The following is a 56188-nucleotide window of genomic DNA, read 5'->3' on the forward strand; positions in this document are numbered from 1 at the left end:
GCTCCCGGAGCGCCGCAGCCTGAGACCGGGCGCGTGCTGCTGGCGCCCAATATTGCCGGTTTCGACCAGATGGACGTTGCCGGGGCGCTGGAATCTGCCCTCGGTTTCGAGGCCATGCTGGAAAATGACGTCAATCTGGCAGTGCTTGGCGAGAGCTGGCTGGGTGTCGGTCAAGGCGTCGACGATCTGGCCTTCATCGCCCTGGGCACGGGTGTTGGCAGCGGCTTGATGTTGAACGGACAATTGGTGCGGGGCGCGACCAATGCGGCGGGTGAACTAGGCTTTCTGCCTTTTGGTGCCGACCCGTTTGAGGCGGAATCACTGCGGGCAGGCGCGTTTGAGCGCGTCGTCGCGTCTCACGGCATCATGGGGCGCTATCGCGATGCCGTCGGGCACGACGCCACCGTTCCGGCGATTTTCGAGAAGGCTAATGCCGGTGACGCCGACGCGATCAAGGTGCTCGACGATACGGCGCGCTATCTGGCGCGCGGTATCGGCGCCATCGCCGCCATGGCCAACCCACAAAAAGTCATTCTGGGTGGCTCCATCGGAGCACGGCCTGAACTCGTTGAACGGGTCCGCCACGTATTGCCGCTCTGCTTTCCCTATCCCGTCGAGGTTGAGGCGAGCGTTCTGGGCAATCACGCCGCGCTGGTTGGTGCTGCGGCCATTGGGCTGAGCCATCTGCACAATACGCTGTTCGGCACGGAAACGCCGGAGGCCCGCATCTCGTTGCCGCCCGCCAATGCTGCGTCGATGCGCGAGGTGCTGAAATGAGTGAGACCCTGCACAACCGGCTGTTGGCCGCCCTGGATCGAGACGAGGCCATTGGCCTGTTGCGCGGTGCCATCGGGTGCAACAGCGTTACCGGCAACGAAGCCAATATGGTGGCCTATCTCGACAGGCAGATGCGGGAACGTGGCCTTGCCGATATCGAGATCGCCGAGTTCCTGCCGGGGCGGCCCAATATCTGGGGTCGTCGCAAGGGTAGTGGCGGCGGCAAGCGCCTGCAGTTCATCGGTCATACCGATACGGTGCATGCCGAGGGCTGGCGCGAGCACTGGGCGGGCGATGAACGCGAAGATCCGTTCGGCGCCCCAATCATCGATGGCGAAATCTGGGGGCGCGGTGCGGGTGATCTCAAGGCCGGCATCTGCTCGAGCCTGGCGGCGATAAGCCTGCTCGACCGGGCCGGCATCCGGCTCAGGGGCGATGTGGATTTTGCTTTTGTCGGCGACGAGGAAAGCGGCGAGCCGGGCAGTGGGGTGTCTGCCGGGGTCAAGGCGCATGTGGCGCGTATCGCGGCGGGCGAACTGCCGCGCCCGGACTTCGTGGTCTATACCGAACCGACGCGGCTGGCGGTCTATCCGGCGCAGATCGGCTTTTTCATTGCCGATATCAGCATTACCGGCAAATCGGCCTATTTCGGCGTGCCCGAATTGGGACGTGATGCGCTCAAGGCGAGCCACAAGGTGATGAGTGCGCTCTGGGCGCATTCGGACGAAGTGTCTGCGCGTGCCGAGCATGCGCTGGTGGGCAAGGGATTCCTGCTCATCACCACGCTCAATGGCGGTGGTTTCATTGCCGTGCCCGAGCGCTGCACGCTGTCTCTGATCCGCAAGCTGCTGCCAGGCGAGAGCCTGGATGCGGCGGCCCGGGAACTGGAAGAGGTCATTCGCGGTGCGGTGACCGACCCCGATATAGCCGTCGAAATCGCCTATCCGGCCGGGCGCGATCACGCCCTTGGCGGCACGGCAGCAGAGATCGATCTGGATCATCCGGCCCTTGCAATGCTGCAAGAGAGCGTCGGGCAGGCCATGCCCGGACGAGGGGGTGCCGAGGGGGCGCCGTTCTGGTCGGAGACTCCGTTCTTCGTGAACGAGCTGGGCATTCCCGCCGTCTATTGCGCGCCCGGGGATATCCGCAATTGCCACACATTCGAGGAGCGCGTCAGCGTCGAGGAATATCTCGCCGGGGTCGTGGCCTTTGCCGGTTTCATCGCCCGCTATTGCGGGGTGGAAGACGAAAACTAGGGAATTTTCAATCAAGGGAGATATGAAGATGAAAACCACGACAAAACTGGCGACGGCCCTGCTGGCCGCAACGCTGCTGCATCCGGCCGCGGGCTTTGCCCAGACCGTGGGACCAAATGGCGAAAGCGCCACTCCGTCCTCCGACATTGTCCTTAGCGATGAGGACATCGCGGCCCTTTCGGGGCAGGGCTACAAGGCGGCACTGCTCTGGCACACCTCGTCGGACTTTATCAACGCGGTCTCGGCCGGCGCCAATGATGAATTTGCGCGCGCCGGGGTCGACGTGGTCGTGACCACCGATGCCGGTTTCGACGCCGCCAAGCAGCGCTCGGACATCGAGACGGCCCTGTCGGCCGGACCCAATGTCATCCTGTCGCTGCCGCTCGATCCAGTCACCTCGGCGGCTGCCTTCAGGGAAGCGGTCGAGACGGATGTGGAACTGGTGTTCCTCTCCAACCTGCCGGCCGACTATGTGCATGGCACGGACTATGCCGCCATCGTCACCGACGATCTGTTCCAGATGGGCAAGCAGGCGGCCGACGTGCTGGCCGAGGCCATTGGGGGCGAAGGCGAGGTGGGCTATATCTTCCACGATGCCAGCTACTACGTGACCAATCAGCGCGATCAGGCGTTCAAGACGACGATCGAGACCGACTATCCCGATATTTCGATTGTCGCCGAGCAGGGCATTTCCGATCCGGCGCGTGCCGAGGAACTGGCCAGCGCCATGCTGCTGCAGAACCCCGAGCTCGACGGCATCTATGTGACCTGGGCCGAACCGGCCGATGGGGTGCTGGCCGCGCTGCGCGGTGCCGGCAACACCGAAACCAAGGTTGTCACGCTCGACCTCTCAGAGCCTGTTGCGCTCGACATGGTGCGCGGCGGTAATGTCGCCGGTATCGTGGCTGATGAGGCCTATGAGCTGGGCCGTGCCATGGCTGCGGTGGGTCTCAAGGCGCTGCTGGACCAGGAAACTCCGGCTTTTGTGGTGGCGCCCGCGCTGACCGTCACGGCCGACAATGTCGCTGAAGGCTGGCAGCAGTCGCTGCGTCGCGATGCACCGGCCTCGGTGCTGGCCGCACAGTAATCCCTCCCGGGGCGGGGGCAATCGTGCTCCCGCCTCAACCCTGATTTCACGAGGCCGCCATGACCGCGCCCCAGTCCGCCGCTCCCACGACACCTTCGCTCTTGGCCCGCCTGTCTGGCGCCAATCTGCAGCAATATGTTGTCTATGTCGGCTTCCTCGCCATCTTCCTGTTCTTTGCGGTGGTGCTGCGCGACAGCGGCTTCCTGACCCAGAGGAACCTGATCAACATCATCCTGCAGACCGCGCCGGTGACGATCATGGCGATCGGGCTGGTGTTTGCCTTGTCGGCCGGCGAGATCGACCTCTCGATCGGCTCCACTGTTGCCGTTTCCGCGCTTGGCGGGGCGATGGCCATGGCGGCATTTCCGCAGGCGGCGCTGCTCGCCGGAATTGGCGCCGGGCTCGGCATGGGGCTGCTGGTCGGACTGGTCAATGGGGCGCTGGTCGCCTATCTGCGGCTACCCTCGTTCCTCGTGACACTTGCCACCATGGGCCTGTTTGCCGGGGTGGCGCGTTCGCTGACGCAATTGCGCTCGATACCGGTCACCGACCCGGTGTTCACGGGCCTGTTCGGTTCGGGCAATCTGTTCGGTATTCCATCGCTGGTCATCTGGACAATAGCGGCGGTTGCCATCGGCCACTTCATCTTCCGGCAAACCAAATATGGCGCCCATGTGCTGGCGACGGGTGACAATGCGCGGGCGGCCATGGTCACCGGCATCAAGGTGCCGCGGGTCCGGCTCTCGGTGTTCCTGATCAGCGGCGCCATGGCGGGGCTGGCCGGGCTGCTCTATTCGGGGCGGCTGCAGGCGGCGAAATATACGCTGGGCGAAACCGACCTGATGACCGTGATTGCAGCCGTGATTGTCGGGGGCACGCTGCTCAATGGCGGCAAGGGCTCGATCATCGGGGCGCTGGTGGGCTCGCTGATGATGGGCATGCTCAATAATGGGCTGATCCTGATGGGGCTCTCCGTCTCCGACCAGATGATCGTCCGCGGTCTCATCATCCTCATCGCTGTCGCGGTCTCGCTGCGCGAAACCTCCCGCTAGGAGTTGCAATCATGTTTCTCGACGTTCTGCGCCGCCGCAATCCCGCCTTTGTCGAAGCCGCCATGGCGCTGCATCAATCAGGACAGATACCGGCCAATGCCTATGTGCTCGATCTGGACGCGGTCGAAGCCAATGCCCGGGTGCTCAAGTCCGAAGCGGACAAGTACGGCCTCAAGATCTTTGCCATGACCAAGCAGGTGGGCCGCTCGTCCAGCTTCTGCCAGGCGGTGCAGCGTGGGGGTATCGAAAAGTCGGTGGCCGTCGACATGGCCTGTGCCCGCGCCACTCACAACGCCGGGATGCCGGTGGGCCATCTGGGGCATTTGCAGCAGGTGGCACGGGCCGAGGCCGATGCGGCAGCAGCGACTTTCCGGCCGGATTACTGGACCGTGTTCAACGCCGAGAAGTCGCATGAGGCGGGGCAGGCGGCGCACAAGGCGGGCTACAAGCAGAACCTGCTCGCGCGGATCAAGGCGGAGGGCGATACGTTCTATTGCGGTCATGAGGGCGGGTTCGAGGCAGCCGATATCGTGGGCATTGCTGAGGGGCTGGACCGGGTCGAAGGTGGGCGCTTCGCTGGGATCACCACTTTCGCCGCGCTGCTGTTCGACCACGAGACGCGCAAGGTCAAACCGACGCCAAACCTGGCAACCCTGTCGCGCGCGGCCGATGCGCTGCGCAAGGCGGGGCGGCGGGATGTCGAGATCAATGCGCCGGGCACCACATCATCAGTGTTGTTGCAGGGGCTGGCCGAAGCCGGGGCAACGCAGTGCGAGCCGGGCAATGGGCTGCATGGCACAACGGCACTGCATGTGATGGAGGACCTGCCCGAACTGCCAGCGGTGCTCTACCTCACCGAGGTGTCGCATCTGTCGGGCGGCAAGGCCTATTGCCTGGGTGGCGGGTTCTATATCGATCCGATCTTCCCTGATTATCCGGTCAAGGCCATCGTTTCGCGCGAGCCAACGACGGCCACGGGCGCGTTGCGCGAGGTGGAAATTCCGCCCCCGTCGGCCATCGACTATTACGCGATGATCGATGCTGAAGGTCCTGCCGCGCCGCGACCAGGCGATACGGCAGTGTTCGGGTTTCGCGGGCAGGCCTTTGTGACGCGCGCCTATGTCGTGGGGGTTTCCGGCATTTCGACAGGCACCCCGAAGGTCGAAACCATTGAAGACAGCTTTGGCCGCACAGCGGCCTGGCCGGTATAGGAGACAAAGACATGACCCAACCGGTTCTGGCCCTCAACAATATCCGCAAGAGCTTTGGTGGCGTCGTTGCCATCGAGGATTTCAGCCTCACCATCGAGCCGGGCGAGATCGTCGCATTGGTTGGTGACAATGGCGCGGGCAAATCCACGCTGATCAAGATCATCTCCGGCGTGCATGCCCCGAGCTCGGGCAATATTGTCATCGAAGGAGAGAGTATCTCCATGTCCAGCGCGACCAAGGCCCGGGAGCATGGCATCGAGGTCGTCTATCAGGACCTGGCGCTGGCCGATCAGCAATCGGTCTATATGAACCTGTTCCTCGGGCGTGAAGTGACCAGGGGTCCGTTTGGACAGCTTGATCGCAAGACCATGATCGCCGAGACCCAGCGCCTGGTGGACGAGCTGGATGTGCGCATTCCCTCACCGCACGCCACTATCCGCGATCTATCGGGTGGGCAGCGCCAGGGCATTGCCATTGCCCGGGCCACGCGCTGGGCCAAGAAGCTGATCCTGCTCGATGAACCCACCGCAGCGCTAGGCGTCGCGGAAACGGCCAAGGTGGAAAAGATCGTGGCCGGGCTCAAGGCGCGCAATATCGGGGTGCTGATCATCAGCCATAGCCTGGATCAGGTGTTCCGCCTGTCAGACCGCATCTGCGTGCTGCGGCGCGGCAAGCAGATCGGCATCCGCAAAACTGCGGACACCGACAAGAATGAGATCGTCTCGATGATCACCGGGCTGAGCGCGGCATAACGCTAAAGTCCCAGCCGGTCCTTGAGCGCGTACCACCAGGAGCCGAGCGTCGAATATTGCGCGCGGAACATGCGGCCGCCGGGGAACGGAATCCAAGGCAAGCTGGCAAAGGTGTCGAAGCGGGTCATGTCGCCACGCACGGCCTCGGACAGGATGCGCCCGAACAGATGCGAGCCGGTCACGCCATGGCCGGAATAGCCGTGGGCAAAGTAGATATTCTTGCCCAGGCGGCCGAGCTGGGGGACACGCGAAAAGGAGAGGGCGAAATTGCCACTCCAGGCGTAGTCCACCTTCACCTGCTTGAGCTGGGGGAAGACCTTGTCCATGTTGGGCCGCAACTTGCCCTCGACATCGGCGGGATCGGTGCCGCCATAGACCACACCGCCGCCGAAGATCAGCCGGTGATCGGCAGAGAGGCGGAAATAGTCCAGAATATAGCGCACGTCCTCGACGCACATGCCGGTGGGCAGCAGGGCATTGGCGCGGTCTTCGCCCAGCGGCTCGGTGGCCATCATCTGGGTGGAGACGGGCATGACGCGGGCGGTCAGCTCGGGCACGACATTGCCGAGATAGGCATTGCCGCAGATCAGCGCAGTTTTGGCCCGGACCTGTCCCTTTTCCGTTGAGACGGTGGCGCCCGAGGCGTCCTGGTCGACCTTGGTGACCGGCGAGCGCTCGAATATCTTGCCACCCAGGCCTTCGAAAGCAGCGGCTTCGCCGAGCGCCAGGTTGAGCGGGTGCATATGGCCGCCCGAATGGTCGATCATGCCGCCTTCATAGACGTCAGAGCCGATGTGCTGGCGGATCTGGCTCTTGTCGAGCAGCTCATGGTCGTCCATGCCATGGCTGCGCCAGAGGGCCTGCTTGGCCTTGAGTTCTTCCATATGCTTTGGGGTATAGGCCGCATAGATGTTGCCGCGCTTGAGATCGCAATTGATGCCATAGCGCTCCACACGATCATAGATGATGCCGGCGCCTTCCTGGAGCAGGCCGCCAACGAAATTGGCCGTCTGCTGGCCATAGCGGCGCTGGATGGTATCAAGGCTTGCGTTGAGTCCGTTCACCACCTGCCCGCCATTACGGCCCGAGGCGCCCCAGCCGACCTCGGCCGCTTCGACCATGACGACCTTGAAACCCTGTTCGGCCAGGCTGATGGCCGCCGACAGGCCCGAATAGCCGGCGCCGACGACGCAGATGTCTGCCTCAACCGCGCCTTCCAGCACCTGAGGCTGGCGGACGATATTGCGTGAGGCGGCGTAATAGCTGGGCGGATAGGCCGAGTTGGCATTTGGCGTTTCAGACATCACACAACCTCAAGATAGGCAGAAAATTCAAGGTCGGTGACCTGGGAGGCAAAGCCGGCATTTTCCTGGCGCTTGCAGGCGACAAACATGGATTGCAGCGTGTTGTCGAAAATGCGTGGCACCATATCGCCATCCTCAAAGGCGTTGATGGCGGAAGCCCAATCCGCCGGCAACTTAGGCAGGCGCTCGGAATAGGCACGGCCCTTGAACGGCTTGGGTGGCTTGATCTGGTCTTCGATGCCGACGAGGGCGGCGCCCAGAATGCCGGCCAGCACCAGGTAGGGATTGGCGTCGGCGCCCGAGACACGGTGTTCGATGCGACGCGCCTTGGGGTTGCCGCCAGGAATACGCACGGCGGTGGTGCGGTTTTCATAGCCCCAGGAAATGGCGCTGGGGGCATGGGTGTCGGGGCGAAGGCGGCGGAAGGAATTGAAGTGGGGGGCAAAGAGCAAGGTGGTCTCGGCCATGCCGGCCAAGAGGCCGCCCACGGCGTGATGCATCACCTCCGAACCGCTTTCGGTGCCGTCGTCAAAGACGTTGTTGCCCGCCTGATCGTTGAGGCTGAAATGCACGTGGAAGCCATTGCCCGAGCGGGCGCCATAGGGCTTGGCCATGAAAGTGGCGACGAGATTGTGCTTGCGCGCGACACCTTTGACGATGCGCTTGAACAGTACCGCGTCATCGGCGGCCTTGAGCCCATTGGTGTGCAGCAGGTTGATCTCGAACTGGCCGATGCCGTTCTCGGCCACGGCAGTATCGGCCGGCACGTTCTGTTGCTGGCACTGGAGATAGACGTCGCGGAAGAACTCGCCGAAATCCTCCAGCTCATCGAGCGAGAGGATGGCATCGGAGTCCAGCCGCTTGCCCGTGTAGGGGGAGATCGGGGGCTGGGCGGAGTCCGGATCAGGATCGACGAGATAGAATTCGAGCTCAGTGGCCACCACAGGTTCAAGGCCAAGCTCGGCATAGCGCCGCAGCACATGGGCCAGGGCCTGGCGCGGATCACCAAGAAACGGCGTTCGGGCGTCCTGGAACAGCCAGAGCGGGATCATGGCGCTGGGGCGCGTGGTCCAGTTGATGGGCAGGGCGCCGCGCCCGGTAGGGCTGCAGATGCCGTCGGTATCGCCGCTCGAAAAGACCAGCGGATTGCCCACGATATCCTCGCCCCAGACGTCGACGCCGACAATGGAGAGCGGCATGCGAATGCCGCTTTCGGCCACGCGCCGGGCCTGATCGATGGGGATGCGTTTGCCGCGCAAGATGCCGTTCAGATCGCAGACGGCGGTATGCAGCACTTCGATCTGTGGATTGGCCGCCAGCCAGGAGACGATGTCTTCGTTTGCGATCTGATCGGAACTCATGCCTGTGCGTTGCCCTTTTTGTATGACATAGCATCAGACTAGCAGGTGCTGAGGCGTTGCGGGAGGCTGTGCAGCGAGAATGCGAACAATGGATGCACAAAGACTTCGGCATCGCCCGGTGATCGGGGTGATTGCCTGCGGACGAGCTGTGGAAGGGGAACCGGCCCAGGCGGTCAAGCACCGCTATCTCGAAGCGGTGGAGACACACGCGGATGCCATTCCGCTCATCGTGCCGTCAAATCTGGACGTCACGCACGCTGCCGAAATCGTGGGGCGGCTTGATGCAGTCATGCTGACGGGCAGCAATTCCAATATTGCGCCGCATCACTATGGGTCCGCGCTTGACGCTCAGGCGCCGATCGATGATGACCGAGATGATTTCAGCCAGGCCCTGATCCATGCCGCGATCAGGGCGGCCAAGCCGGTTTTCGGCATCTGCCGAGGATTGCAGGAAATCAACGTGGCTTTGGGCGGTACGCTGCGGGACCTGCGTGAAGCGGGGCAGGGACATGTGCATCATGCCCCGCCGGATGTATCGCTTGAGGACATGTTCGGGTTTGCACACGAGATTGACGTTGCCCCGACCGGCGTGTTGCATCGGATCGTGGAAGCCGACCGGTTGCGGGTCAATAGTGTGCATTTCCAGGCCATCGACCGCCTCGGCGAGGGATTGGTGGTCAATGCCAGTGGTCCGGGCGGGATTGTCGAGGCCGTGGCGGCCAGCCACACGCCGGCGCCGGTGTTTGCCGTGCAGTGGCATCCGGAATGGCGGCCCGAGGGGCGGGCGCATGACCTGGCCTTCTGGCATTATCTGAGCGAAGCGGCGCGGGCGCGCTACATGCCTGCCCCGGGATCGGAGTTGAGTGCATGAGTGAAATCAAGACCCGCCTGTTCATCAATGGCGCCTATGTCGAGGGCCAGGGCAAGGTTGAAACTGCCTTCGAACCAGCCCTGGGCACGCCATTGGCCGAGATTGCCTCGGCCAGCGATGCGCAGATCGACGCGGCGGTGATGGCGGCCGACACGGCCTATCGCTCCTGGTCCAAAACCACGCCGCGCGAGCGCAGCGCGGCGCTGCTGGCCATTGCCGCCGCCATTGAAGCCAAGGCGGACCAGCTTGCCGTGGTCGAGTCGCGCAATGCCGGCAAGCCGTTGCGTTTCGTCAAGGCGGGCGAGTTGGCCAATGTCGCCGATGTGTTCCGTTTTTATGGCACGGCGGTGCGCAACATGCCCGCGCCGGCGGCGGGAAATTATCGTTCCTCGACGCGCACGAGCCTGGTGCGGCGCGACCCGATTGGCGTCATCGCCCAGATCGCCCCCTGGAATTATCCGTTGCTGATGGCGGCCTGGAAGATCGCGCCGGCGATTGCGGCGGGCAATGCCGTGGTTATCAAGCCCTCGGAAATGACCCCGCTCAGCCTTTTGGCGCTCAGCGAAATATTCGCGGATATCCTGCCGCCCGGCGTCGTCAATGTGATCTGCGGCAATGGGCCGGAGGTCGGAAATCGGCTGATTTCGCACGATCTGGTGCGGATGATCTCGCTGACGGGCGATGTGCGGACGGGGCGCGCCGTGTTGCAGGCGGCGGCCGGCAATACGATCAAGCGGACCCATCTTGAACTGGGCGGCAAGGCGCCGGTGATCGTCTGCGCGGATGCCGATCTCGACAAGCTGGTCGAAACCTTGCGCGAGGCGAGTTTCTATAACGCAGGACAGGATTGCACGGCCGCCTGCCGCATCCTGGCACACAAGGACATTGCGCAAGAACTGACCGGCCGGCTGGAAACCATGATCGGGTCGCTCGTCTATGGCAGGCCCGAGCGGGACGATGTGGAGTTCGGTCCGGTGATCAGCGCGCGGCAGTTGGAACGTGTTGACGGGTTCGTGTCGCGGGCGCGCAGCGAAGGCTTTGAGGTGATGCAGGGCGCAGCGCCCGATCCCGATGGCTATTTCTTCTCGCCTACGCTGGTGGCCGCGCCGATCGATGCGGAGATCGTACAGAAGGAAGTGTTCGGCCCCGTGCTCAGCATTACGCCATTCGATGACGCGCAGCAGGCCGTCGATTGGGCCAATGCATCCGAATATGGCCTCGGATCTTCGGTCTGGTCGCGGGATGGCAGCCAGGCCATGGCGATTGCCAATGCGCTTGAATATGGGGTGACCTGGGTCAATACCCATGGCGTCATGGCAACCGAAATGCCGCATGGCGGCATGAAGAATTCGGGCTATGGCTCGGACCTCTCCATGCAGTCGCTGATCGATTACACCCAGATCCGCCATATCATGGTAGAGTAGGGCCCGGTTGCCCGGGCCCTATGTTGGATCAGTCGGCGAGCGCATCGAGATCGCGGCCGGAAATGGCGGCGAGCACGGCCGACGCCATCATGCCTGCGGCGGTATAGGAGCGCGCGACAGCGTCCTCGCGCGGCAGCAGCACGAAGCGTTCTCCCTGGCAGGCGGTGAGGAAATCGCAGAAGCCCGGCGCGACCGTGTCGATTTCGGCAATGGCCTGGGCAGGCGTTTGGCCGCGCGGAGCATCGTAGGTGAGGAACATGAAATCGGCGTCGAACGCCTGCAATTCCTCTCCTGAAAACAGGACCCGGTCGCTGCCCTCGATAGCGTTGAGCACATCCGGAAACTCAAAGCCGGCGTCGCGCAGGACCTTCCCGATAACGCCATAGGTGTGCCACGCCTGGATCTGTCCGGCATTGGTCAGGATGATCGATGCCGAGATGGTGCGATCTCCAAGAACTGCCCGGATCTGATCGACCTGCGCCTGGTAGCGCGCCTTCAACAGGTCCAGCCGGTCCTGCGTGCCGGTCAGCTCGGCGATATCCTCAAAGGTCGCCAACTCCCCGCGCATATTGTCCTCGACCACCACGGTCGGGGCGATCTTTTCCAGTCCCTCGAGCGGTGTCTGCTGAAAGGCCGCGGTGATGATGAGATCGGGTTCCAGTGCGGCGATCGCTTCAAGGTCTGCCGGAGAGCCGCCGACATTTGCGATGCCGGAATTGTCGAAGGTTACGCCAGTCAGGGTAGCGGCACCGCGCATATAGGGTCCGGCATCGCCTTCGCGCCCGAAGGCGCCCACGGGCAGGATGCCGAGTTCCACCAGGGGAACGGTCAGCGAGCTGTCATGCAGGGTGACGATCCGCTGGGGCGCGGCGGGCACTTCCACGGTGCGACCGGCATCGTCGGTGTAGGTGCGGGTCTCCTGGGCTTGGCCAGGCTGAACGGCGGCAATCAGAGCCAGGCCGGCAAGGATGAGGGGCAGCTTGCGCATTGTCTACTTTCTCCAGTCAAATGGGGCATGGCCCGCATTGGTTCGGGCCATGGGCGTTTCAATCGGCCCTGGCGACGAAGTCGCGCCCGGAAATGTGCGAAATGACCATGTAGCTGAGCACGCCGAGGCCGTAATAGGAGGAGGCGGAGGCTTCCTCGCGTGGCACGATGATCATCTGGTTCTCCCGGCAGGCGTGCAGGAAGTCGCAGAAGCCGGGCATCACCTCTTCGAGATATTTGACCGCGTCGGTGGGGGTTTCCAGCGTGTCGGTGCGATAGGTCACGAAGACGAAATCGGCGTCCAGCTCGGGTAGCGCCTCGGCGCTCATGCGCTCGAACTGTCCTTCGGCAATGGCCTCGACACGATCAGGGAAGGCAAAGCCTGCATCGCGCAGGACTTTGCCCAGCGCGCCATAGGTGTGCCAGCTCAGGACCTCTCCATTGACGCCCTGGATGACGTTGACCGAGACGTTTGCCGTGTCGACCAGGCGCTGGATCTGGGCAATCTGGCCTTCATAGCGCGCCTTGAGGACGGCAAGGCGATCCTGGGTGCCGGTGATTTCGGCCAAGGCATCGTGCATGCCAAGATCGCCGCGCTCGGAGTCATCGAGCACAATAGTGGGTGCGATGGCATCGAGCTGCTCGAGAGGCGCGGTCTGCCAGGGTGTGGTCAGGATCAGATCGGGTTCCAGGGCGGCAACGGCCTCGACATCGGCGGGCAGATTGCCAACGAAGCGGATTTCGGAATTGTCGAAATCGACGCCGGTCAGCACATCGGACGAGCGAATGAAGGGCTCGCCTTCGGCCGTGGTGCGGCCGTGACTGCCGACGGGTGTGACGCCCAGTTCTAGCAGCGGCACGGTGATGGCGAGGTCCTGCAGCGAGACGATACGCAGGGGCTCGACCGGGATTTCAACGGTGCGGCCGGCGTCATCGGTGAAGGGGCGGGTGTCCTGGGCGGCGACCGGAAAGGCCAGGGCGAGGAGCAGAGGGACGGACGCCAGGGCCCGGAAATGGGTGACGGGCATGATCATTCCTTTGCGGAAAGCGGGGTGAAATTGCGACCGGCAATGCCGGCGTGAACCGTCGCGATGGCGAGATCCATGGCGTTGTAAGAGACGGTGAAGGCCTCGTCGCGCGGCAGGAACAGGACCTGGTCATTGCGGCAGGCGTGGAGGAAATCGCACCAGCCGGGCACGGATTCTTCCATGGCAGCGCGGGCATCTGCGGGCGTGTCGCCGCGGTCGTTGCGGTAAGTGATGATGACGAAATCAGCGTCAAGTTCGGCCAGGCGCTCGGCGGAGATTGTCGACTCCACGCGGAGCTCTTCCATGATCTCGATCGAGCTGAAGCCGGTTTCGGTCAGGACGTGGCCCAGTGAGCCATAGGTGGGGATGTAGGAGGCCACGACGGCGCCGGCTTCGCCGCCGCTCAGGATCGAGACGGTGGTGTTTTCGGCATTGGGGACGGCCTGGCGCAGGCCTTCAATCTGCCATTCCAGCCGGCTCTGCAGCTTTTCGAACTGTGCGGTAGCGCCCACGGCGTCCGCGAGAGTACGGAAATGATCGGTGCCGGAACGGTTGTAGCGGTTCAGGCTGATGCTTGGAGCGATGAGATTGTACTGGCGAAGCTGCGCTTCATCGGCCTCGGGGGTGATGATGAGATCGGGCGAAAGGGCAGCGATGGCCTCCATGTCGTCGTCAGCCACAAACGCGATGTCGGAATTGTCAAAATCCACACCAAGAAGGGACATGCCGGAGCGCAGGTAGATCGACCCGTCGCCGCGCACACGGCCACTGCTGGCAATTGGCGCGATGCCCAGTTCGAGAAGAGGTATCGTCAACCCCACATCGTGCAGTGCGACGATGCGCCTGGGTTGGACGGGTATTTGTGTTGTGCCGGTGTCGTGGGTGAAGTCTCGCATTTCCTGTGCGGTAACAGGCGCGAGGGACAACGCCGCAATGACTGCGGCGATGGTCATATTTCTGATCATTGAATCAGGGCTCCGATTGTGCCTGAACGTCAGGCGAGTGGTCAGGTGGGGCCTGAATGGGGTTGGTCAGTGCGGTGCAGGGTGTTCGGTGCTCACCGCATCAAGGCACCAGCGCAGCGTGGTTTGCCCGCCGCCCTCGGCGACGACACCGCAATTGCCTTGGACAAAGAAGTTCTGGGCGTGCAGCCGGATGGAGAGGCGCTCGCTGAAGACATCGGCGAAAAGGGTCAGCTCTGTGCCTTCGTCGACATGATCGGGGATCGACCCGCTCAAAGGGACCTCGCGCACCGTGTGCCCGCGCTCAGCGGCCCAGCGCATGGCGGCCAGTTCGGCGATCTGGGCGGGTTCGGGCTGGCCGGAGCGACCCTTATAGGCGGGCAGGTAGATCTCATCGCGCTCAAGCGCTGCGAGAAACGCCGGGGCGAGACCGGCGGTCATGCGGCCATAGCGCTGACGCTGTGGCATCACGACAAGCGAGGCGGCAAATCGACACCCACCGATATGGGTGGCCTGCACGATGTTGAAGCGTGTCGGATCGGCGATGGCGACCAGCGCCTTGTAGGTGGAAAAGCCATGGCGGGCGCAGCACGCATCGCGCCGGCTGTCAGTGCAGCAGATGATCGTTGAGCGGGTATCGATCCTGCCAGCAAACACATTGCCATCAACATAGTTGTGGATGGCCTTGATGAGATCGGCTTCATCGGGGAAGTCGGCAAAGACGTTCTCGGGCAAGGCGTGGAGCGTGGGCAGGCTGCCTTGTGCTTCGACCTTGTCGACCAGGGCCACATGCAATCCTGCCTGGGAGGCTGCATGCAGCGCGGCGGTGAGATCTGCCGACATATCAACCGATTCCCAGCGTGGGGTACGCCATTTGCCACGTGGCCAGGCCAGCATGAGGATGCGCTGCGGCGCATCCCCAAGGCCCTCAAGCGGTTCGCCGCGTTCGCGGCAGAGATCGGTGCAGAAGACGTGCTTGCTCATGGCCCTATTCTGCAAATGGGGTGAAGGACCGGCCGGCGACGTGGCTTTCGACCAGCTCAAGCGCGAGTTCGAGGCCGGTCATGGTCGAGCCGAAGGTCGGGCCGGGCAACAGCACGAACTGGCCGTTCCGGCAGGCGGTCAGGGCCTGGCACCAGCCGGGCGCGAAGGTTTCATAGGCGGCAAAGATCGCCTCGGGCGTCGCGTCGGGCTGCTGGCGATAGAAGCCGAAGATGAAATCGGCATCGAGCTGTTCGATCAGCTCGGCGCTCCAGGATGCCTGGTTGGCCTCAAGCGAGGCCACAGCTTCGGGCTGTGTAAAACCAAGGTCGCTGAGAACCTGGCCGATGGCGCCCAGGCCGGTGCGATAGACCCATAGCTCCTCACCAGCAGGAAACATGAACGTCTTGGTCGCCGAGATGATGGATGTGTCGCCGATGAAGGTTTTGGTGCGTTCGACATTGTCCAGATAGCGCTGATAGCGCGTGTCGAAATCGCCCGACTTGCCGGTGACGTCTGCCAGGGTCTTGAGGGTATCGACCAGGCCAAGAGAGCCGTTGTCGATGACCAGGGTGGGCGCGATGGTCTGAAGCTGTTCGATCACGGCCGGATCGTTATAGGTGCCGCCAATGATCAGATCGGGCTGCAGCGCCGCAATGGCCTCGATGTCGAGGCTGTTGAAGCCGCCGACATATTCGATGTCGGTATTGGCATAGTCGATACCCAGCGTATCCATGCCACCGCGCATGAAGACATTGCCATCAGCATCGGTGCGTCCCGCCGAGCCAACGACCGGAGCACCCAGTTCATAAAGCGGCAGGGCGATGATCTGGTCGTTGAGGGCCACGATGCGCTGAGGCTCAACCGGAATGTCGAAAGTCCCGTTGGCGGCGGTGAAGGAGCGGGTTTCCTGGGCAATGGCAGGATGAACCAAGAGGGCGGCGACCATGGCTGCGGCGGCCAGGATGGGTATGAAGCGCATTGATGAAATTCCTTTTGCCGTATTGGTCAGGAACTGGGGGTGAGCGGAACGAAATCACGTGTGCCGATCTGCGAAACGATGATGTCGAGCACCGAGCGCAGGGCCTGGAAGCTGACCGCGCGCATTTCCTCGCGATTGACCATGAAAACCTGGTTGTGGCGGCCGGCATGGAGGATCTCGCGCCACCCGGGCAGCGCGGCGTCCCAGGCCTCCAGCTTCTGTGTGGGGCTCTGGTTGCGGGCGGTCCAATAGGTGTCGATCATGAAGTCGGCGTCGATCTGGGGCAGCAGCTCGAGGCTGAGATTGGCATTGGCCTCTTCCATACCGGCGATGATTGCCGGCATGGAAAGGCCAAGGTCGCGCAGAACCTGGCCGAGCGTGCCATAGTCGCGATAGACCGAAATGCGATCTTCGAATGCTGAGGCAACGGCAACCGAGATTGTCGAGGTGTCGCCCACGGTTTCCGCCAGTGTCTGGCGGGCCCGGTCCAGCCGTTCGGCATAGCGGGCGCTGAGCCGCGCGAAGGTGTCCTCCCTGTCGGCGAGGTCGGCGACCTTGGCATACATGTCGAGCATGTCCTGACCCCAGACCTGCAGCACCACTGTCGGCGCAATCAGGGAGAGGCGGTCGTAATCGTCAGAGGCGAAATCGGGGATAATGATCAAGTCCGGCTCAACGGCCGAAATGGCCTCATAGTCGTGGTCATTGGGGCTGCCGACCCAGGTAACACCGGATTCCTCGAATCGGAAATCAAGGGCGTCATAGGCGCCCCGGACATAGGGGCGCCCCCCATTGACGGCCTCGTTGACCAGGCCGGACGAGCCGACCAGATTGGCCCCCAGCTCATAGAGCGGCGCGGTAAACTGCTCGCCACGCAGCGACACGATGCGCTGGGGCGACACCGGGATGGTGACCTCGTGGCCCTGGTCATCGACAAACAGGCGCGTTTCCTGCCCATGGGCGGCAGTGGCGAAGGCCAGCAGGCCAGCCATCGCCAGGGCACCAAGCTTGATAAGGTTCATGGTTTTCTCTCCAGGTTGGGGGCCTGAATGGGTGCTCTCTAATGGCGCGCGTCTGGCACGAGCGTTGTCGGATCGCCATCGGCGGCGGCCTCGAGCATCGGGACCATGCTGTCCAGGGCAACGGGAATTGAGAGCAGGGACACGCGCGCCATGGCCGCCACGGGCAGATCGCCCAGAAACACCTCGCCGCCGCTTTTGCTGGCCTTGAGGAATTGGCGGCCCGGCTCGGCGGCGACTTTTTCCACCAGATCGTCGGTCACGTAATAGACGATGATATCGGCATCGATGACCTCAAGCTGCTCGGGAGAAAGTTCGAGCCAGAATTCATTTGGATCGGCTAGTTCGGCCATGGCCGGGGTCTGGGCAAAGCCCATTTCGTAGAGGAACTTGGCCCGGACGTCGTACATGGAATAGGCCCATGGCGCGCCGTCGGTGATGCCGCCAAGGACGGCGGTCTGGTCCGCCCATTCAGGGTGCGCGGCAGCGATTTCCGCCAGTTGATCGCCAATGGCGGCGATGCGGCGCTCTGCCTCGGCCTCTTCTCCTACGGCCCGGCCGACCAGCCGGGCGCGATCCTCCCAGGACAGGCCATAATCGCTCGACCCTTCCGGGACGGCGACCACCGGTGCGATCAGGCTGAGCTTGTCGTATGCGTCCTGATCAATGCCGGAATAGAGCGCGATGATGACGTCCGGATTGGTTGCCGCGATGGCTTCGTAGTCGAGATCGGCTTCGAGCAGCACCGGTTCAGAGGTCAGGAGGTCCTCGGCCCAGGGGCCAGCAGTGTGCTCGAAACCATCCATGGGGCGCCATTGGCGGACGGTGACCGGCGAAACGCCCACGGCGAGCAGATTGTCGATGCCGCCATAGTCGATGCTGGCAACGGCTTCGGGCCTGGCCGGAATGATGGTGGTGCCGAACTTGTGCGCGATGGTCAGCGGAAATTCCTGGGCCAGCACCGGTGCGGCAAGCGCAAGTGTTGTTGCGCTGGCAAAGAGCAGGGCGCGAACGGGCGTGGGCTTCATGTGACGCTCCATCAATAGGATTGTGAATGACGGCTGCGAATGAGCAGCAGGACAAAGACGGGCACGCCAATCAACGAGGTGAGGATGCCGGCGGGAATCTGGATGGGCGCAAAGGCGGCGCGGCCGATAAGGTCGGCAAGTCCGACCAGGACGGCGCCCAGCAGGGCTGTCAGGACCAGGTGCAGGCCCATGCCGGCGGGTGCCAGGCGCTTGGCGGCGTGTGGGGCGATGAGGCCGACAAAGCCGAGCGGGCCAACGACCGAGGTGGCGATGGCGGCAAAGCCGACGGCAATGACCAGTTGCAGATTGCGCACCATGGCCACCGGTGCGCCAAGGCCAGTTGCTGCCGCTTCGCCGAACCGGAGGGCGCTCATGGCACGGCTGAGCAACAACAATGGAGGGAACAATACCGCAGTCCAGCCCAGCAGCGTCCAGACATCGCCCCAGCTTGCCGCATTGATCGAACCGGCCAGCCAGGCGAGCGCCGCCATGGCGCGGTCGATTTCGCCATAGGTGAGCAGGATCGATGTGATCGAGGAAATGAAGGCCGACAGCCCGATGCCCATCAGGATGAAGCGGATCGTGCTGCCGCCCTGGCGGGTGTGGGAGAGTGCGCGGATGGCGGCGGCAACCAGCACCGAACCGACAAAGGCGATCCAGGGCCGAAGGCCGGAATTGAGCTCTGGGAATGCAACGGTGAGGGTCACGACGGCCAGCGCGGCGCCCTGACTGATGCCGACCAGCGAGGGGTCGGCCAGGCTGTTGCGGGTGGCGTTCTGCAACACGCCGCCGGAAAGCGCCATCATGGCGCCGACAAGGGCGGCGCAGATGGTGCGGGGGAATCGGAACTCCCAGACGACATTGTCGATGGCGCGACTGATGGTGACGCCGCGCAGTGTCTCCCAGACTTCGCCCAGAGCGACGCCATAGCTGCCCGTGGCGAGGCTGACGGCCGAGACGATGAACAAGGTGAGCAAAAGGAGGGCCGCCATGGTGATGCCGCGCAGGGGCAGGCGCAGGGCGATGAATTCGCGCGGGGTGCGCAGGATGAGCTGGCGCGGCGGAAGGGCGATGGCCATCAGCGGGTCCTCCGGCGCACCAGATGCACAAAAAGCGGCGCCCCGATCAGCGCGGTGATGATGCCGGTGGAAATCTCGCGCGGCGGGATGGCGACGCGCGCCACGATATCGACCGAAACGAGATAGACCGCGCCGGTCAGGGCCGCATAGGGCACGATCCAGCGATAGTCCGAGCCGACATAGAGCCGCACCACATGGGGAATGACGAGGCCGATAAAGCCCAATGGTCCTGCCAGGGCGACAGAACCGGCGGTCAGGACAACAACTACGGCCAGCAATTGTGCCTTCAGGATGCCGGTTCTTACACCCAGCCCCTGAGCCACTTCGTCGCCCATGGCCAGCACGGTGACGCGCGGGGCGAGCAGAATGCCGCCAATCAGCGCGATCAGCATCCAGGGGCCAACATACCAGAGCAGGGTGATATCGCGGCCGGCCAATGCTCCGGTGAGCCAGACGCGGAGATTTTCGAAGGTGTCCTGGTTGAGCAGGTGAATGACCGAGATGATGGTGCCGAGAAACGCGCTGACCGCCGCGCCGGCAAGGGTCATGCTGAGTGGGGTCGCTCCGCCAGGCACCATGCGGGAAATGAAAAAGACAATGACAGCAGCGCCGAGCGCGCCGCTCATGGCGATCCAGGGGGTAAAGGCCATGCTGGTGAAGCCAAAGACGGTGTGGGCGACCACCACGGCAAAGGCGGCGCCTGTGGTCAGGCCCAGAAGGCCCGGATCGGCCAGCGGATTGCGGGTCACCCCCTGCATCAGCGCCCCGGCCAGCGACAGGCTGGCGCCGACGACGACAGCGAGTGCGGCGCGCGGCAGGCGCAGGTTCTGCACGATGACGTGGTCGAAATTGGTGGCGTCGAAGCTGACCAGCGCCTCGAAGACCGTGCTGATCGGCAATGGCTTGGCGCCGACCGCGATATGGAACAGGAAGGCCGCGATGAGGGCGATCAAGAGGATGGGCACGCCACTCCAGGCGCGCACCGGATGCTGAGCCGCTGCCGTTGTGGTGGCGGTAATTTGGCTCATTGGGCCGCCTCGGTCACCCGGCGGCGGGCGGTGAAGGGCACGCAAACCAGGCGGCCGCTGGCGGGATCGCGCAGCACACTGGCGTCGAGGTTGAAGACCTGTTTGAGCCGATCGGTGGTAAAGATGTCGTCCGGATCGCCGGACGCCACAATCTGCCCGTCTTTCATCATCACCAGGTGATCGGCATAGGCGGCAGCAAGGCTCAACTCGTGAAGCACGATCACCAGCGTGCGGCCGCGTTCATGCGCCAGACCGGTGAGCAGGTTCATCAAATCGACCTGGACCTTGAGGTCGAGAAAGGTGGTGGGCTCATCGAGCAGGATGAGTTCGGTTTCCTGGGCCAGCACCATGGCGACCCAGCACCGCTGGCGTTGTCCGCCTGAGAGGGTGTCGACCGCGCGATCGGCGAAATCGGCAATGCCGGCAGTCTCCATGGCGCCGTTGACCGCAACCTCGTCGGCCTTGGTCCACTGGCGCAGCAGTGATTGATGCGGGAAGCGACCTTGGGCCACCAGTTCGCGGACCGTCAGGCCCTCGGGCGCGATGGGCCCCTGGGGCAGAAGGCCAAGCCGGGCGGCGACGGATTTGGTGTTGAGCGTTTGGATATCCTTGCCATCGAGCAGCACGTGGCCGCGCGAGGGCGGGAGGATGCGGGCCATGGTCTTGAGCAGGGTGGATTTGCCGCAACCATTGGGCCCGATCAGGATGGTGACCTGACCATCGGGGATGACCAGATCAACCGATTTGAGGATGGTGGTCTCGGCATAGCCGGCATGGATTTGAAGTGCTTCAAGCCGGCTCATGCGACCCTCCATCAGGCTTTAGCGGGTGCTTTCGAGCCCATAGACATTTTCGATGTCGTCGAGCAGCAGATTGGCCGCGATATAGCCGCCGGCGGTGTTCCAGACGGCGTCGGAGACTTCGTGAACCTTGCCGGCCTGCACCACGGACAGGTTTTGCCAGAGCGGGTCGTTGAGCCAGTCCTGGGCCTGGGTGTCGCCTTCACCATTGCCGGTCTCATAGGTGAAGTAGAACAGGCGATCGCCTTCAAATTCTGGGATGCGTTCCTTGGTGATCTGCTCGGCAAATTCGGGCTTGTCCTGAGTCGCAGGGCGGGCGAAGCCGATCTGTTCCAGGGTCAGGCCGGAGAAGCTGTCCTTGAAATAGATGCGGGTCTGGCCGCCCATGAAACGGGCGATGGAGATTTCTTCATCAAGGCTGTCGCCCAGCGCGGCGGAAATGGCGGAGATGCGCGCGTCATAGGCGTCGAGTGCCGCCTGACCTTCGGCGCCCTTGCCGATGGCGTCGGTGTAAAGCGCCATATTGATCTTCCAGTCGCCACGCAGACGCTCGGAAACGACCGTGGGTGCGATGGCCGAAAGCTGCTCGTAAATGGCTTCATGACGGGCCTTGTTGGCCAGGATCAGGTCGGGCTCGAGCGCAACGAGCAATTCGAGATTGACGGCGGATTCCTCCCCGACATTGGTGACTTCGGTCATCTGCTCGGCAATGTGATCGTACCAGGGATCGCCCAGCCAGGATTTGGCCGCGCCGACCGGGGTGACGCCGACGGCCAGCAGGGCCTCGGTGCCTTCATTGGTCAAAACGACAATGCGCTGCGGATCGTCAGGTACATCGGTCACGCCCATGGCGTGGGTGATGTCGCGGGCGTGTGCCGGCATGGACATGGTGCTAGCAACGATGGTCGCGGCAATGAGCAGGTGAGGACGCTGCATCTTTCTCTTTCCTAACTTGACAAGAAAGCTCTTAAATTGGATGGCTTCATCCATCAGAATTTAATCTGACTGTCAATATCAAGATAAGAGGTTGCCGTGACCAGCATGGTCGAGGGCATGAGCGGTCCGGTTCAGGCGGACAGGTCGCGCTGGCCGGTCTACGCTGCGCTCGCGCTCGGCCTGGGCGTCGCCATGCTGGCCAGTCTGACCCTGGGCTACAAGCTCTATGGGCTGGACGAAGTCTGGGCGGCACTGCTTGCCCATGATGGTTCGGAAACGGCCACCGTGATTGCCGGATTGCGCCTGCCGCGTGCCTTGATCGCACCGCTGGCTGGTGCAGCGCTGGGCATGGCCGGTGTGATGGTGCAGACCCTGTCGCGCAATCGGATCGCTTCGCCCGATACACTTGGCCTCAATGCCGGCGCGTCGATGGCCGTTGTATTGGCAATGGTGGTCTTTGGTGTCGAATCCTTGGCGGGCCTGTCGCTGGCAGCAGCATTGGGTGCGCTGATGACCAGCATTATCGTCTTTGGCGTGGCGGCCGGGGCAGGTGGCCTGTCGCCGCTCAAGATCGTGCTTGTTGGCGTGACCTTCGCGGGCCTTGCCCATGCCGTGGTTGAAATCGTGCTCACCAGCAATGAAGCGCAATTGCAGCAATTGCTGTTCTGGCTGTCCGGCGCCTTTGTCGATCGGCCAATCAGCCTGTTCTTCAATGGCCTGCCAGTTGTGCTGGTCGGGGCGGCGCTGGCCTTTACGCTGACTTCGGCCCTGGATGCATTGCAGGCTGACGATTCGACCGCGGCCAGTCTTGGAGTGCCCCTGGTGGCGGTACGGGGGCTGACCTTTATCGCGGTTTCGCTGCTGACCGGGGCGGCGGTGTCCATGGCCGGACCGGTGGCCTTTGTGGGCCTGGTCGTACCGCATGCGGCACGGGGGTTGGTGGGGCTGCGCCATCGGCATCAGCTCGCGGCGGCGGCCTTGGTCGGCGCGATCTATACCACGCTGGCCGATGTCGCGGCCCGTTTCGTGATCTATCCCGTCGAGGCCCCCGTGGGCGCCGTTACGGCGGTGGTGGGGGCCGGGACCCTGGTGCTGTTGCTGATGCGGAGGCTCGCGTGAGCGCGGTCGCGGCTATGCGCCGCCGGACGATGCCAGGGCCCACGACCATTGCCCTCCTGGCCGTGTTCGCCGTCTTTGTTCTGCTGTTTCTTGCCGGTGTCGGTTTCGGGTCGACCTGGATTGGACTCGATACTGTCACCGGCGTCTTGCTGGGCGGGGGCGAACGGACCGACAGGCTGGTCGTAGTGCAACTGCGCTTGCCACGCGTGCTGGCGGCGGCGATTGCAGGGGGCGCCATTGCCTATGCCGGCTATCTCCTGCAGCGCATCACCCGCAACGAGCTCGCCTCGCCCGGTGTGCTGGGCGTGGTCGATGGTGCAGCGCTGGGCGTGGTGCTGTTCCTCGCCATTTTTTCCAATGAATCCAATGCGCTCATCGTGCCGGTTGCCTGGCAACCGCTGGCGGCGGCGATTGGGGCGATGACCGCAATCGGACTGGTCTTCCTGCTTTCGGGGCGGCAGGCATCCTCGGCGATCCGGCTGATCCTGTTCGGCATTGCCATTGCGGCAGTGGCCAAGGCGCTCACCACGATTTTCATGCTGATCGGGCCGATCTATCAGGCAGCGCAGGCCGCGCGCTGGCTGGCCGGGGCGGTCAACACCATCAATTGGGTCGAAGTCCAGATCATGCTGATGGTGCTGGTGCCGGTGGGCATCATCGCCGGTATTGCCGCGCGCACTCTGCCGCCGGCCGACCTGGACGACATTTCCTCGCGCAGCATTGGCCTCAATCTGCCGGTCTATCGCATCATCATGTTTCTGCTCGCGGCCGTGCTTACAGCGGGCGCGGTTGCCTTTGCCGGCGGCGTCGGGTTTGTCGGGCTGATCGCGCCGCATATGGCTCGCCTATTGGTTGGGCGCGGGCGGGTGGCTGGCATCGTCATGTCGATCCTGCTCGGGGCGATCATCCTGGTCGGCGCCGACCTCCTGATCCGCGTGGCCTTTGCGCCGCTTGAGGTGCCCGCCGGTACGGTGACCGCCATCATCGGGGCGCCCTATTTCCTCTATCTGCTCATGCGCAAGGACAACAGCAATGGATGACCAGGTGGCCAATCGGATCGAGGTCAAGGCGTTGAGCCTGAGCTATGGGCCCGAAATGGTTCTAGATGCGCTCAGCCTGCCGATCCCAAGCGGCCAGATCACGGTGCTGGCCGGTCCCAATGGTTGCGGCAAGTCCACCCTGTTGCGCGCCATTCGTCGCCTGCATGCGCCGCAATCGGGGCAGGTGCTGCTCGACGCGGAAGATATTTCAAGGCTCAATGGCAAGGCGCTGGGCCGCCGTATCGGCCTATTGGCGCAAAGCCCCAGCGCTCCGCAGGACATGACGGTGGAAGAACTGGTGCGGCTGGGCCGGTATCCACATCAGGCGATGATGCAGCCCTGGGGCGCCAAAGACGATGCGGCGGTCGCCGCGGCCATGACGGGCACGGGGGTGGAAGAGATGCGACATCGGCGCATCGGCTCCCTTTCGGGCGGGCAATTGCAGCGCGCCTGGATTGCCATGGTGCTGGCGCAGGAGACCGACGTGATCTGTCTCGATGAGCCGGTAAATCACCTCGATATGGCCCATCAACTCGATTGTCTCGAACTGGTGACCCGGCTCAACAAGGAGCAGGGCCGCACGGTCGTCCTGGTGCTGCACGACCTGAACCTAGCCGCGCGCTATGCCGACCAGCTCGTATTCGTTGCCAATGGTACGGTGCGCGAGCGTGGCACGCCCGAGACGATGATGCGTTCGGACCTGATCGAGGAGGTCTTCAATGTCACCGCCGAGATCATCATCGACCCGGTGCATAAACGCCCGATCTGTATTCCGCATCGACGCAGCTAGAGCCGATAGATTCTCTTGGCATTGGCGTTGAGCAGTTTGGTCTGCTCGTCCGCGCTGGCGCCCTTGATGATCTCCCGCGTCGCGCCGACCCAGTCGGTCAGAGAGCCGCCCAGCGTGACGACGGGGTGATCCGAGCCCCAGACGACGCGATCCCAGCCAAAGCTGTCGATAACGTGCTCGACATAGGGGCGAACAGCTTCGAGCGTCCAGCTTTTGCCGGCATAGGCGATAATGCCGGATATCTTGGCATTCAGGTTCGGCCGCCGGGCAATTTCGGTGATGTATTCGCGCCAGGGAGTCAACTCGCCCACCTTGATGTGTTGCGCGCCGCAATGGTCGAGCACGAAAGTAACGTCGGGACAACGATCGACCAGCGATTGGCCGACAGGTAATTGGTCGGGCCGCAAGCAGAGGTCGAAGGTCAGGTCATGGGCGGCCAGGCGCCGGATGTTCTCGGCAAAATGGGGCGTCTGGCTCAGTGTATTTGGCACCTCGTGCAGGATGCGGCGCAGACCGCGAATGCCCGGCACTGCGGCCAGATCGGCCAATTGACGTTCAAAGTCGGGGTTTTCCGGCCGGCAGCCGGCGATGGCACCGGCTATGCCGTCCAAGCCCAACACAAAACGGGACTCTGCCTCTATGTCACCCTCGTCGACAGCAACTTCCATATGCAGCGCCGCCTCGATGCCGAGCGGGCGTGCTTCGGACAGGTAGTCCTCGATGCTCCAGGGGCGATTGATTGCCGGCGCACCCGAAAGCCAGGGATAGGCGAAGCGATCCGGATAGATCAGGTGCAGATGGGTATCGATGATCGGGATCATGGCCGGGCCTGGGTCGGTGTTATCTGGCACTTCGAGTGCCGCATCGCTGGCGCGGGGTCAACGCCGGACGCCCAGACGGTTCATCTTTTCGCTCAGGGTTCGGCGCGGCACCTGCAAGGCGTCGGCGACCGCGGCGATGGCGTTGTCATGGCGGTCGAGCTCGGCCTCGATCAGATGACGTTCATAGGCGGCCACGCGCTCGGCCAGGCTGATCCCAGCGCTGGTGGGCGCCTTGTGGCCCAAAATGTCGCCGATCGAGCGGCCTGTTGCGCCTAATCCAAGCGCAAAGCGATCGGCGGCGGCCTTGAGCTCGCGGACATTGCCGGGCCAGCTATGCGCCAGCAAGGCATTGATATCGGCCGGGTGCAGGGCAGGGGCCTGGCGGCCGAAGCGGCGTGAGGCTTCGGCCAGGAAATGGTGGAAGAGTATGACGCTGTCGTCGCCCCGGTCCCGCAGCGGCGGCAGGTCGAGGGTGGCCATGTTGAGGCGATAATAGAGATCGGCGCGGAAGCGGCCGGCCTGGCTTTCTGCGTTCAGGTCAACCTTGGAAGCGGCAATGATGCGCAGGTCGAGGGGGATCTGCTTGTTTGAGCCGAGGCGCTCGACCACGCGCTCCTGAATCACCCGGAGCACCTTGGCCTGGGCGAGCAGGGGCATCGATTCGATCTCGTCGAGCAGCAACGTGCCGCCATGGGCATATTCGAACTTGCCGATGCGCTGCCCCGAGGCGCCGGTGAAAGAGCCCGACTCATGGCCGAACAGCTCGCTTTCGATCAGCTCGGCCGGGATGGCGGCACAATTGACGGCAACAAAGGGGCCCTTGGCGCGGGGGGAGAAGTCATGCAGGCAGCGGGCAACGACCTCCTTGCCGGTGCCGGTTTCGCCCAGAAGGATGATGTCGGCCGGGATCGGGGCGAGGTCGAGAACCGCGTGGCGCAGCGCCTGCATGGCCGGTGAGGCCCCGACCAGGCGGGTGGCCAACTCGTTTTCGCCCCCATCGAGCTTGCGGCGCAGGTCGGCAAGCTCGCGCTTGAGGCGGGCCTGTTCGGCCGCACGGGTGATGGAATTGACCAGTTGATCGGGCACATAGGGCTTTTGCAGGAAATCAAAAGCACCGGCGCGCATGGCCTCGACGGCCATGGGCACGTCACCATGGCCGGTGATGAGGATAATCTCGGTGGGCAGGCCGCGCTCGGCGATCGAGCGCAGCAGGTCGAGACCCGACAGGCCCGGCATGCGCACGTCGGTCAGTACCACATGGGGATGAATATCATCGATGCTGGCCAGGGCCTCTTCCGCATCTGCCGCGGTAGCGGTCGCGAATCCGGACAGGCGCAGCCATTGTTCAAGCGCGGTGCGCATCATTTCTTCGTCGTCGACGATCAGGACGATTGGCTCATTCATGCGGAAGCTCGTGCGGCGGCACTGGCCGCCATGGAAAGGGAAATGGTGAATGTGCTGCCCTGGCCGGGCCTGGATTGCACATTGATGGTGCCACCGCTGTCGCGGACCAGGCCAAAGGAAATGGCCAGCCCCAGGCCAAGGCCCTTGCCGGCCGGCTTGGTGGTGAAGAATGGATCGAACAGGTTCGATATCTCTTCTGGCGCAATGCCCGTGCCGGTGTCGGCAATGGCGATCTCGACTGCGCCGGAGCGTTGCGTGACACCGATGGACAGGATGCGCATGGGCGTCTGCTGCATGGCATCGGCGGCATTGGCGATCAGGTTGATCAGGACCTGTTCGAGATGCACGGGATTGGCCATGACGGCTACGGCGGGACGGGGGCGGCGATATTCGATATCCACACCGACCTGGCGCAGACGGTGATCGGTGAGTTCAAGCGCATTTGCGATGGCCGTGCCGATATCGGCCTGCATCGGCTCGCGCGTCTGCTTGCGGGCGAAGGTCTTGAGATGTCCGGTCAAGGTGGCCAGGCGTTCAACCACCTTGTCCATGGCCGCCAGCACCGGCCCCATTTCAGTGCCGCCACGCCGCTGGTCCAGCAGGCGGGCGCTGGCCAGATGGGTGGTGAGCGCCGCCACCGGCTGGCTGACTTCATGGGCCACGCCGGCCAGCGCCTGACCGAGGCTGGCGAGTTTGGCTGCCTGCACCAGATGCTCGCGGGCATCGTGTTCGGCTTTCTCGGCGCGGACGCGTTCTGCTATTTCGGCGCGTAGCTGCTCATTGGTGGTGTGCAGGTCTTCGGTGCGCTCGGCCACGCGCAGTTCGAGCTGGTTGTGATCGGCCAGGCGCTGGGCCACGAGGCGCCGTCGCTGTTCGAGCAGCACGATAATGAGCAGGATCGCCGCGCAGCCCAGGGCGGCCGCCGTCGCCATGGTGACGGCGCTGCCATAGAGCGGGGTGAGCGGCGAAAAGGACAGAATCCGCCAAGCATGCTTGGGCAGGCGCAGCTCCTGCAGGACGAAATAGCCCGAGGTTTCCGGATCGCTGCCCGAGAGCAGGGCGAATTCGGCCCCGCGCGACTGCCAGCGATCGGCAATAATGCCGCGATTTTCAACCCCGTTCTCGCCATAACGCTGCTGGCCGGCAATAGCGGCAAACTGGGTCATCGGGATGGTCTTTAGCGGGCGATAGCGCCAATCTGGCCGGGTGGAGAGGATGACGACATCATTGAGGTCGACGATGCCGATCAGTTCGCCCGAGCGCCACCAATTGGCTTCGATCTCACCCAGATTGATCTTGATGACCGCAACCCCAAGCGGGCCGTCCGGACCCTCAACTCGCTGGGACAGAAACAGGCCCGGCACCCTTGTGGACATGCCGAAGGCGTAAAATTCTGCCCGGCCGCGCGCCATTGCGTCAGCAAAATACGGACGGAAAGAGTAGTTAGTGCCAACCAGGCTGGTCAGGGTCCACCAATTGCTGGCAGCGACCACGGCGCCGGAATTGTCCATGAGAAAGATTTCGCTGGCGCCAGCGGTTTCATTGATCTGGCTGAGAAAGCCGTTGGCCGCTTCGACTGCACCGTTATCGCCGGCGCTTTCCAGCACCATGCGGGTTTCCCGGGCCTGAGAAATGGCGACGGGGAGATAGTGGAAGCGCTCGATAATGGCTTCGAGGGTGCGGTCGAACAGGGTGAGGCGCCGCTGCGCCTGCTCCTCGGCGTCGCGCACGGCCGCGGTCAGGGTCAACTCGAACGCGACCCAGAAAACCATCAAAACGATGGCCAGACCCGCCGCGACAAGGGCGAGTTGGCGGCCTCCGATCCAGTTGCGCGTCAATGCGGCGATAGCCAGTTCTCCTCGCTGGTTTATCAACGATTTTGGCAAGATATTGCCAGCGGCAGCGTGCAAACTCGGCAATTTCTTGCCGAAAGAGTTACCACGCTCGGCAGCAATTGCATATCTGCCTTGCAAATTTCGCGTGGCACGGCGTTTGCAAGGGGATTGTCGGGCCTGGGGGAGGACTTTCCGGGCCAATTCAATTGGGAGGATATCCAGAACATGAAAACCATCGTGAAGATGATTGCCGCCGGCGTGGTCGCCGGTTCTGCCCTGAGCGCTGCCACCGTTGTGGCGCAGGACTACCCGACGCAGCCGGTGACCATCGTGGTGCCGTTCTCGGCTGGCGGGCCGACCGATACCGTCACGCGCCTGGTCGCCGCCGCTATGAGCGAGGATCTGGGCCAGCAGGTGGTGGTGCAGAATGTGGGCGGTGCCGGCGGTACGCTGGGTGCCGGTCAGGTGGCGGCGGCGGCCAATGACGGCTACACACTGCTACTGCATCATATCGGCATGTCGACGGCCCCGGCGCTCTATGCCAGCCTGCCCTACGATCCGATGACCGATTTTGCGCCCATCGGGCTGGTCACCGAAGTGCCCATGACCATGGTGGCACGCAAGGATTTCGAGCCGGCAACGCTCGAAGACCTGATCGCCTACGTCAAGGAGAATGGCGAAAACGTCACCTATGCCAATGCCGGCATTGGTGCGGCCAGCCAGCTCTGCGGCCTGCTGTTTCAGGATGCGCTGGAGACCAAGCTGACAGAAGTGCCCTACCAGGGTACCGGCCCGGCCATGACCGACCTGCTTGGCGGGCAGATCGACATGATGTGCGACCAGACCACCAATACCACCAGCCAGATCCAGGCCGGCGAGATCAAGGCCTATGCCGTGACCACGCCGGAACGCATTGCCGTGCTGCCGGACGTGCCGACCATGGCCGAGGGTGGCGTCGAGAACTTCAACCTCTCGATCTGGCACGGTCTTTATGCACCGGCCGGCACCGACCAGGCGATCATCGACCGACTGACCCAGTCGCTGCAGGCCGCTTTGGCCGATGAGACGGTGGGCAACAGCTTTGCCGAACTGGGCACCTATCCCGTGCCGGCAAGCGAGGCTACGCCCGATGCGCTGGCTGAAAAGCTCGAAGGCCAGACGGCCCTCTGGGCCGAAGTGATCGCTGCTGCCGGCGTTGCCGCGCAGTAAGTCCGAACTGGAGCTCCCGGCCCATGCGGGTCGGGAGCTTCTGAACTGGGGAGGGGGACGCATGGCACTGAAAGCGTCGCGAAACGACCTGGCATCGGGGGCGATCTTCATCGCATTCGGCGCCTATTTTGCGCTGGAAGCCCTGCGCTATGATTTTGGAACACCATTTCGCATGGGCCCCGGCTTCATGCCGGTTGTGCTAGGGGGCATCCTGATTGCGCTGGGCATAGCGGTGGCCGCCAAGGGGCTGGGCAAGCCTGATGAAGAGGCGGCGCCGCCCTGGCCATTGCGCGGTATCGTGCTTGTGCTGGGCACGATCCTGTTTTTCGCGGCGACCATTCGCGGGCTCGGCTTCATCCCGGTGGTGCTGATTGCCGCCTTTGCCACCGCCCTGTCATCGAGCCGGAACACCTGGCTTTCGGCGCTGATCATCTCGGCCGGCCTGTGCGTTCTGTGCCTGCTCATCTTCGTGGTGGGCCTCGGCATGATCGTACCACTGATCGGCCCCTGGCTGCGGTTCTAGGAGCGATATGATGGACCTTTTTGCTTCGCTCGGGCTCGGCTTTTCGGTCGCCCTCGATCCAATCAACATTCTCTACTGTTTCATCGGCGTGCTGTTGGGCACATTGGTGGGTGTGCTGCCGGGCATCGGGCCGACGGCGACCATTGCCATGCTATTGCCGATCACCTTTTCGCTGAACCCGGAAACCGCGCTGATCATGCTGGCAGGCATCTATTACGGCGCCCAATATGGCGGATCGACCACCGCCATTCTGATCAACTTGCCGGGTGAAAGCTCGGCGGCGGTGACCGCGATCGACGGCTACCAGATGGCCCGCAAGGGCCGTGCCGGTCCGGCGCTGGCGGCGGCGGCACTCGGCTCGTTCTTTGCCGGGTCGGTGGCGACTTTCCTCCTCGCTGCCTTTGCGCCGCCACTAGCGCGGGCTGCGCTCAATTTCGGGGCGCCGGAATATTTCTCGCTGATCGTGCTGGGGCTGCTGGTTTCCATTGCGCTGGCGCATGGCTCGATCATCAAGGCGCTGGGCATGATCGTGCTGGGGCTGCTGCTGGGCATGGTGGGGCAGGATATCTATACCGGCACGCCGCGCTTCACCTTCGGGCTGCGCGAATTGTTCGGCGGGCTCAATTTTGTCGCCGTGGCGGTGGGCGTGTTCGGTGTGGCGGAAATCCTGCGCAATCTCGAAAACGAACATGAGCGCGAAGTCGGCGTCAAAGCGGTCAAGAACCTCTGGCTGACGCGCGACGATCTCAAACGCATCATCATGCCGGTGCTGCGCGGGACCGGTATCGGTTCGTTGCTGGGCGTGCTGCCTGGCGGCGGGCACATCCTTTCGGCCTTCGCCTCATACTCGGCGGAAAAGCGCCTGTCGAAACACCCCGAAGAGTTCGGCAAAGGTGCTATCGAAGGCGTGGCGGGGCCGGAATCGGCGAACAATGCCGCAGCCCAGACCTCGTTCATTCCGCTGATGACGCTGGGCATCCCGGCACACCCAGTCATGGCACTGATGATCGGGGCGTTTATCCTGCAAGGCATTACGCCGGGGCCGAACGTTATCAACGAACAGCCGGCGCTGTTCTGGGGCATCATCGCCTCGATGTGGATCGGCAACTTGCTGCTGGTCGTGCTGAACCTGCCGCTGGTGGGGTTGTGGGTAAAAATGCTCTCGATCCCTTATCGGGTGTTGTTCCCGGCCATCGTGCTGTTCGCCTGTATCGGAACCTTCTCGATCAACCAGAACATCTACGACATCTATGCCATCGCCTTCTTCGGCATCGTGGGCTATCTGCTGATCCGCTTCGGCTGCGAGCCGGCGCCGCTCTTGCTCGGCTTCGTGCTGGGGCCGCTGCTGGAGGAGCATTTGCGGCGCGCCATGATCATCTCGCGCGGCGATCCATCGATCTTTGTCACCCGGCCAATCTCGGCGACTCTGCTGGTGCTGGCGCTGGCGGCCGTGCTGGTGGCGGTGCTGCCGTCGATCCGCAAGAAGCGGGCCGAGGTGTTTGTCGAGGAGGACTGAAATCCCGGCCCTCCCCTTTCGCGGGGGAGGGCTTTGTTTGCTTCAGCGTGGGCCGACGCGTGAGGCATCAACGGCAGTGGGGCGGCCGGGCAGTGACAGTGCGCTTTCGCGACGCGGCGCAGTTGCAATCACGTTGCCCGATTTGATCACAGCCAGGCGCGTGGCCTTGAGCCGGATCGCTTCGATCGGGTCCGCCGCCTGGAGCAGAACCATGTCGGCCTTGCTGCCCACTGCAATGCCGTAACCTTCCAGATGCATGATCTCTGCCGGGCCCTTGGTCACCAGATCAAAGCAGGTGCGCATGGCCTCGCGGCTGGTCATCTGCGCCACATGCAGGCCCATCGAGGCCACTTCGAGCATGTCGGCCTGGCCCAGCGAGTACCAGGGGTCCATGACGCAGTCATGGCCGAAGGCGCAGGTGATGCCATAGGTCAGCATTTCGGGAATGCGGGTCATGCCGCGTCGCTTGGGATAAGTGTCGTGGCGGCCCTGGATGCCGATATTGATGAGCGGATTGGCGGTGGCACTGACACCTGCCTCGGCCATCAGCGGCAGCAGCTTTGAGACATAGTAGTTGTCCATGGAGTGCATGGAGGTGAGATGCGAGCCGTTGACCCGGCCGCCGAGTCCGAGGCGCTGGGTTTCATAGGCCAAGGTTTCGATATGACGGCTGAGCGGATCGTCGGTCTCGTCGCAGTGCAGATCGACCAGCAGGCCACGCTCGGCCGCAATTTCGCAAAGCGCTGTGACGCTTGCCGCGCCATCGGCCATGGTCCGTTCGAAATGAGGAATGCCGCCAACCACATCCACGCCCATATCGAGTGCACGCTCGAGCAGGTCCACCGCGCCGGGAGAGCGGAAATAGCCATCCTGGGGGAAGGCGACGAGCTGCAGGTCGATATAGGACGCGACCTGTCTTTTGACCTCAAGCAAGGCTTCCACGCCGAGCAGCCGGTCGTCGCAGATATCGACATGGGTGCGGATGGCGAGCAGGCCCTGGCTGACCGCCAGGTCGCAATAGTCCAGAGCGCGCTGGACAACGGCCTCCTGGGTGAGGAGAGGCTTCAATTCGCCCCATATCTGGATGCCTTCGAGCAGCAGGCCGCTTTCATTATGGCGCGGCAGGCCGAGCGAGAGCGTGGCATCCATATGGAAGTGGCAATCGACGAAGGGCGGGCTCACCAACTGCCCGGCGGCGTCGATTGTCTCGCTGGAATCGCCGGCCAGATTGGGCTCAAGCGCGGCGATGCGGCCGTGCTGGATGCCGATGTCGATGCCGGTACGGCCGTCGGGCAGGGTAGCGTTGGTGAGCTTGAGGTCGAACATGGATAGTCCTGCGGTTAGTGGCGCTGCCCCTTGGTCCAGGGCTGAAGCAGGGCCCTTGGATAGTCGGCTTTGCGCGCGACCAGTACCAGAGCCAGGATGGAAAGCAGATAGGGCAGCATCAGGAAGACCTGGCCGGGTACGACCTGGCCGATCTCGGCCTGCAGGCGGATCTGGAAGGCGTCGAAAGCGCCAAAGAGCAGGGCGCCGAGCAGGGCCTTGCCGGGCTGCCAGGAGGCGAAGACCACCAGCGCGATGCAGATCCAGCCACGGCCATTGACCATGCCGAAGAAGAAAGCATCGAAGGCCGACATGGTGAGGAAGGCGCCGCCCAGCGCCATCAGGGCCGAACCGATCACCACCGCCCCGATCCTGAGTCCGCGGACCGAAAGGCCCTGTGCTTCGACCGAGGCCGGGTTGTCGCCAACCGCGCGGATAGCGAGGCCCAGCGGCGTGCGATAGAGCACGAAGGCGACAACAGCGACCAAGGCCAGGGCCAGCCAGGTGAACAAGGTCTGCTGGAACAGGGCCGGGCCGATAAAGGGCAGTTCGGACAGGCCGGGGACGGCGATGGGCTGGAACGGTGCAATGCGCGGCGGGGAGGATACGTCGGGCAGTGTTGTGCGGTAGGTGAAATAGCTCGCGCTGGTGGCAAGCAGGGTAATGCCGATGCCCGAGACGTGCTGGGAAAGGCCCAGAATGACCGTGAGGAAGGCATGCAGCAGGCCGAACATGGCGCCTGCAAGCGCGGCGATCAGCACGCCGCCCCAGAGGCCCGCACCAAGATAGACGGCCAACCAGCCCGCCATGGCCCCGGCGACGAAGATGCCCTCGATGCCCAGATTGAGCACGCCGGCGCGTTCGCAGATCAGCGCGCCCAGCACGCCGAAAATCAGCGGGGTGGCGATGCGGATGGCGGCGGCCCAGAAGTTTGCAGATGCGAAGATATCGAGAAGGATATCCATGGCTCAGGCCTCCTGCCGCGATTGCCAGCGCAGGCGGAAGCGCAGAAAGAAGCTGCCCACCAGGACGCAGAGCAGGGACAGGGCGACGACCAGATCGGCGAGATAGTTGGAGATGCCGGTGGCCCGGCTCATCGAGTCGGCGCCAACGAAAACGGCGGCGATAAACACCGCTGCAACCACGCTGCCAATGGGTGAGAGGCCGGCGAGCATGGCGACCACAATGCCCGAATAGCCGAATCCGGGGGAAAGATCGGCCGAGAGATAGCCCTTGACCCCGGCCACTTCGCCAACGCCAGCCAGGCCCGCAAGGCCCCCGGAAATCAGGGCAACCTTGAGCATGGTGGCATCGACCGGAATGCCGGCAAATCGTGCGGCGGCCTTGTTCTCGCCGACCGCCTTGATCTCGAAGCCGAGCACGGTGCGCTTGACCATGAGCCAGAGGATGAGCGCGGCCACCAGGCCAATGATCAGACCCCAATGCATGCGCAGGCGCGGGATCAGCTTGTCGAACTTTGCCTCTGCGAGGAGCGGCACCGATTGCGGCCAGCCCATGGCCAACGGGTCCTTGAGCGGACCTTCGATCAGCATCTGGATGAATAGGATGACGACGAAATTGAGCAAGAGGGTGATGACCACCTCATCGGCGCCGAAGCGCTGCTTGAGCATGGCCGGGATCACCATCATCAGGCCGCCTGCAAGGAACCCGGCCAGCATGATGGCGGGGATGACGAGCGGTGCCGGAAGCTGGAGAAATCCCGAGCCAACCAGCACAGCGGCAAGGGCACCCATATAGAGCTGGCCTTCTGCGCCGATGTTCCAGAGCCGGGCCCGGAAGGCTACGGCGGCAGCAAGGCCGGTGAGAATGAGCGGCGTGGCGCGGTTGAGGGTTTCGGACAGGGCGAACATCGAACCAAAGGCGCCTTGGGCCATCAGCAGATAGGCCTCGAACGGGTTGGCGCCCGCCGCCATGACCGGAACAGCCACCAGCAGCAGCGCGGTCAGACCGGCCAGTAGCGAGACAAGCAGGCGCAATGACAAAGGCGCGTGTTCGCGGGGGTCGAGGCGGAGGCTCATTGGGCAAGGGGCTCCGTGGTGTGGGACTGGCCAGCCATCAACAGGCCTATGGTGGCACGGTCCAGTGCATCGGCCGGGCCGGCGTCCACCACGTCTCCGGCATGGATGACCAGAAACCGGTCGGCCAGCGCGAAGAGTTCGTCGAGATCTTCGGAAATGACGAGGACCGCGGCGCCCCGGTCGCGGGCCGCAAGGATGCGGCGATGCACTTCGGCCTGCGCGCCAATGTCGAGGCCACGCGTGGGCTGGTTGGCCAGAATGATGCGCGGTTCACGTTCGAGCACACGGGCAAGAATGAGCTTTTGCACATTGCCGCCCGAGAGCAGTCGCGCCTCGGCGTCCGGCCCCGGGCACCGCACATCATAGGCGGCAATGGCGCTTTCGGCGCGCGCCCGCATGGCATTGTTGTCGAGCAGGCCAAAGCGAGAGAAGCCGGGGGAGCGAATCTCTTCGATAGCGATATTGTCTGCAACACTCATGGTGCCGACAACGCCATCATGCTGGCGATCCTCTGGCATGCGGGCGACGCCCTGCTGCACGAGCCGGCGCGGATCGGCCCGCGTCACCGGTGCACCAAAGAGGCGCATGATCCCCGTGTCAGGCACGGCCAGGCCAGAGAGCATGGCCGCGATGCCCGCCTGGCCATTGCCCGAGACCCCGGCCAGCCCCGTGATCTCGCCGGCCCGCAGGGTGAAGCTGGCGTCAGCCACGGCGCTGCGACTGCCCGATTTGGCCAGGGTCACATGGTCCAGTTCGAGCAGGGGATCGCCGGCCCGGCCCGGCGTGCGGGTGACCTGGGCGACGGCCTTGCCGACCATGAGATCGGCAATAGAGCGGCGGTCGGCCTCGGCAGTGGTCAGCTCACCGGCCTTCTTGCCTCCACGCAACACCATGATGCGGTGCGAGACGGCCAGCACCTCGCCCAGCTTGTGCGAAATGAAAATGACCCCAAGACCATTGGCCGCCAGCCGCCGCAGCACGACAAACAGCCCCTCGGCTTCCTGCGGTGTCAGCACGGCGGTGGGTTCGTCCAGAATAAGGACGCGGGCATCGCGATAGAGTGCCTTGAGAATCTCGATGCGTTGCTTCTCCCCCACGGTGAGGTCGGCAACGCGGCGATCAAGATCGACCTCCAGCCCGCTTTCGGCGATGATGGACTTGATCCTGGTGCGCGCCGTGGCACGCCGTCCCAGGGAGAGCAGAGGCTCGGTGCCGAGGCGGATATTGTCGAGGCCGGACAGATTCTCGGCCAGGGTGAAATGCTGGTGCACCATGCCGACACCGGCAGACAGGGCCGCGCCTGGCGAGCCGGGCGGCAGAGCAGTCATGTTCCCGCCATTGGTCCGAACACGAACAGTGCCTTCATCCTGCACATAATGCCCAAACAGGATATTCATCAGCGTGGTCTTGCCGGCGCCGTTCTCGCCCAAAAGGGCGAGGATCTCGCCCTTTCGGAGGTCGAGCGAGATGGCATCGTTGGCCACGAGGGCGCCGAAACGCTTGGTGATGTTGGATAGCGAGAGCAGGATTGCGGGATCTGTCATGGGCTCCTGCGCTTCGGATTTTGAGATGTTCGGATGGTCCGGAACCCCCACCCTTGATCCCTCCCCACAAGGGGGAGGGAGACGATGAACACTGACGCTTCAGCCCTGCGCCTCCCTCCCCTTGATGGGGGGACGAAGGTGGGGTGATCCGGTGGCCGTGACTGCTTACTGCGTCGAGCTTGGTTCGCTGTCGTTGATTTCGACCACGAACGAGCCATCGAGGATGGAGGCCTCGACGGCCTTGGCTGCTTCGACAGCCTCGGCGCCGGCCAGTTCCTCATCGACCACCATGGACGAGCCGCCATATTCCATGAAGGCGTAGATGCCGTAGTCCCTGGCCGCAAAGGTGCCTGCCTTCACATCGGCAATGGCCTGGTCGATCATCGGCTCGCCATGCCAGAGGGCGGAGGCGAGGATGGTGCCAGGATAATCGGCTGCCGTGTCGATGACATTGCCGATAGCAAAAATGCCGCGTTCCTTGGCTGCGTCGGAGACGCCGAAGCGCTCGGCGTAGAGAATGTCGGCGCCAGCATCGACCATTGCGAAGGCGGTTTCCTTGGCCTTGGGCGGATCATACCAGGAGTTGATGAAGCTGACCGAGAAGGTCACGTCCGGGTTGACCGAGAGGGCGCCGGCCATGAAGGCGTGCATGAGGCGATTGACCTCGGGAATGGCATAGCCGCCCACCATGCCGATCTGGTCGGTTTCGGTCTTCATGCCGGCGATGATACCGGTGAGATAGCTGGGCTCGTGGATGAAGTTGTCGAAGGTGGCAAAGTTCGGTTCCACCGGCGGCAGGGACGACCCCATGAGGAAGCTGATCTCGGGATAGTCCGCGGCCACGGTTCGGGCGGGCTGCTCGACACCAAAGGCCTCGCCGACCATCAGCGCAATGCCCTGTTCGGCATATTCGCGCATGACGCGCTCATAGTCGGTATTGGTGATGTTTTCCGAATAGACATAGTCGATTTCGCCGCGATCCTCGGCGGCGACCAAGGCGTTGTGCAGGCGGCTGGCCCATTGCTGCTCGACCGGCACTGTCCAGATGGCCGCGACCTTGGGCACGTCCTGGGCCCAGGAGGCGCCGGTGAGGCTGAGCGCGGTGGTCAGCCCGAGTGCCGCGACCAGAGTGCGGCGATTGAGATTTCCCATTTTCGTTCCCCGTTTTTGGTTCTTGTTCATTTTCGCCTCCCTGATGTCATCTAGACGTCACAGAGCGGTTCTTGGAAGTGGTCACAGCATCCTTCCCCAAGTGTTCGCGCTTCCCATGTCGCGACAAGGCGTTGATGCCAAAACAAAAAAGGCGCACCGTGCGGCGCGCCTTTTTCAAAGTTCAACGGAAGGCCGGAATGACGTGCCTTCCATAATTGGCGATGATTTCCTCCTCATCGCCGCTGTCGAGATAGATGTTGAACTGGGTGACCCCCGCAGCCTCCAGTTCATGCAGCTTCTTGATATGGTCCTCGGGTTCGCCGAGTACGCAGAAGCTTTCCACCACATCATCGGTGATGAAATCGAGATAGGGGTTATCGGCCTGGCCGTGCTTGGAGTAATCGTAGCCACGGCGCTTTTCGATATAGCTGGTCAGGCTCGACGGCACCTTGTCGCTATCGGCGCCGTATTTCTCGACAATGTCCGCGACATGATTACCGACCATGGCCGGGAACCACTTCACATGCTCGATGGCGCGTTTTTTCTCGCCGAAATAGGCCGGGGCGGCGGCCATGGAGCGGAAGCCGGACATGTCCTTGCCGGCGGCCTTGCCCGCATCGATGCATTGGTCGGTGAACCATTTGCACAAGCCTGGATCGGCGATCTGCAACACGACACCCTCGGCGTGCTGACCGGCGGTCTTCAGAGCCAGAGGGCCATAGGCCGCGATCCAGCTCGGCATTTCGTGGCCGACCGCCCAGGGGAATTTCACTGGTGCGGGGATTTCGCCATAGGAGACTTCCTCGCCGCGCACCATGGCCTTGGTCTTGTCGATGAATTCGGCAACGCGCTTGAGGGTCGCGGGCTTCTTGCCCATGACCCGCATGGAAGAATCGCCGCGCCCGACGGCGAGATCGAAGCGCCCGCCGGATTGCTTTGAGAGCGAGCCGAAAATGGAGGCCGCGACCGACCAGTCGCGCACATCGGGATTGGTGACCAGCGGCCCGAACCGCATGTCGGTGGTGTGTTCCATGCACATGGCAATGGCGGCGTAGCAATCGCGCCAGAGAATGTGGCTGTCATAGAACCAGCAATAGGAGAAGCCGGCATATTCGGCGGCGCGAACCAGATAGCGGGCGCGCTCATGCTCGATAAAGCCCTTGAAGGTGATGCCGAATTCCATTGTGTCCCTCTGCGCTCCCGTTGATCTGGAAATTTGACCAGTCGATCAAATTTTTGAGTGCCTGAGGCACGATTGTCAATCGGGTATTTGCGCGTCGCCCTCGGCAATCGCCTCGTCATAGACGATCAGGGGGCGGCCATTGGCAGTGTCGGACACCAGCCTGGCGGATACGCCATAGACCGAGCGCAGCAGTTCCGGGGTCAGGATTTCGGCTGGCGAACCCTGGGCGGCCAAGCGGCCATTGGCCAGCACGACCAGGTGGTCACAGAACCGCGCTGCCAGGTTGAGGTCATGCAGGGCCACCAATATGGTCATGCCGGCCCCGGCCTTTTGCCGGAGCAGGGCCAGAAGCTGAAGCTGGGCGCGGATGTCGAGATGGCTGGTCGGCTCGTCAAGCAGCAGCAGGCGCGGCTGCTGAGCCAGGGCGCGGGCAACATGCACGCGCTGCTGTTCTCCTCCGGACAGGGTGGTGAACCGTCTTGCGGTAAAGCCTGTGGTGCCGGTGTCGGCGAGGGCCTGGGCAATTATGCCTTCATCTTCCGGATTGGGTTCGGCCTGCCACGCCGCTTCGTGAGGGATGCGGCCCAGGGTGACGACGTCATGCACGCTCAAGCGCTCTTCGGTGGCAGTGGATTGCTCGACAAGGGCCAGGAGCCGTGCCCGGTCGCGCCGGCGCATGCGGGGCAGATCGTTGCCCTCGAAGGCGATGCTGCCCTGGGCCGGCACGAGGCCGAGCAAGGCCGAGAGCAGGGTGGACTTGCCGGCGCCGTTGGGTCCGATCAATCCGGTGATGCGGCCTGCCGGAGCAGAAAAGCCCACATCGGACAGGATGGCTGTGCCGGATTTCTCAACCGAAAGTGCGGTGACCGTGAGGCTCACGTAATCCTCCGGTAGCGCAGCAGGACCGCCAGGAAGACCGGTGCACCGATCAGGGCTGTGATGATGCCGACTGGCAGTTCGCGCGGATCGAACAGGGTTCGCGCGGCCGTGTCGGTCCAGAGCATGAAGATGGCGCCGGCCAGCATGACATGGGGCAGCAATTTGCGGTGTGCCGACCCGACGGCCAGGCGTACGGCGTGGGGCACGACGAGGCCAACGAAACCGATGGCGCCGCCAATCGCCACCATGATGCCGGTCAGCAGAGCCGTCGCCCCCAGCAAGGTCCAGCGCAGGCGCGGCACATCAATGCCCAGGCTGGCGGCGGCCGTATCGCCAAAGGCGAAGGCGTCGAGCGCACGGCCATTGGCGAGGATGATCGGGAGACACGCCGCCAGCGCAAGATAGACCAGGCCTGCATCCGACCATATCGAGCCTGAGAGCGAGCCCATCAACCAGCTCAGGATCTCGCGATAGCTGTCGCCCGTGGCCGACCAGAAGATGAGGAAGGACGTCGCCGCCGAGGCCAGGGCCGCGATGCAGATGCCTGCGAGAATGGCGCGGCTGGGGGTGGCGCCCCCAAGGAGCTGGGCGATGAGCAGGGCCAGTGCCAGCGCGCCGAGGCTGCCGAAAAAGGCGCCGAGCGGCATAAGGAGGGTGAGGCCCAGCAGAAGGAACGATACCGCGCCCAGTGCTGCGCCAGAAGACAGACCGAGGAGAAAAGGATCGGCGAGGGGATTGCGGGTCAGCGCCTGCATCACGGCGCCGGACAGGGCCAGGCCCGCGCCAACCCCCAGAGCGGTCAGGACGCGGGGCAAGCGCAATTCCCAGACGATCGCATCGCGCAGCCGCGAAACCGGGCTTTCGGGCAAAATGCCAAGATGATGCGCGATGACTGACCAGACCTCGCCCGGCGTAATGTCGGCTGGCCCGAATGTCACCGCCGCGATAGCGCTGGCGATGAGGATCACAGCCAAGGCCGGCAGGGAGAGACGATGCGTGATCGTCATTCCCCAAATGTCAGCTTGGCCAGTTGCGCGGCCATGTCTGCGGTCGCCGGGACGTTGCGGATACCCGCTTCCGAGGCGGGAAACGGAATGATCAGGTAGCGCTGGTTGATGACCGCGTCGAGCTGGCTGGTGATCGGGTTTACTGCCAGCAATGTCTTTTTCTGCTCGGCCGAGTTCCAGGCGGCGTCGACCAGGACGATGACGTCGGGATTGGCGTCGACGATGGCTTCCCAGGACGCGGAGGTCCAGCTTTCGTCGATATCGGCATAGATGTTGGTCAGGCCGAGGGCTTCCATGATCATGGCGGGAGCATTGCTGCCGGCGCCCACATAGGGGGTCTTGGTGCCGGAGGAATACCAGAGCGCGGTCAGTCCGCGCGGGTCGGGTGCGATGGCATTGAGTGCGGCTTGCTGGTCGGCGATGAGGCGGTTGGCAGCGTCGTCCGCGTCAAAGATTGCGCCCAATTCGCCAATTTGATCAAAGAGTTGCTCGAATGTCAGCTTGGCCAGCTTGATCGACCGGCATGCGGCCGGAGCGACATAGGTAGCAACGCCAAGTCCGGCGAGAGTGGGGCGCTCTCCGGCGCCGTCCGCGGCGAAATTGCTTTCCCAGCCGCCATAGATGAAGTCGGGTTCGACCTCTAGCACGACTTCCTGGCTGGGCAGCTTGTCGGAGAGGACGGGCAGGCCCGCGCCGGCCAGCACGAGATGCGGGGGCAGGGGGCCATCCTGGAATCCAACGCCGACGATACGGTCGCCAAGGCCCAGTGAAAGCAGCATTTCGGTGGCGGTGGATTTGATGGTGACAACCCGTTCCGGCGCCGCGTCGATGGTGATTGCATGGCCGCAATTGTCCAGCGTCAGGGGATAGGCGGCCGCCTGTGCGGGGAGGGCCAGGAGGGTCAAGATGAACGAAAGGCGGCCAAGGTGACGCATGGTCAGTCCTGCTTCTGCTTTTTGCGTGAATTGATCTCCGCCATGGCCGCTTCATAGCCAAGGCGATAGGCTTCGGCGGTGCCGAAACGGAACATGTCGTCATCGCCCGTGCGGCTCAGGGTGCGGGCGCCGGGCGCATCGAGGGGCGTGACGAAGCGGCCAAGCCCGCGCACAACGGCGACAGGGATGCCTGTGGTCTTGCCCTTGACCAGATCGGCGGCCCCGGCGATCTCATCGACAATGACAGCCTGGGTGACATGCAGGGGCCGGCCATTGGCGTCGTTTTCGCCACGCAGATCGTCGGTCAGTTGCACGCCGGCGGCACCAATGGCCATGTCGGTCTGGCCGATGCGCCAGGCGCGGCCAATGGTGTCGGTGACGATGATGCCGATCTCCAATCCGAGCTTCTCGCGCAAGCCCTTGCAGAGCGCGCGGGCGGAAGCGTCCGGATCGGCGGGGAGGCGCAGGGCGGTGCCTTCTGGCACATTGGACATGTCTATGCCGGCAGCGGCCATGACCAGGCCCTGGCGGGTCTCGACGATGCGGAAGGTACCCCCGGGATGCACGCGTTCGGCAACCACGCGCACCGTATCGGCAGCGATGGCCTGCTCGCGCTCGGCGGCCGGTACCTGCATGCCCTCGGCCTTGGAGACGATCTTCGAGGTGACCACGAGGATGTCGCCCGATTGCAGCGCCAGATCGGGGTCGGTGGCCGACTGTGCCGTGATCGCCTCGGCAATCAGCGCAACCAGGTCATCCTTGGGGGCGATTTCGGGAATGCCGGTGATGCCCCAGACAGAAACGCGTGGGGTCATCCTATCAGCTTCCGCAGCCTTGGCAGAATCTCTTTCGCATAGAGCCCGAGGAAACGGCTCTGGTCGGTGCCGGGGGCGTGGAACACCAGATGGTCAAAGCCGTAATCGATATAGGTCTTGATCTTGGCGACATGCTCATCGGGGTCGGAGGAGACGATCCAGCGTTTGGCGACACGCTCGATGGGGAGGGCATCGGCCAGGCGCTCCATTTCCTCGGAATCCTTGACTGAGTGCTTTTCCTCGGCAGAGAGCGAAAGAGCTGCCCAGTTGCGGGTGTCCTCAAGAGCGCGGTCGGCATCGGTGTCGAACGAGACCTTTACTTCGATCATGCGCTCGAACGGCTTCTCCTTTAGCGGGCTTTCGGCCCGGCCGGTGGCCACATTGGGCAAAAGCTGGTCGACATAAAGTTCGGCGCCCTTGCCCGAGGTGCAGATGAAACCGTCGCCTGCGCGACCGGCATATTTGGCGTTGAGCGGGCCGCCTGCCGCGACATAGATCGGTACCGGCTCGGCCGGCTTGTCATAGATGGTGGCGTTAACGGTCTTGTAGTATTCGCCCTCGAAGCTCACCCGGTCCTCAGACCAGAGCTGGCGGATCAGCCGAACCGCTTCGCGCAGCCGGGCGGAGCGCTCCTTGAGTTCGGGCCAGTCCATGCCGGTGGCAGGCACCTCGTTGAGGCCCTCGCCAGTGCCGACGCCAAGGATGACGCGGCCGGGAAACATGGCGCCCATTGTGCCAAAGGCGTGTGCGACGACGCTGGGGTGCAGGCGAAAGGTCGGGGTGAGTACGGAGGTACCCAATGTGATCTTTTCAGTGCGGGCCAAGACCGCGGACATCCAGCCCGGCGCGAAGGGGGCGTGTCCGTCCGTGTGCTTCCAGGGCTGGAAATGGTCAGAGACGAAGACCGAATCGAAACCGGCCTGCTCGGCTTCAACGGCAAAGCGAAGAAGATCATTGGGTGCGAACTGTTCGGCCGAAGCCTTGTACCCGAAACGCATGGTCGTCCCTCTCGCCTGCGACAATCGATTTTTTGATCGTTTGGTCAAAAACTATCGATAGTCAAGCCGCTTCATGCTAGAGCACCGGCGATACACTAGAATAACAAGGGATGTAGCCTTTCCCGAATCCCGGTTCCAAAGGGGCCGGCACGAAAGCGAACGAAACGATGAAAGTCATTTTTGATACCGATCCCGGCATCGACGATGCCATGGCGCTGCTTTATCTGAGCAAGCTGCCGGAAATTGATCTGCTGGGCATTACCACGGTGGTCGGCAATGCCGACCTGGCCACGACCACCCGCAATGCGCTGTTTCTCAGGGAACGGTTCGGATTGTCAGCGCCGGTAGTGCGGGGGGCTGGCAAGACCCTGGATGGCGTGGAGAAGGCCGAGCCGGTCATTGTTCACGGCGTCAACGGTCTGGGCGAAATCGAAATTCCGGCCGTGGATGAAAGCGGGTTGGCGCCCGGCGAAGCCAGCCAGTTCATCATCGACATGCTCAAGGCCCATCCGGGCGAAGTTACCATCATTGCGGTCGGCCGCATGACCAATCTGGCCCTGGCGCTGCGCGCGGAGCCCGAAGTGGCAAAGCTTGCCAAGCAGGTGATCATCATGGGTGGCGCGTTCGGCTATCAGGGCCGCAGCGGCAATATCACCCCGGCGGCGGAAGCCAATATCCATGGCGACCCGGTGGCCGCAGACGAGATTTTCGCGGCGGACTGGCCTGTCGTGGTGGTGGGGCTCGATGTGACCCACGACATCATTCTGGACACCGCCTATCTTGAGACATTGTCGCGCGAAGTGGGCGAGAATGGCGCCCTGCTGGCCCAGATGTGCGAGCATTATGCCCGCTTTTACAAGGAAATGATGGGGCTTTCCGGCGTGGTCGGGCATGACCTCCTGGCGGTGACCTATGCCCTTCATCCGGAATGGTTCGAAACCCGCCGCGGGCCAATCATCGTGGTGCGCGATGGGGTGGCTGTTGGCCAGACGATCCAGATGCCCGAGTCCCGCAAGGGCGGTCACCCCGATTGGGCAAATCGACCGGCCCAGACCATCTGCACAAGTGTCGATGCCGGAAAAGTTCTTGAGCATTATCGCGAAACGGTGGGGCGGTAGGCTCTGTCATCGATAACACTGGGACAGTGGGCAAAATGCCCATTGTCACTCGATCAATTTTGCCTAGTGTTTTCCCCAATGGGGGAAAAACGGTGGCGGATAGAGACCGTTCAATAGGCTTCGCCGAAGGTGTTCAACGCGGCTTTGCGCTGGATGATGCCGTCTCGTTCCGGCAGTTCATGCTGGAAATCTACGACTATCGCTGCGCCGTGACAGGCAAGGCCTATGCCTCTGACGAAGCCGATCAACTTCTTGAGGTCTTCCTGTTCCAGCCGCTTGGCCATGGCGGGCATATGGCGCCGGGCAATGCCGTTGTGGTGGACGCCGTGGTGGCGGGCCTGTTGGGCAAGGGGCATCTGCTGATCAGCGATGCCTATCGTGCCTATACCTCGCATCCCGAAATCGTCTCCGAGCCGGTGGAGGCAAGCGAGGCGCATGGGCGCAACATGGTGCTGCCGGACAATGTCTCGCTCTGGCCGCAGCCGGCCATGATCGGCTATCACCGCAGCCTGTTCCGCGCCCAATAAGGTCTGCGCATTGGCCTCTGCAGGCTGGATAATTCGACACGCAGCAGGCAGATTGCCGGGGTTATCGTCAGCCCTTTGGAAGCATTATGCCCTTTCCCGACCTCGTTCATCCGGCCCTTGATCTTTATGAAAGCGCAGTGGATCTACCCGACGATTTCGTCGCGTTCTGGGACGCGACCCTGACACAAGCGCGGCAGGCCGGCGGGGCCGTGGAGATCGTGCCGGCGCAGACCACGCTCAAGCTGGTCGAGGTGTTCGACGTCACCTTTCCCGGCTTTGGCGGGCATCCGGTCAAAGGGTGGCTGGTCTTGCCCAAGGACCGGCAGGGCCGGCTGCCGCTGATCGCACAATATGTCGGCTATGGCGGGGGGCGGGGCTTTCCGCATGAATTGCTGCATTGGGCAGCTTCTGGATTTGCCTATTTCCGCATGGACACACGCGGGCAGGGTTCGGGCTGGAGTACCGGCGCCACGCCGGACCCGATCGGGTCGACCAGCCAGATTCCTGGGGTCATGACCAAGGGGATCCTCAATCGGGAAGACTATTATTATCGGCGGCTGTTCACCGATGGCGTGCGCGCCATCGACGCGATGGTCGGTCAGGACGTCGTTGATCCGGACCGCATCGCGGTTTGCGGCGGCTCACAGGGTGGCGGCATTGCGCTGGCAGTGGCAGGGATCGACGCCAGGGTGAAGGCGGTGATGCCCGATGTTCCCTTTCTCTGCGATTTCCCCCGCGCCGTACGCGTGGCCGGGCGCGACCCCTATGGCGAGATTGTGCGGTTTCTGGCGCAGCACCGGGACAAGACGGACAAGGTGTTCGAGACACTTCGCTATTTCGATGGCGTCAATTTCGCCCGGCAAAGCCAGGCAGCGGCGCTGTTCTCGGTGGCGCTGATGGACGATATCTGCCCGCCATCGACCGTCTATGGGGCGTACAAGGCCTTTGCGGGCACCGACAAGTCCATCATCGATTATGAATTCAACAATCACGAGGGCGGCGGGCCGTTCCAGGATCGCCAGCAGATGGCGTGGTTGACCGAGCGCTTCGGCGTCTAGCGCCTCTCAGATGTGATCGGGCGGCGCCGGAACTTCGGTTCGGTGGCGCCGTTGCAGAGCCAGCGTCATCATTCCAATGCCAACTGGAGCTGAAGACAAATGGCTGAAAAGCAACTGGACGATCTGTTTTTCGATACGCTCAAGGACATCTATTTCGCCGAGCGGCACATTCTGAAGGCCTTGCCCAAGATGGCCAAGGCTGCGGTGTCGCCCGACCTCAAGGCCGGGTTCGAACAGCATCAGGCCGAAACCGAGGTGCATGTCGAACGGCTTGAAAAAGTGTTCGAACTGCTCGGCAAGAACCCGCGCGGCAAGACTTGTGATGCCATTCTCGGCATTATCGAGGAGGGCAAGGAGATCATGGACGAGTTCAAGGGCACACAGGCACTTGACGCCGGACTGGTCTCGGCGGCGCAGGCTGTCGAGCACTACGAGATCGCCCGCTATGGCACGCTGGCGACCTGGGCCAAGCAGCTTGGCCATACCGAAGCGCTCGAGCTGTTCCTTGAAACGCTCAAGGAAGAAGAAGCAACCGACGAGAAGCTGACCAAGCTGGCCAAGAGTTCGGTGAACTTGAAGGCCGCGGCATAGGAAAAAGAAGACGGGCCCTCAGGGGCCCGTTTTGTATTGTGCTTGTTGATGAGCTGGGCCCTTCGTGCTGCCACTCGACCATAGGTCTCGTGGCCTGCTTACCTAAATTTGCTCCACCGGAGCAAATTTGCCCTTGGCACGGTGCGCAGTCTCCGGGCCTGACGTTCTCAAAAACCTCCACTGGAGGGTTTTGACGCCGCGCAGCGGCGCCGGACTTCAGTCCTTCGCACGCTCCACGTAGGAGTTGTCTTCGGTGAGGATGACGATGCGGGTGCCGGTGCCAATATGGGGCGGGACCATGACGCGCAGGCCGTTGTTCAGCACGGCCGGCTTATAGGACGAAGAAGCGGTCTGGCCCTTTACCACAGGCTCGGTCTCCACGATCTCGAACGTCAGGCGCTGCGGCAGTTCCATGGAGAGCGCAATGCCTTCATGGGTCATAAGGTGCACCTTCATGCCATCGGTGAGATAGGCCTTCTGGTCGCCGATGACCTCGTCGGAAACGGTGATCTGCTCGAAGCTGACCGGCTCCATGAAGTGGTGGCCTTCGGCATCGGAATAGAGATAGTCATATTCACGATCGTCAACGTCGGCCTTTTCGACCATTTCCACGGTGCGCCAGCGGCCAACGACCTTCACGCCGTCGGTAATGCGGCGCATGTTGACGTTGGTGATTGAATTGCCCTTGCCGGGGTGGACATTTTCCGCCGTCAGCACGACGTGCAGATTGCCGTCCTGCTCGACGACATTGCCTTTGCGCAGCGACGAGGCGATGACCTTGACCATATTTCTTCCTTGTTCGTATCGTTGGCGCGGGCTAGAGGCAGGGTCCGTCCGGGCGCCAGAAAATGCATATGTGGTGCGCCCGATACAGTATTCCGCGCCCTTTCGCCAGACCGGACGGCAAGAAACCCATCAATGACGGTATCGAACACATCGCCCTGGTGGCATCCCGACCGTCATGCCGACCGGCGGCCGGCATTGCTGGCCCGGGCGCGTATCGAGGCCAGCGTGCGCGGCTGGCTGGCCGAGCGGGACTTTCTGGTGGTCGATCCGCCAGGATTGCAGCGTTCGCCCGGCAACGAGGCGCATCTGCATGCCTTCGGCACCGAAATGATCGGCAATGATGGGGTCGGGCGGGGCATGTATCTGCACACCTCGCCCGAATTCACCATGAAAAAGCTGCTGGCCGCCGGGGAAACCCGGATTGCCAGTCTGCAGCACGTCTGGCGCAATCGCGAGCGGAGCGCCTTGCACCATCCCGAGTTCACCATGCTCGAATGGTACCGGTCGGGCGCCCCCTATGAGACCATTATCGCCGATACGCTGGCCATCATCCGGCTGGCGGCAGAGGTGACCGGGAGCAGGCAATTTGAATTTCGTGGCCGGCAGTGCGATCCGCTTGCAGAGGCGGAGCGGATCAGTGTCGCCGAGGCGTTCGAACGCTTTGCGGGCATCGATCTGTTGGCGACCATGGACGAGGACGGGGTGCCCGAGGATGCGGCCCTGGCCGAGCAGATGCTGAAGGTGGGCATGGCGCTGCCGGATGACCAGCGCTGGAGCTATCTGTTCACGCATGTGCTGGTGGAGAAGGTCGAGCCGGCACTGGGCAATGGGCGGGTGACGGTGCTGGACCGTTATCCGGCCTGCGAGGCGGCGCTGGCGCGGCGGGTGCCGGGGGATGCGCGGGTGTCGGAGCGGTTCGAGGTCTATGCCTCGGGCGTTGAGCTGGCCAATGGCTTTGGCGAATTGACCGATGCGGCAGAGCAGCGGGTGCGGTTCGAGGCGGAAATGGCCGAAAAGCAGCGTATCTATGGGGAACGCTACCCGATCGATGAGGACTTTCTGGCCGCGCTTGAGTTCATGCCCGAGGCCAGCGGCGTTGCCCTGGGGTTCGACCGGCTGGTGATGCTGGCCACGGGCGCGCAGCGGATCGAGGCGGTGCTGTGGGCACCGGTGGCGGAATGAGCGGGGCGCTCAAGTCAGTCACGGAGCTGAAGGCCGCCAGGCTTGTTGCGCCGGATGCTGCGCTCGATGCCGTCGCCGAAAAATATGCCATCGGGATTACTCCGGCGGTGCTGGGCCTGATCGATCCGAACGATCCGGATGATCCGATTGCGCGGCAGTTCGTGCCCACGGCGGACGAATTGACCACGACGCCGGAGGAGCGGGCCGACCCGATTGGTGATCTTGCCCATTCGCCGGTGGAAGGGATCGTGCATCGCTATCCGGATCGCGTTCTGCTCAAGGCGGTGCATGTGTGCCCGGTCTATTGCCGGTTCTGCTTTCGGCGGGAAATGGTGGGGCCGCAGGGGCTGGGGACGCTAACGGCGGCCGAGCTGGATTCGGCCATCGGCTATATCGCGGCGCATGATGAGATCTGGGAAGTGATCCTGACAGGAGGGGATCCGCTGGTGCTGTCGCCGCGCCGGTTGCGTCACCTGATGGAGCGGCTGGCGGATATCGAGCATGTCAAAGTCGTCCGATTTCATACGCGGGTGCCGGTGGTGGAGCCGGAGCGGATCGATGATGAGATGGTTGCGGCGCTGAGGGCGAGTGGCAAGACGACTTATCTCGCGGTGCATGCCAATCATCCGCGTGAGCTGACAGCGGCGGCGAAGACCGGGTTCGAGCGGATGCTGGCGGGCGGGATCGCGCTGATCAGCCAGAGCGTGCTGCTCAAGGGCGTCAATGACGATGTCGAGACGCTTGCCAGCCTGATGCGCGGCTTCGTGGAAAACCGGATCAAGCCTTACTACCTGCACCACCCGGACCTGGCGCCGGGTACGGGGCATTTCAGGGTGAGCGTTGCCGAGGGGCAGGCGCTGGTGAACGCGCTGCGCGGACGGATATCGGGGCTGTGCCAGCCGGTCTATGTGCTCGACATTCCCGGCGGATATGGCAAGGCCGATATTGGGGCGACGAGCATTGTGGGTTCGGATGGGTGCTTTACCGTGCGCGACTGGCAGGGTGGGGAACACGCTTATCCGCCGATTGCATAAAGACACCCCTCATCCGCCCTTCGGGCACCTTCTCCCACAAGGGGAGAAGGGACGGTGAGTACGCTCAGTCCACCACGCGCGGGTCGACATCCTTGGAATAGTCCACGCCGCCGACGGCGAAGCCGAACAGGCGCATGAATTCTTCGCGGTATTTCGGCAGGTCGGCGAGAGCGGCGAGGTTTTCCGTGTTGAGCACGGCCCAGCGCTTTTTCAACTCGGCTTGCATGGCATCGGACAGTTCCCAGTCATCGACGCGGATGCGGTTGTTGTCGTCGAGCACGATGGTGCCCTGCAGCTTGTCGCGGAACAGGCGGTCAATCTGATGGATCGGACCTTCGCCCAGGCCCATTTCGTCCTCGACCTTGATCAGCAGGGTGCCATAGAGCGGCACCACCGGGATGGCGGAGCTGGCTTGGGTCACGACGGCCTTGAGAGCCACGACATGGGCGGCATTGTCGCCGTGCTTGGCGCGGATGGCAGCGGCGGCGCGGTCGAGGTCGGCCTTGGCCTTGCCCAGCGTGCCCTTGTGGTAGATCGGCCAGGTCAGTTCGCTGCCCAGATAGGTGTAGTTGAGTGAGGCAAAATCCTCAGCCAGCACGCCTGCTTCGGACAGGGCCTCGATCCAGAGCTCCCAATCCTCGCCGCCCATGACCTTGACGGTGGCGACCGCCTCTTCCTCAGTGGCCGGTTCGACAGTGACCTCGGAAACTTCGCCGGTGCCGGTATTGAGGGTCTTGGAGGTGACCTGAGTGCCATAGGGCTTGATGGCCGAGCGATAGGTAACGCCGTCCTTGGGGTCGGTGCGGACTGGAGAGGCCAGCGAATAGACGATCAAGTCGACCTGGCCCAACGTCTCCTTGATGGCCTCGATGGTCTGGGCCTTCACTTCATTGGAAAAGGCGTCGCCCTCGATGGTCACGGCCTTGCTGCCGGCGGCCCGGGCGCGATTTTCGAAGGCCCGGTTATTGTACCAGCCGGCGGAGGCGGGCTTGGTCTCGCCCGGCTCGCGCTCGAAGGACACGCCAACCGTATCGGCGCCAGAGCCAAAGGTGGTGACGATGCGTGAGGCGAGGCCATAGCCGGTCGAACAGCCGAGCACGAGGACGCGCTTGCGCTCGGACGGGATTGGTCCCTTGATCACAACATGATCGATCTGGCGCTGCACATTGGTGGCGCAGCCGGTGGGATGGGCGGTGGTGCAGATGAAGCCGCGGATCTTGGGTTCGATGATCATGGGATTTTCTCCTCAGTTTGACCAAGGCAATAGCGGGAATGGCGGCGGAGGGCTAGGGGTTGGGTGGGGGCGCTTCAATCCACCTTCGCCGGTCCGGCGGGGAAAATGCCCGACATGACGGTGAAGCCGGGAATGCGGCGCACCCGGTCGGTCCATCGGCGAAGGGCTGGATAATCCTGGCGGGAAATGCCGCCTTCCTCGGAGAGCATCACATAGGGAAAACAGGCGATGTCTGCCGTGGTCGGATGGGATGGCGCACAGAGCCAGTCGCGCCCCTCGCGTTCGCCGAACCAGAGATGTTCATCGATCAGCCGGAAAATGCGATGGGCGCCCTTCTGGCTTTTCTCGATGTCGAAATCATAGTCATAACCTAAAGCCAAACGGGCGGCGGAACTGGTCGCGGTGATGTCGTCGGCGACGGCATGCCAGCGCAGGATTTCGGCGGTGATGGCCGGGTCGTCCGGGAACCATTGGCCAGAGGCGTCATATTTTTTCGCCAGGTAAGCGAGGATGGCGCCAGAGTCGGACAGTACCAGATCGTCGTCCTTGAGCACCGGCAACTGACCAAAAGGATTGAGCCGCAGGAACCAGTCCGCCTTGTGCTCGCGTCCGGGGAAGAAATCCACCGGCACGATGTCATAGGGGAGCCCAAGAATGCTCATCAAAAGGCGCAGCTTGTAGCAATTGCCGGAGAGTTCGAAATCGTAAAGGGTGATGGTCATGGGTCAGATATCCAGCACCAGGCGCGCCGATTTCGCACGGCTCACACAGGTCATCATGCAGGTGTTGGACGCCTTCTCGCTCTTGTTGAGATAGACGTCCTGATGGTCGACCTCACCCTCCATGACGGTGGTCAGGCAGGTGCCGCAAGCGCCCTGTTCGCAGGAGGAGGGCACAGTCAAGCCTGCCTCGCGCATCACCTCGAGAATGGTCTTGCCGGCAGGCACATGCAGGGTCATGGCCGAGCGGGCCAGCTCGATATCGAAGGCCGATGAAGCGTCGATTGTCTTGTCGTTCTGGAAATATTCGAAATGCACCGCCTCGTCGGGCCAGCCGAGCCTGGCAGCGGTTTCCTGCACCATTTCGAGCATGGCGCCGGGTCCGCAGATATAGACATGGTTGGCGAACTGGTGCGGGCCAAGCACCTGATCGATGGTGCCCCGAATGGCGTCGCGGGCGAGGCCTGTGTGGACATGCACCGCGCCGTGCAGCGCGTCCAGCTCACTTTTGAAAGCAACACTTTCGCCATTGCGGGTGAAATAGTGCAGCTCATAGGGCAGGCTCGACTTGTCGAGAAAGCGTGCCATGGAGAGCAGGGGCGTGATGCCGATGCCCCCGGCAATCAGCACGGTGCGGGTGGCGTCGCGGCGCAGCGGGAAATTGTTGCGCGGCTCGGAAATGGCCAGCACATCGCCCTCGCGTACGGTTTCGACCAGCACCTTGGAGCCGCCTTTCGAGGCGTTCTCCTGCTTGACGCCGATGACATAACTGAGAAGGTCGCCCGGGCCGTTGGTGATGGAATATTGCCGGACCAGTCCATTGGGCAGGTGCACATCGATATGGGCGCCGGGCTGGAAGGTGGGCAGGTGCTTGCCGTCGCGATCGGCCAGCTCGAAGCCGATGACGCCGTCAGCGCTTTGCCATTTGCGGCTGACCACGACATTGAGCGTATTGCCGCGCGGCACGGCAATGTCGGGCATTGTCGCAAGGTCCGCCGAGACCTTTTCATAGATGGGCTGCAACGGTTCGGGCGCGGGCTTTCTCGCCGCGGCGCGTTCGAGCCGGTCGCGCAAATGGGTCAAATGTTCATTATGGTGGCGCAGGGCCGCCAGAGCGTCAGCGGGTGTTTCGGGCAGGAGGCCACGGATCACCGCACGACCCGCATCGACGGGCTGGACGAAATAGACAATTTCGCCGAGCCGGACTGTCAGACCGGGCAGGAGGTCCGCCGGCTGATCGTCGGGGGCAAGACGGGCGAGGCCGGCGACCACATCCTCGGGTGCCGCATTCACCGGCATGGGCCGCAGGGCAAACCAGCTCTGTCCCTCGGCGCCGGGGAAGGGGGCAAAGGGCTTTTCGTCATTGGCCGCCGACCAGATCAGCCCATAGGCTTCCCTGACCGGATATTTGCGGTTTTCGATGCGGCGGGCCGGGGCGTCGGCCGGGTGGGCCGGAATATAGGTGCAGCCGGCGGATCGGTTGGCGTAGCGCCAGCCGTGATACTGGCATTTGAGTTCCTGGCCTTCATTGATGCCGATGGAAAGCCGCACGCCGCGATGCAGGCACCGGTTCTCCCAGACATTCACATTGCCGTCGTCGGCCCGCCAGACCGCGAGTTCGCGGCCAAGCAACTGGCCCTGATAGACATGGCGGAAGGGCAGGTCCTCGCTTGAGGCGATGGGATACCAATTGGGGTCGGAAAGGGAGAGGGGCATGCAAACTGTCCGTCAAGGCCGGCAGCCGCGCCACGACTGCAGATATTGTGGACTGGCTGCCGGAGGCCCTTGGCGTACGAGGCGGCAACCGGGGCGATCAGCTCGCTTGCGGGATCACCCCATAGGTGATGCCCTTCTGGCTGAGCCAGCGGCGATAGGCGATGGCGCTCTTGTCGGCGCGGATCGGGGTTTCGGCGCGCGGGTCGAGCGGCAGTTTCTTGGGGTACTGGTTTTCCAGGATCGGTTTGTCCTGGCCGAAAATGGTCTGCTGGAAGCGCCGCAGATCGGTGATGGTCGAGGTCGAATCGATCATCGACTGCAGCAGGTGGGCGCGGCAGCGTTCCTCGGTCATGGGCTGGAGGAAGATGCCGATCACATCGCGACGGCTCTCATCCTCGGGGCAGGATTTGTAGAGCACCGAGCAGAACGGGTGCGGCACGCGATAGACATATTCCACTTCCATGGCCGTGGTTGCAGATTTGGCGGCGCGGGGCTGCATGAAGCGGCATTTGGTGGCCAGCACCTCGTCGCGCTCCTCGGACACCTCGACGTCGTATTCCTTGACCTCGGTATGCGGCTCGGAGCCCAGAATATCGGTGTGGACGTAAGGAAAGTGGCCCATGTCGAGGAAGTTCTCGACCGCGCGTGGCGCAGAGACATGAATGCCGATGGAGCCGCAGCTCATGTTGACCCGGTCGGGCTCGGCAAATTCGGGAATGGGAAAGAGGTCGTCGGCAGGTGTGCCGAGACAGGTCCAGGTGTAGCCATAGGCGGTACGAACGGGCAGGCGATCGTGGATCGTCCCGGCGTCGATCTCGTCGCCTTGCTCCTCGTCCCTACGCAGCCAGACGACGGGCTCGCCATCATTGCCACGGGTCAGTGCCAGGCGCGTGTCGAGCAGCAGCGTGGTTTCGACAAGGCCAAGGGGCAGTTCGTCGGTGGCGGCAACAACGTGCCAGAGATTGCGGGTGATCGGATCGGGGGCGTTTGGCATGGGGTAGTCTCAACTGTGTTGGCCAAGCATAACCGGGTGTGCGGCCAGTGCCAGCATAAAGTTGGGCATGGGCCATGCGCCCGAGGCATGATGGTGGACACGGAATGCACCAAGACCGCATGGTGCCCATCGACAAGTGCAGGATGAGGTCTATGAGGATGATGCGTCGTGGAAAGTGAAGCGCCCCGGTTCCCCGAAACACTGCTGGCAGAGCGTGTCGAGATGCGCCTGGCCGAGGCGGGCGCCAATGATGCCTCGCGGGCAGCGGCGACCAGGGCCATGCTGCATGCCTCGCTGGTGGGTGTCGACAGTCATGGCGTGCGGCTGACCGGGCATTATTGCCGGATGCTGGCCGGCGGGCGGCTGAGCAAGGATCCGCAGCTTGGCGTAGACAGGCGCGGCGCAGGCAGCGCCATGGTGGATGGCGATGACGGGCTAGGGCATTACGCCGCCTACAAGGCCGTCGCGGTGGGCATGGAGCTGGCGCGGGAGGCCGGCGTCGGTGCGGTGGGGATCAAGAATTCCTCGCATCTGGGGGCGGCGGGAGCATATGCACTGGCGGGGGCCGAAGCGGGCTTTGTCACCTTTGCCACCACCAATACTGATTCCATGGTGGCGCTGTTCGACGGCGCGCAGAAATTTCACGGGACCAATCCGCTGGCCTTTGCCGCGCCGGTGCCGGGGAGCAGGCCCTGGCTCCTCGACATGGCGACCAGTTCCATTCCTCTCAACCGGGTCCTGCTGCATCGCTCGCTCGACAAGGAACTACCGGCGGGCGTGGCCGCGACGCCAGATGGTGAGATGACCACCGATCCGCATGAAGCCGATATGCTACTGCCACTGGGGGGCACGGATTACGGCTACAAGGGCGCGGCCCTGGCCGGGGTGGCGACGCTGTTCTCGGCCCTGCTGACCGGCACCACGCTCGATCCCGATTTCATTCCCATGTACGGCGGCGATGATATTTCGACGCCACGGAACATGGGCCATTTCGTGCTGGTGATCGACCCGGACAAGTTTGCCGGCCGGGCCGCCTTCGGGGCCGCGATCACCACCTATCTGGCGGCGTTGCGGGGTTCTCCGGTGCGCGAGGGCGGGCGCGTGATGGCGCCGGGCGACCGGGAATGGGAGGAGATGGACCGACGGCGTGCCCAAGGCATTCCCGTCGATCC

53 protein-coding genes (2 of these 53 cut by a window edge) are annotated in these 56188 nt (G+C 63.2%); 21 read left to right on the plus strand and 32 right to left on the minus strand.

Annotation, left to right across the window (positions count from 1 at the left end; genetic code table 11):
- The 6 genes in view from DDE76_RS02410 to DDE76_RS02435 are tightly spaced (at most 59 nt apart) and all read left to right on the plus strand, a layout consistent with a single transcriptional unit that may run on beyond the window.
- Window positions 1-777: the 3' portion of an ROK family transcriptional regulator gene (locus tag DDE76_RS02410; protein WP_104893447.1), read on the plus strand. The gene continues 438 nt to the left of window position 1, outside the view; the window shows 777 of its 1215 coding nt (coding positions 439-1215); the start codon falls outside the window, past its left edge; its stop codon occupies window positions 775-777.
- The gene (locus DDE76_RS02415) at window positions 774-2033 is read left to right on the plus strand and encodes a M20 family metallopeptidase (protein ID WP_104893448.1); all 1260 of its coding nucleotides are present in this window, start codon (window positions 774-776) and stop codon (window positions 2031-2033) included. Before DDE76_RS02410 ends, DDE76_RS02415 begins: the two co-directional genes overlap by 4 nt.
- A 28-nt stretch (window positions 2034-2061) precedes the next feature.
- Window positions 2062-3120, plus strand: a complete 1059-nt coding sequence (locus tag DDE76_RS02420) for a substrate-binding domain-containing protein (RefSeq protein WP_104894930.1) — start codon at window positions 2062-2064, stop codon at window positions 3118-3120.
- Window positions 3121-3179: 59 nt separating this feature from the next.
- A complete protein-coding gene (locus tag DDE76_RS02425) occupies window positions 3180-4172 on the plus strand; it encodes an ABC transporter permease (protein ID WP_104893449.1) in 993 nt (330 codons plus the stop codon).
- A gap of 11 nt (window positions 4173-4183) precedes the next feature.
- Window positions 4184-5383, plus strand: a complete 1200-nt coding sequence (locus tag DDE76_RS02430) for an alanine racemase (RefSeq protein WP_104893450.1) — start codon at window positions 4184-4186, stop codon at window positions 5381-5383.
- A gap of 11 nt (window positions 5384-5394) precedes the next feature.
- Window positions 5395-6135, plus strand: coding sequence for an ATP-binding cassette domain-containing protein (locus DDE76_RS02435; RefSeq protein ID WP_104893451.1), 741 nt, complete (start codon window positions 5395-5397; stop codon window positions 6133-6135).
- Between the two features lie 2 nt (window positions 6136-6137).
- Here DDE76_RS02435 and DDE76_RS02440 read toward each other — a convergent pair whose 3' ends face one another.
- Both DDE76_RS02440 and DDE76_RS02445 read right to left on the minus strand, forming a co-directional pair.
- On the minus strand, window positions 6138-7439 hold the full coding sequence (locus tag DDE76_RS02440) for an NAD(P)/FAD-dependent oxidoreductase (protein ID WP_104893452.1): 1302 nt from the start codon (window positions 7437-7439) through the stop codon (window positions 6138-6140).
- Complete coding sequence (locus DDE76_RS02445) at window positions 7439-8800, minus strand: glutamine synthetase family protein (protein ID WP_104893453.1); 1362 nt, start codon at window positions 8798-8800, stop codon at window positions 7439-7441. The genes DDE76_RS02440 and DDE76_RS02445 overlap by 1 nt, the downstream gene beginning before the upstream one ends.
- Window positions 8801-8888: 88 nt before the next feature.
- Between DDE76_RS02445 and DDE76_RS02450 the strand changes: the two genes are divergently transcribed.
- Both DDE76_RS02450 and DDE76_RS02455 read left to right on the plus strand, forming a co-directional pair.
- A complete protein-coding gene (locus DDE76_RS02450) occupies window positions 8889-9671 on the plus strand; it encodes a gamma-glutamyl-gamma-aminobutyrate hydrolase family protein (protein ID WP_104893454.1) in 783 nt (260 codons plus the stop codon).
- Window positions 9668-11095 carry an aminobutyraldehyde dehydrogenase gene (locus DDE76_RS02455; protein WP_104893455.1) on the plus strand — a complete coding sequence of 476 codons (1428 nt, stop codon included), beginning with the start codon at window positions 9668-9670 and terminating at the stop codon, window positions 11093-11095. Before DDE76_RS02450 ends, DDE76_RS02455 begins: the two co-directional genes overlap by 4 nt.
- 28 nt (window positions 11096-11123) lie before the next feature.
- On the opposite strand, the gene DDE76_RS02460 is transcribed toward DDE76_RS02455, so the two are convergent.
- From DDE76_RS02460 to DDE76_RS02510, 11 genes are all read right to left on the minus strand, one after another.
- On the minus strand, window positions 11124-12083 hold the full coding sequence (locus DDE76_RS02460) for an ABC transporter substrate-binding protein (protein WP_104893456.1): 960 nt from the start codon (window positions 12081-12083) through the stop codon (window positions 11124-11126).
- A gap of 58 nt (window positions 12084-12141) precedes the next feature.
- Window positions 12142-13110, minus strand: a complete 969-nt coding sequence (locus tag DDE76_RS02465) for an ABC transporter substrate-binding protein (protein ID WP_245891775.1) — start codon at window positions 13108-13110, stop codon at window positions 12142-12144.
- Window positions 13111-13112: 2 nt separating this feature from the next.
- The gene (locus tag DDE76_RS02470; protein WP_157955630.1) at window positions 13113-14063 is read right to left on the minus strand and encodes an ABC transporter substrate-binding protein; all 951 of its coding nucleotides are present in this window, start codon (window positions 14061-14063) and stop codon (window positions 13113-13115) included.
- 78 nt (window positions 14064-14141) lie between these two features.
- Window positions 14142-15056, minus strand: coding sequence for a sucrase ferredoxin (locus DDE76_RS02475; protein ID WP_104893459.1), 915 nt, complete (start codon window positions 15054-15056; stop codon window positions 14142-14144).
- 4 nt (window positions 15057-15060) lie between these two features.
- The gene (locus DDE76_RS02480) at window positions 15061-16035 is read right to left on the minus strand and encodes an ABC transporter substrate-binding protein (protein ID WP_104893460.1); all 975 of its coding nucleotides are present in this window, start codon (window positions 16033-16035) and stop codon (window positions 15061-15063) included.
- Window positions 16036-16061: 26 nt separating this feature from the next.
- The gene (locus tag DDE76_RS02485) at window positions 16062-17057 is read right to left on the minus strand and encodes an ABC transporter substrate-binding protein (protein WP_104893461.1); all 996 of its coding nucleotides are present in this window, start codon (window positions 17055-17057) and stop codon (window positions 16062-16064) included.
- Between the two features lie 38 nt (window positions 17058-17095).
- On the minus strand, window positions 17096-18082 hold the full coding sequence (locus tag DDE76_RS02490; RefSeq protein WP_157955631.1) for an ABC transporter substrate-binding protein: 987 nt from the start codon (window positions 18080-18082) through the stop codon (window positions 17096-17098).
- An 11-nt stretch (window positions 18083-18093) separates the two neighbouring features.
- Window positions 18094-19161 carry a FecCD family ABC transporter permease gene (locus DDE76_RS02495; protein ID WP_104893463.1) on the minus strand — a complete coding sequence of 356 codons (1068 nt, stop codon included), beginning with the start codon at window positions 19159-19161 and terminating at the stop codon, window positions 18094-18096.
- The gene (locus DDE76_RS02500) at window positions 19161-20189 is read right to left on the minus strand and encodes a FecCD family ABC transporter permease (protein WP_104893464.1); all 1029 of its coding nucleotides are present in this window, start codon (window positions 20187-20189) and stop codon (window positions 19161-19163) included. The genes DDE76_RS02495 and DDE76_RS02500 overlap by 1 nt, the downstream gene beginning before the upstream one ends.
- Window positions 20186-20992 carry an ABC transporter ATP-binding protein gene (locus DDE76_RS02505; protein WP_104894931.1) on the minus strand — a complete coding sequence of 269 codons (807 nt, stop codon included), beginning with the start codon at window positions 20990-20992 and terminating at the stop codon, window positions 20186-20188. Before DDE76_RS02505 ends, DDE76_RS02500 begins: the two co-directional genes overlap by 4 nt.
- 18 nt (window positions 20993-21010) lie before the next feature.
- Window positions 21011-21925, minus strand: coding sequence for an ABC transporter substrate-binding protein (locus tag DDE76_RS02510; protein ID WP_104893465.1), 915 nt, complete (start codon window positions 21923-21925; stop codon window positions 21011-21013).
- 105 nt (window positions 21926-22030) lie between these two features.
- Between DDE76_RS02510 and DDE76_RS02515 the strand changes: the two genes are divergently transcribed.
- Genes DDE76_RS02515 through DDE76_RS02525 form a run of 3 tightly spaced genes read left to right on the plus strand, consistent with a single transcriptional unit; the run spans window position 22031 to window position 24874 of the window.
- Window positions 22031-23044 carry a FecCD family ABC transporter permease gene (locus DDE76_RS02515; RefSeq protein ID WP_245891784.1) on the plus strand — a complete coding sequence of 338 codons (1014 nt, stop codon included), beginning with the start codon at window positions 22031-22033 and terminating at the stop codon, window positions 23042-23044.
- Complete coding sequence (locus tag DDE76_RS02520; protein ID WP_245891776.1) at window positions 23041-24084, plus strand: FecCD family ABC transporter permease; 1044 nt, start codon at window positions 23041-23043, stop codon at window positions 24082-24084. The genes DDE76_RS02515 and DDE76_RS02520 overlap by 4 nt, the downstream gene beginning before the upstream one ends.
- The gene (locus tag DDE76_RS02525) at window positions 24077-24874 is read left to right on the plus strand and encodes an ABC transporter ATP-binding protein (RefSeq protein ID WP_104893467.1); all 798 of its coding nucleotides are present in this window, start codon (window positions 24077-24079) and stop codon (window positions 24872-24874) included. Before DDE76_RS02520 ends, DDE76_RS02525 begins: the two co-directional genes overlap by 8 nt.
- Here DDE76_RS02525 and DDE76_RS02530 read toward each other — a convergent pair.
- Genes DDE76_RS02530 through DDE76_RS02540 form a run of 3 tightly spaced genes read right to left on the minus strand, consistent with a single transcriptional unit; the run spans window position 24871 to window position 28985 of the window.
- A complete protein-coding gene (locus DDE76_RS02530) occupies window positions 24871-25695 on the minus strand; it encodes an amidohydrolase family protein (RefSeq protein WP_104893468.1) in 825 nt (274 codons plus the stop codon). The two genes, DDE76_RS02525 and DDE76_RS02530, sit on opposite strands and share 4 nt — an antisense overlap.
- A gap of 57 nt (window positions 25696-25752) precedes the next feature.
- Complete coding sequence (locus tag DDE76_RS02535; protein WP_104893469.1) at window positions 25753-27099, minus strand: sigma-54-dependent transcriptional regulator; 1347 nt, start codon at window positions 27097-27099, stop codon at window positions 25753-25755.
- Window positions 27096-28985, minus strand: a complete 1890-nt coding sequence (locus tag DDE76_RS02540) for a sensor histidine kinase (RefSeq protein ID WP_157955632.1) — start codon at window positions 28983-28985, stop codon at window positions 27096-27098. Before DDE76_RS02540 ends, DDE76_RS02535 begins: the two co-directional genes overlap by 4 nt.
- A 174-nt stretch (window positions 28986-29159) precedes the next feature.
- Between DDE76_RS02540 and DDE76_RS02545 the strand changes: the two genes are divergently transcribed.
- From DDE76_RS02545 to DDE76_RS02555, 3 genes are all read left to right on the plus strand, one after another.
- Entirely contained in the window at window positions 29160-30143 is a 984-nt protein-coding gene (locus tag DDE76_RS02545) for a tripartite tricarboxylate transporter substrate-binding protein (protein WP_104894933.1), read from the plus strand.
- Between the two features lie 61 nt (window positions 30144-30204).
- A complete protein-coding gene (locus DDE76_RS02550) occupies window positions 30205-30666 on the plus strand; it encodes a tripartite tricarboxylate transporter TctB family protein (RefSeq protein WP_104893471.1) in 462 nt (153 codons plus the stop codon).
- Between the two features lie 10 nt (window positions 30667-30676).
- Window positions 30677-32182 (plus strand): tripartite tricarboxylate transporter permease, encoded by a 1506-nt coding sequence (locus tag DDE76_RS02555; RefSeq protein ID WP_104893472.1) that lies wholly within the window; start codon window positions 30677-30679, stop codon window positions 32180-32182.
- Window positions 32183-32224: 42 nt separating this feature from the next.
- Here the strand turns inward: DDE76_RS02555 and DDE76_RS02560 are convergent, their stop codons facing one another.
- The 11 genes from DDE76_RS02560 to fgd form a co-directional block, all read right to left on the minus strand.
- A complete protein-coding gene (locus DDE76_RS02560) occupies window positions 32225-33508 on the minus strand; it encodes an amidohydrolase family protein (RefSeq protein ID WP_104893473.1) in 1284 nt (427 codons plus the stop codon).
- Window positions 33509-33522: 14 nt separating this feature from the next.
- The gene (locus DDE76_RS02565; protein WP_104893474.1) at window positions 33523-34470 is read right to left on the minus strand and encodes an ABC transporter permease; all 948 of its coding nucleotides are present in this window, start codon (window positions 34468-34470) and stop codon (window positions 33523-33525) included.
- A gap of 3 nt (window positions 34471-34473) precedes the next feature.
- Window positions 34474-35544 (minus strand): ABC transporter permease, encoded by a 1071-nt coding sequence (locus tag DDE76_RS02570; protein ID WP_104893475.1) that lies wholly within the window; start codon window positions 35542-35544, stop codon window positions 34474-34476.
- The gene (locus DDE76_RS02575; protein WP_104893476.1) at window positions 35541-37088 is read right to left on the minus strand and encodes an ABC transporter ATP-binding protein; all 1548 of its coding nucleotides are present in this window, start codon (window positions 37086-37088) and stop codon (window positions 35541-35543) included. Before DDE76_RS02575 ends, DDE76_RS02570 begins: the two co-directional genes overlap by 4 nt.
- A 165-nt stretch (window positions 37089-37253) precedes the next feature.
- Window positions 37254-38270, minus strand: a complete 1017-nt coding sequence (locus DDE76_RS02580) for a BMP family protein (protein ID WP_104893477.1) — start codon at window positions 38268-38270, stop codon at window positions 37254-37256.
- Window positions 38271-38421: 151 nt separating this feature from the next.
- Window positions 38422-39423 carry a TIGR03842 family LLM class F420-dependent oxidoreductase gene (locus DDE76_RS02585; RefSeq protein ID WP_104893478.1) on the minus strand — a complete coding sequence of 334 codons (1002 nt, stop codon included), beginning with the start codon at window positions 39421-39423 and terminating at the stop codon, window positions 38422-38424.
- 75 nt (window positions 39424-39498) lie between these two features.
- Complete coding sequence (locus DDE76_RS02590; RefSeq protein WP_104893479.1) at window positions 39499-40302, minus strand: ABC transporter ATP-binding protein; 804 nt, start codon at window positions 40300-40302, stop codon at window positions 39499-39501.
- Complete coding sequence (locus DDE76_RS02595; RefSeq protein ID WP_104893480.1) at window positions 40299-41309, minus strand: iron chelate uptake ABC transporter family permease subunit; 1011 nt, start codon at window positions 41307-41309, stop codon at window positions 40299-40301. The genes DDE76_RS02590 and DDE76_RS02595 overlap by 4 nt, the downstream gene beginning before the upstream one ends.
- Complete coding sequence (locus DDE76_RS02600) at window positions 41306-42244, minus strand: putative F420-0 ABC transporter substrate-binding protein (RefSeq protein WP_104893481.1); 939 nt, start codon at window positions 42242-42244, stop codon at window positions 41306-41308. Before DDE76_RS02600 ends, DDE76_RS02595 begins: the two co-directional genes overlap by 4 nt.
- 2 nt (window positions 42245-42246) lie before the next feature.
- On the minus strand, window positions 42247-43059 hold the full coding sequence (gene cofE / locus DDE76_RS02605; RefSeq protein WP_104893482.1) for a coenzyme F420-0:L-glutamate ligase: 813 nt from the start codon (window positions 43057-43059) through the stop codon (window positions 42247-42249).
- Complete coding sequence (fgd, locus tag DDE76_RS02610) at window positions 43056-44057, minus strand: glucose-6-phosphate dehydrogenase (coenzyme-F420) (protein WP_104893483.1); 1002 nt, start codon at window positions 44055-44057, stop codon at window positions 43056-43058. The genes cofE and fgd overlap by 4 nt, the downstream gene beginning before the upstream one ends.
- 167 nt (window positions 44058-44224) lie before the next feature.
- Between fgd and DDE76_RS02615 the strand changes: the two genes are divergently transcribed.
- The 4 genes from DDE76_RS02615 to DDE76_RS02630 all read left to right on the plus strand — a co-directional run bounded on the left by DDE76_RS02615 (window position 44225) and on the right by DDE76_RS02630 (window position 47351).
- The gene (locus DDE76_RS02615; RefSeq protein ID WP_104893484.1) at window positions 44225-45175 is read left to right on the plus strand and encodes a nucleoside hydrolase; all 951 of its coding nucleotides are present in this window, start codon (window positions 44225-44227) and stop codon (window positions 45173-45175) included.
- 92 nt (window positions 45176-45267) lie between these two features.
- Window positions 45268-45702 (plus strand): hypothetical protein, encoded by a 435-nt coding sequence (locus DDE76_RS02620; RefSeq protein ID WP_104893485.1) that lies wholly within the window; start codon window positions 45268-45270, stop codon window positions 45700-45702.
- A gap of 86 nt (window positions 45703-45788) precedes the next feature.
- On the plus strand, window positions 45789-46760 hold the full coding sequence (locus DDE76_RS02625; protein ID WP_104893486.1) for an acetylxylan esterase: 972 nt from the start codon (window positions 45789-45791) through the stop codon (window positions 46758-46760).
- 99 nt (window positions 46761-46859) lie between these two features.
- Entirely contained in the window at window positions 46860-47351 is a 492-nt protein-coding gene (locus DDE76_RS02630; RefSeq protein WP_104893487.1) for a YciE/YciF ferroxidase family protein, read from the plus strand.
- 216 nt (window positions 47352-47567) lie between these two features.
- Here the strand turns inward: DDE76_RS02630 and efp are convergent, their stop codons facing one another.
- Window positions 47568-48137, minus strand: a complete 570-nt coding sequence (gene efp, locus DDE76_RS02635) for an elongation factor P (protein WP_104893488.1) — start codon at window positions 48135-48137, stop codon at window positions 47568-47570.
- A gap of 132 nt (window positions 48138-48269) precedes the next feature.
- On the opposite strand from efp, the gene epmA reads away from it, so the two are divergent.
- The gene (gene epmA / locus DDE76_RS02640) at window positions 48270-49319 is read left to right on the plus strand and encodes an EF-P lysine aminoacylase EpmA (protein ID WP_104893489.1); all 1050 of its coding nucleotides are present in this window, start codon (window positions 48270-48272) and stop codon (window positions 49317-49319) included.
- A complete protein-coding gene (locus DDE76_RS02645; protein ID WP_104893490.1) occupies window positions 49316-50353 on the plus strand; it encodes a lysine-2,3-aminomutase-like protein in 1038 nt (345 codons plus the stop codon). Before epmA ends, DDE76_RS02645 begins: the two co-directional genes overlap by 4 nt.
- Before the next feature lie 64 nt (window positions 50354-50417).
- Here the strand turns inward: DDE76_RS02645 and fabV are convergent, their stop codons facing one another.
- From fabV to DDE76_RS02665, 4 genes are all read right to left on the minus strand, one after another.
- Window positions 50418-51587, minus strand: coding sequence for an enoyl-ACP reductase FabV (gene fabV / locus DDE76_RS02650; RefSeq protein WP_104893491.1), 1170 nt, complete (start codon window positions 51585-51587; stop codon window positions 50418-50420).
- A gap of 74 nt (window positions 51588-51661) precedes the next feature.
- Entirely contained in the window at window positions 51662-52309 is a 648-nt protein-coding gene (locus tag DDE76_RS02655) for a glutathione S-transferase family protein (protein ID WP_104893492.1), read from the minus strand.
- A gap of 3 nt (window positions 52310-52312) precedes the next feature.
- Window positions 52313-54022 (minus strand): Rieske 2Fe-2S domain-containing protein, encoded by a 1710-nt coding sequence (locus DDE76_RS02660; RefSeq protein WP_104893493.1) that lies wholly within the window; start codon window positions 54020-54022, stop codon window positions 52313-52315.
- Between the two features lie 97 nt (window positions 54023-54119).
- Complete coding sequence (locus DDE76_RS02665) at window positions 54120-55016, minus strand: aromatic ring-hydroxylating oxygenase subunit alpha (protein WP_104893494.1); 897 nt, start codon at window positions 55014-55016, stop codon at window positions 54120-54122.
- Between the two features lie 168 nt (window positions 55017-55184).
- Between DDE76_RS02665 and DDE76_RS02670 the strand changes: the two genes are divergently transcribed.
- Window positions 55185-56188 carry the 5' portion of an Ldh family oxidoreductase gene (locus DDE76_RS02670; RefSeq protein ID WP_281261850.1) on the plus strand. It continues 28 nt past the right edge of the window, so 1004 of the gene's 1032 nt are visible here — the first part of the coding sequence; the start codon lies at window positions 55185-55187; its stop codon lies beyond the right edge, outside the window.

It is taken from the genome of Devosia indica (assembly GCF_003056405.1).
Classification (GTDB): Bacteria; Pseudomonadota; Alphaproteobacteria; order Rhizobiales; family Devosiaceae; genus Devosia; species Devosia indica.

Excerpts from the sequence above, each read along its gene's own strand:
- cofE (WP_104893482.1), bottom strand. The coding sequence starts at position 43,059 with ATGACCCCACGCGTTTCTGTCTGGGGCATCACCGGCATTCCCGAAATC.
- DDE76_RS02655 (WP_104893492.1), bottom strand. The coding sequence starts at position 52,309 with ATGACCATCACCCTTTACGATTTCGAACTCTCCGGCAATTGCTACAAG.
- DDE76_RS02630 (WP_104893487.1), top strand. The coding sequence starts at position 46,860 with ATGGCTGAAAAGCAACTGGACGATCTGTTTTTCGATACGCTCAAGGAC.
- DDE76_RS02545 (WP_104894933.1), top strand. The coding sequence starts at position 29,160 with ATGAAAACCATCGTGAAGATGATTGCCGCCGGCGTGGTCGCCGGTTCT.
- DDE76_RS02535 (WP_104893469.1), bottom strand. The coding sequence starts at position 27,099 with ATGAATGAGCCAATCGTCCTGATCGTCGACGACGAAGAAATGATGCGC.
- DDE76_RS02440 (WP_104893452.1), bottom strand. The coding sequence starts at position 7,439 with ATGTCTGAAACGCCAAATGCCAACTCGGCCTATCCGCCCAGCTATTAC.
- DDE76_RS02420 (WP_104894930.1), top strand. The coding sequence starts at position 2,062 with ATGAAAACCACGACAAAACTGGCGACGGCCCTGCTGGCCGCAACGCTG.
- DDE76_RS02515 (WP_245891784.1), top strand. The coding sequence starts at position 22,031 with ATGGTCGAGGGCATGAGCGGTCCGGTTCAGGCGGACAGGTCGCGCTGG.
- DDE76_RS02560 (WP_104893473.1), bottom strand. The coding sequence starts at position 33,508 with ATGTTCGACCTCAAGCTCACCAACGCTACCCTGCCCGACGGCCGTACC.
- DDE76_RS02460 (WP_104893456.1), bottom strand. The coding sequence starts at position 12,083 with ATGCGCAAGCTGCCCCTCATCCTTGCCGGCCTGGCTCTGATTGCCGCC.
- DDE76_RS02615 (WP_104893484.1), top strand. The coding sequence starts at position 44,225 with ATGAAAGTCATTTTTGATACCGATCCCGGCATCGACGATGCCATGGCG.
- DDE76_RS02425 (WP_104893449.1), top strand. The coding sequence starts at position 3,180 with ATGACCGCGCCCCAGTCCGCCGCTCCCACGACACCTTCGCTCTTGGCC.
- DDE76_RS02570 (WP_104893475.1), bottom strand. The coding sequence starts at position 35,544 with ATGAGCCTCCGCCTCGACCCCCGCGAACACGCGCCTTTGTCATTGCGC.
- DDE76_RS02435 (WP_104893451.1), top strand. The coding sequence starts at position 5,395 with ATGACCCAACCGGTTCTGGCCCTCAACAATATCCGCAAGAGCTTTGGT.
- DDE76_RS02500 (WP_104893464.1), bottom strand. The coding sequence starts at position 20,189 with ATGAGCCAAATTACCGCCACCACAACGGCAGCGGCTCAGCATCCGGTG.
- DDE76_RS02450 (WP_104893454.1), top strand. The coding sequence starts at position 8,889 with ATGGATGCACAAAGACTTCGGCATCGCCCGGTGATCGGGGTGATTGCC.
- efp (WP_104893488.1), bottom strand. The coding sequence starts at position 48,137 with ATGGTCAAGGTCATCGCCTCGTCGCTGCGCAAAGGCAATGTCGTCGAG.
- DDE76_RS02595 (WP_104893480.1), bottom strand. The coding sequence starts at position 41,309 with ATGACGATCACGCATCGTCTCTCCCTGCCGGCCTTGGCTGTGATCCTC.
- DDE76_RS02510 (WP_104893465.1), bottom strand. The coding sequence starts at position 21,925 with ATGCAGCGTCCTCACCTGCTCATTGCCGCGACCATCGTTGCTAGCACC.
- DDE76_RS02645 (WP_104893490.1), top strand. The coding sequence starts at position 49,316 with ATGAGCGGGGCGCTCAAGTCAGTCACGGAGCTGAAGGCCGCCAGGCTT.
- DDE76_RS02495 (WP_104893463.1), bottom strand. The coding sequence starts at position 19,161 with ATGGCCATCGCCCTTCCGCCGCGCCAGCTCATCCTGCGCACCCCGCGC.
- DDE76_RS02505 (WP_104894931.1), bottom strand. The coding sequence starts at position 20,992 with ATGAGCCGGCTTGAAGCACTTCAAATCCATGCCGGCTATGCCGAGACC.
- DDE76_RS02430 (WP_104893450.1), top strand. The coding sequence starts at position 4,184 with ATGTTTCTCGACGTTCTGCGCCGCCGCAATCCCGCCTTTGTCGAAGCC.
- DDE76_RS02600 (WP_104893481.1), bottom strand. The coding sequence starts at position 42,244 with ATGCGTCACCTTGGCCGCCTTTCGTTCATCTTGACCCTCCTGGCCCTC.
- DDE76_RS02580 (WP_104893477.1), bottom strand. The coding sequence starts at position 38,270 with ATGAACAAGAACCAAAAACGGGGAACGAAAATGGGAAATCTCAATCGC.
- DDE76_RS02465 (WP_245891775.1), bottom strand. The coding sequence starts at position 13,110 with ATGCCCGTCACCCATTTCCGGGCCCTGGCGTCCGTCCCTCTGCTCCTC.
- DDE76_RS02575 (WP_104893476.1), bottom strand. The coding sequence starts at position 37,088 with ATGACAGATCCCGCAATCCTGCTCTCGCTATCCAACATCACCAAGCGT.
- DDE76_RS02485 (WP_104893461.1), bottom strand. The coding sequence starts at position 17,057 with ATGAACCTTATCAAGCTTGGTGCCCTGGCGATGGCTGGCCTGCTGGCC.
- DDE76_RS02665 (WP_104893494.1), bottom strand. The coding sequence starts at position 55,016 with ATGCCAAACGCCCCCGATCCGATCACCCGCAATCTCTGGCACGTTGTT.
- DDE76_RS02585 (WP_104893478.1), bottom strand. The coding sequence starts at position 39,423 with ATGGAATTCGGCATCACCTTCAAGGGCTTTATCGAGCATGAGCGCGCC.
- DDE76_RS02490 (WP_157955631.1), bottom strand. The coding sequence starts at position 18,082 with ATGAAGCCCACGCCCGTTCGCGCCCTGCTCTTTGCCAGCGCAACAACA.
- DDE76_RS02480 (WP_104893460.1), bottom strand. The coding sequence starts at position 16,035 with ATGCGCTTCATACCCATCCTGGCCGCCGCAGCCATGGTCGCCGCCCTC.
- epmA (WP_104893489.1), top strand. The coding sequence starts at position 48,270 with ATGACGGTATCGAACACATCGCCCTGGTGGCATCCCGACCGTCATGCC.
- DDE76_RS02550 (WP_104893471.1), top strand. The coding sequence starts at position 30,205 with ATGGCACTGAAAGCGTCGCGAAACGACCTGGCATCGGGGGCGATCTTC.
- DDE76_RS02660 (WP_104893493.1), bottom strand. The coding sequence starts at position 54,022 with ATGCCCCTCTCCCTTTCCGACCCCAATTGGTATCCCATCGCCTCAAGC.
- DDE76_RS02455 (WP_104893455.1), top strand. The coding sequence starts at position 9,668 with ATGAGTGAAATCAAGACCCGCCTGTTCATCAATGGCGCCTATGTCGAG.
- DDE76_RS02530 (WP_104893468.1), bottom strand. The coding sequence starts at position 25,695 with ATGATCCCGATCATCGATACCCATCTGCACCTGATCTATCCGGATCGC.
- DDE76_RS02415 (WP_104893448.1), top strand. The coding sequence starts at position 774 with ATGAGTGAGACCCTGCACAACCGGCTGTTGGCCGCCCTGGATCGAGAC.
- DDE76_RS02565 (WP_104893474.1), bottom strand. The coding sequence starts at position 34,470 with ATGGATATCCTTCTCGATATCTTCGCATCTGCAAACTTCTGGGCCGCC.
- DDE76_RS02555 (WP_104893472.1), top strand. The coding sequence starts at position 30,677 with ATGGACCTTTTTGCTTCGCTCGGGCTCGGCTTTTCGGTCGCCCTCGAT.
- DDE76_RS02445 (WP_104893453.1), bottom strand. The coding sequence starts at position 8,800 with ATGAGTTCCGATCAGATCGCAAACGAAGACATCGTCTCCTGGCTGGCG.
- fgd (WP_104893483.1), bottom strand. The coding sequence starts at position 44,057 with ATGCGTTTCGGGTACAAGGCTTCGGCCGAACAGTTCGCACCCAATGAT.
- DDE76_RS02525 (WP_104893467.1), top strand. The coding sequence starts at position 24,077 with ATGGATGACCAGGTGGCCAATCGGATCGAGGTCAAGGCGTTGAGCCTG.
- fabV (WP_104893491.1), bottom strand. The coding sequence starts at position 51,587 with ATGATCATCGAACCCAAGATCCGCGGCTTCATCTGCACCACCGCCCAT.
- DDE76_RS02470 (WP_157955630.1), bottom strand. The coding sequence starts at position 14,063 with ATGACCATCGCCGCAGTCATTGCGGCGTTGTCCCTCGCGCCTGTTACC.
- DDE76_RS02625 (WP_104893486.1), top strand. The coding sequence starts at position 45,789 with ATGCCCTTTCCCGACCTCGTTCATCCGGCCCTTGATCTTTATGAAAGC.
- DDE76_RS02475 (WP_104893459.1), bottom strand. The coding sequence starts at position 15,056 with ATGAGCAAGCACGTCTTCTGCACCGATCTCTGCCGCGAACGCGGCGAA.